The organism is Streptomyces rishiriensis, from assembly GCF_003112535.1.
Taxonomy (GTDB): domain Bacteria; phylum Actinomycetota; class Actinomycetes; order Streptomycetales; family Streptomycetaceae; genus Streptomyces; species Streptomyces rishiriensis.
Genome location: NZ_BEWA01000026.1, coordinates 1 through 57,116, shown reverse-complemented (window position 1 = coordinate 57,116; position 57,116 = coordinate 1). Strand labels below are relative to the sequence as shown.

Here is a 57,116-nt window from a genome sequence, read left to right as displayed (position 1 = left end):
CTTGACCGATCGCAAGTGCACCTTGTCCCTTTATGTCTGTTTGTGTGCGATTGTTCGGGTGTTGAGGTGCGGGTCGAGGGCGTAGTGTTCGAGGGCGTCAGAAAGCAGTTCGCGACCCCAGGAGAAGAGACGGCATGGACCGCGGGACGGTCGGCAGCGCACAGTCGGGCCGGCTTCTGGTCGAGGTGCGGGAAGAGGGCCACAGTGCCGTCGTGACCCCGGCGGGTGAGTTGGATCACCACACCGCCGATTTGTTGCGTGAGCCACTCGAAGCCTGCCTCGCCAGAGGTCGCAGTCGCCTGGTGGTCGACTGCGCGCGCCTGGAGTTCTGTGACTCCACCGGGCTCAACGTGCTGCTCGGAGCCCGCCTGAAGGCGGAGGCGGCCGGCGGCGGAGTCCATCTGGCGGGAATGCTCCCCGTGGTGGCCCGGGTCTTCGAGATCACCGGAGCGGACGCCGTGTTCACCGTGCACGACACGGTCGAGGCGGCGCTGGCCGACGAGCGCGACGGACAGGACGAGGACGGCTGAGTTCGCGCCGTCCGCCCGGCGTCGACACGACACGGGCGAGAACGGGGGTGTCCCGCCCGTCACGCCGGGCAGGAGACATCCTGAACCCGCACATGTCGGCGGCGGCGCCGACGCGAAACGCCGTCCGGCTACGTACGACTCTGCAGAGATCCGACTCTTGAATGGTGAACCGGTCAATCGGGGAATCGGTGAGGTGAAGCGCTGATGAGCACCACCCGGCCTTACTCGCCGGGCGACCGCGGCCCGGAGCCCAGCCCGGAGCCCAGCGGCGCTTCCGGGGCGTCCCAGGGGGACGCGCGGGGGGCTGGGACGTCCGACGGGGGCACGGCTGCCGTGACGCCCGGGTCGCCGGGCAGCCGTCAGGTACGCCGGCTGAGCTTCGACGACGCCAGCGGCGTCGTTCCGCTCGCCCGCGACTTCGCCCGCCAGGCGCTGTACGCGTGGGGCTGGCTGCCGGCCGCCACCGCCGACCGGCGGGCCGCCGCCGAGGACGTGCTGCTCGTCGTCTCGGAGCTGGTCACCAACGCGTGCCTGCACGCCGAGGGGCCGGACGCGATGGTCCTGGGCTGCGACAACAAGGTGATCCGCGTCGAGGTCTCGGACCGCGGCACGGGCCAGCCGGCGCCCCGCACCCCGCACCGCGCGGGCCGCCCCGGCGGACACGGCATGTTCATCGTCCAGCGCCTCTGCCTGGACTGGGGCGTCATGCGGGCCCAGGGCGTCGCCGGCAAGACGGTCTGGGCGGAACTGGGCGCTCCGGCCTGACGGCCCCTGACCACGGCCCGCCCGCGGCGATTCCCGACCACGGCCCGCCCGCGGCGATTCGCCCAGCGGGCGGCGGCCGGAAGCGGGGGGTCCGCGCAGCCGGGCGGCCCGCCCTCGCCGTCCCGTCCCGCCGTCCCGTCCCGCCGCCCTCGCCGCGCCGCCCTCGGCGCACCGCCCTCGGGGGCCTCGCCCCCCGTAGGTCGCCGAGCGCCCGAGCGCCGAGCGTCGAGCGTCCGAGGCGACAGCCGGGCTCTTTACGGGCTTCGCCGGCCGGTTCGGCCCAGGCGCCCCGCGCCCTCGCGCTCTCGGCCGTGATCCCGGCTCCGGCCCGTCGGCTCCGGCCCGTCGCCGCCCGGCTGGCACCCCCGATCCGACGGCTTCGGCCCGCCGCCGCGGTCCCACCGCGCCCCCACCACGCCCCCACCACGGTCCCGCCGCAGTCCTGCCGCAGCCCCGCCGCCGTCTCGCCTCAGCAAGTCCGGTCAGGTTTCCGCGAAGCCTCGCCGTCCCGTCGTGCGCCGTCGGCGGGCAGTCGCGGCGGTCTTCGCGCCGCTCGCGCAGGTGTGTCGGATCGTCACAACTCCGGCCCGTGCCTTCTCTTCCCTCCTCATCGCCCCGGGCGTACCTTGACGGCTCAATCTGATGCCTCGTCAGTAAGGCGGGGCGGTGGGAGTGAGGGGACGGGACCGTGTCGAACCGGAAGCGAACCGCCGTGCTCGCGACTGCCGCGGCCCTGGCCGGCTCGGCGGTGCTGACGGCCGCCCCGGCGGCCATGGCCGAGGTCGTCAACGTCAACTACGGCTGCAAGACGCCCATCGGAGCCAAGAGCGCCGTCTCGCCGATCGACATCAAGGGCGTCAAGAGCGGCGACGGATACCGGATCACGATGTCCTGGCAGAAAGGCGTCTCCTCCAGCCCCGTCGAACTGGGCGCCGGCTCCATGAAGCCGAGCGCCACGATCAAGCTGGGCGGCGCCGACAGCGGCACCCTGAACGTCACGGGCCCGGCCAACCAGGCCGCGATCCCCGAGAACACCCCCATCAAGATCAATGACCTGAGCGGCACGTACACCCCGAAGAGGAGCGGCAAGGTCACCTTCACGGCCGGCGTGCTGACCATCAAGGCGCTCGGCACGACCACCACCTGCACACCGAGCAACACCCCCGGCCCCTCCCTCACCCTCGACGTGACCGTGTCGGGCGGCGGCACGAGCGGGGGCACGACGGGCGGCGGTACGACCGGGGGCTCGACCGGCGGCGCGGCGAGCGACGGCGGCTCCGGCGGGCAGCTCCCGCAGACCGGCCCCGAGGACTCCGCGATCGCCCTCGGCACCCTCGGCGGCACCGTGCTGCTCGCGGGCGCGGCGGGCGCCCTGTGGCTGACCAGGCGCAACCAGCCGGCCCGTGCCCGCCGCTGACCGCACCCGGAGGAGCGCTGGAGCCGCCGATGCCGTACGCCACCGCCCGCGTCCTGCTGCTGTCCCTGCCGCTGGTGTCCCTCGCGTCGCCGGCCGGCGCGCCCGGCGCCGGCCCGGCCGGCTGGTCGGCGTCGCCCTCCGGCGGAGGACGGCCGTCGTTCTACGCCGAGGGCACGCCCGGGACGGCGCTGCGGGACACGGTCGCCGTGACCAACCGGGGGACCCGGCCGCTCTCCGTGCGGCTCGGCGTCACCGGTCCCGGTCTGCGGGTCGCCTTCGCCGAACCCGCCCTCGACGTCCCCGCCCGCACCCGCGCCGAGGTGCCCTTCACGGTGGCGGTCCCGGCGGACGCCCGGCCCGGGGACCGCGCGGGACGGATCGTCGTACGGGACTCCGCCGGCCGGGAGAGCGACGTGCGGCTCCTGATCCGGGTCGGCGGTCCCCGGCTGGCCGCGCTGACCGTCGAGCATGTGGCCGTGCGCGGCGACCGCATCACCTACGAGCTGGTCAACCGCGGCACCACGGCGCTCGTCCCGCGGCTGGCGGTGCACGCGGACGGCGTCCTGGGCGTCGTCCTGGAGCGCGCCCCGCGCGTCCTGCCCGTGCGCCTGCCGCCGGGCCGCCGTCTCGCGCTGTACGAGCCCTGGCCCGACCGTCCGGCCCTGGACGCCGTCACCGTGCGGCTGACGGTCACCGCGCCCGGCGCGACCCGGGTCACCGGACGGGCGTCCGCGCGGTTCGTGTCCCGGGGCGCGGCGGCGGGCGCGGTGGCCGGCGCGCTGTCGGCCGCGGCGGCCGCCGTGTTCCTACGACGACGCCGGCACCGGCCGGCCGCCGCCGAAGCCGAGCCGAGGGGAGCGCTGACGTGAGAGGCGAGGTGCGGATCGCGGCGCCGGCGACAGCGTCGGCGCCGGTCCTGGTTTCCCTGTTGTTGCTGCTGCTGTCCCTGGTCCCGGCGGCCGCCCCGGCCGCGGCCGCCGACCGGCCGGCGGTGACGGTGTCCGCGGCGCAGGCGGGCACGGGCGGCTCGGTCACCGTGAGCGGCAGCGGCTGGCGGCCGCGCACGCTGCTGATGCTGCTGGTCTGCGGGCAGGCGACGCCGGCCCGGGGCGTGATCGGCGGCACCAACTCCTGTGCCAACGCCGACGGGCGCGCCGTCACCACCGACGCCGACGGCCGCTTCAGCCGGGCGCTGCCGGTGGCCGAGCCGCCGGCGCCCTGTCCCTGTGTGGTGCACGTGGCGACCGCCACCGGTGCGAAGGCGCAGGCCGACGCGGCGTTCCAGGTGGCCGGGCACCCGGTCCGACCGCTGCCCGCGCAGACCGGTGGCGGACGTCTGTCCGTGCTCACCGACACCCGGCTCGACGGCTCCTCGGGCCTGCTGACCTGGTTCGGGGCGCCGCCCGCGCGCACGCTGACGTTCACCGTGGGAAACGTCGGCACCGGGGCCGTCAAGGACCCCGTGTTCCAGGTCGGCGCCGCGCACGGGGTGTTCGCCCCGCAGTGGGACGAGCGGCAGTGGCGCGGCACGATCGGGCCCGGCGAGAAGGCCCGCGTCGAACTGCCCGTCGAACTGGCCGCGGGCGCCCATGGCGACTACACCGTCTCCCTGAAGTACGGCGGGAAGGTCCTCGCCGAGCAGCCGTGGGGCGTGGGCCGTCCGTGGGGCGTGACCCTGTTCTGGATCCTGCTCTGCCTGGTCGTCCCGGGGGCGGTGTTCCGCGTCGGGCTGGCGGTGGTGGACCGGGTGCGCCCGCGCCATCCGTCCCGGGGGCGCTCCCGGGCGCCCCGGCACGAGCGGAGCACGGACGTCCGGACCGCGCAGGCCGGGCCCCCCGCCCCGAACACGACTCTGCCGTGGTTCACCCCGGACACCGGCCCGGGCCCCGCGGCACGGCTCCCGGCACCGCGGGAGGACCGGCCGACGAGTCCCACGACCCCGCTCACTCCCCTTGACCCGCTCACTCCGCCTGACCCGTTCACCCCGCCTGAGCCGCTCACTCCGCCTGATCCGGCGACTCCGCCTTATCCGGTCACTCGACCCGATCCGGTCACTCGATCTGATGCGACCGCTCCCACGGGTCCGACGACCGCTCCCACGGGTCCGGCGACTCCCCTCAACCCCACGACGCCCCACGACTCCCCTCAACCCCACGACTCCGGCAGGAAGGGATCCACGTGAGTGAGAGAGCCATGCCACCCGAACGGGCCCCCGCGCGCAGGCGGACGGCGGCCGCGGGCGCCGCCGTCATGCTCACCGGGGCGGCCGTCCTGCTGGGCGTGACCGCCGGCCAGGCGCAGGCCGCGGAGGTGTCCTACGCCACCAAGTGCGTGCCGCCCTCGGGCATCGGCCTGCCCGACGTCAACGGCACGACGAAGGTCGAGATCACCGCGCCGGCCACCGCGAAGGTCGGCGACACCGTCGACGTCGTCTGGAAGTTCACGCAGGCCGCGTCGAAGAACCCCGACATCATCGATCTGCCGGCGAACTCCGTCCAGCCGTCCGGCACCCTCAAGGCGGCCGGCGCGCAGAGCGCCGACATCGCGATGCAGGGGCCGCGCGAGAACCCGGCGATCCCCAAGGGCGGCGCGATGACGCTGTCCGACATGAAGGGCTCGCTGAAGCTGACGGCGGCCGGGCAGGTGACGCTGACGCCGGACGCGTACGTCGTCAACGCGCTGTCGACGGACACCCGGTGCACGCCGACGCAGGCGGTGCAGCCCTCGGCGACCATCACGGTGGCGGCCGGCGGCGGGAGTTCGGGTTCGTCGAGCGGCAGCCCCTCGCAGAGCGCGTCGTCGACGCCCTCGGGTCCGCCGAGCGGGTCGGGGACGCCGTCCTCCTCGTCGTCGCCGACGGGCGGCTCCGGCCGGACGGACTTCACCGGCAAGGTCGTGGACATCCCCTACACCTGCCAGTCGCCCATCGGCGAGAAGAAGGCCACCTCGCCGGTGCAGATCAACGCCAGGAAGAACGGCGGGAGTTACGGCCTGACCGTGCGGTTCAAGAAGTCGGTCATGAACAGCCCGATCGACATCCCGGCGAACTCCGTGAAACCGTCGATGCAGGTCACCCTGGGCGGCTCGGACAAGGGCTCGGTGAAGGTGACGGGCCCGGCCAACCAGGCCCCCGTGAAGCAGGGCGCCCCGATCGAGATTCCCGACCTGACCGGCACGTACAAGCCCGGCGCGACCGGTGAGTCCACGCTCTCGCCGGGCGTCCTCGTCATCGAGGCCCTGGGCACGACCACCACGTGCACCCCGGACAGCACGGCGGTCTCGCTGACGCTGAACACCGAGGAGCAGGCCGGCGGCGCGTCGGGCGGCGGCGGTTCGTCGTCCTCGTCCTCCGGCGGCGCCGCAGCCACGGGAGGCGGCGGGCTCGCGGAGACGGGCTCCGGCGACCACGGCGCGCTGAAGGCCCTGGGCCTGGTGGCGGGCACGGCGGTGCTGCTGGGCGGAGCGGTGTTCACGTTCCTGCCGGGCAGAAGGACCCGCTGAGCCGTCGCACGGCGTCGGCGGGCGAGCCGGGGCCGGAACGGGCGAGGGCCGGCACACCCACCTGGTGTGCCGGCCCTCCCCCGTCGCGGGCGGACGTCAGTTGACGTCGCCCATCAGTTCCTTGACCTTCTTGCGGTACATCCACACCGCGAGGCCGGCGACGACGGCGAGCACGGCCTCCAGGGCCACGATCCCCGTCTTGTTGAGGTCGACGCCGGCGATGGAGAGCAGGCCGGTCGTGGCGTCACCGGCGGTGACGGCCAGGAACCAGACGCCCATCATCTGGGAGGCGTACTTCGCGGGAGCCATCTTCGTGGTGACCGACAGGCCGACCGGGGAGAGGGTCAGCTCGCCGACGGTCTGCACGAAGTAGATCGCCGCCAGCCACAGCGCGGCCGCCTTGTGACCGCCCTCGGCGATCGACAGCGGGGCCAGGAAGAGGAAGAACGACGCGCCGACCAGCACGAGGCCCGTCGCGAACTTCACCGCGGTGCTCGGCTCCTTGCCGCGCCGGGCCAGCGCCACCCAGGCCCAGGCGAAGAGCGGGGCCAGCGCCATGATCAGGACCGGGTTGACCGACTGGTACCAGGAGACCGGGAAGTCCCAGCCGAGGACGCTGTTCTTCGCCGAGGACTCGGCGAACAGGGACAGCGTCGAGCCGCCCTGGTCGTAGATCATCCAGAACACGGCCGCGGCGACGAAGAACCAGATGTACGCCGTCAGCTTGGACTGCTCGGCGCGGTCCAGCTCCCTGTCCCGCTTCATCCGGGCGATCACGAGGACCGGGATGATCAGGCCGGCGACGGTGATCGGGACCAGCAGCCAGTTCAGCGTGTAGACGCCGGAGACGCCCACGACGGCGTAGAACACGATCGCGACGGCCGCCCAGAACGCGGCCTTGCGCAGCGTGGCCGCCTTCTCCTGCGCCGACAGCGGCGTGGGGACCAGGTCCGAGCGCGAGCTCAGGTGACGGCTGCCCAGCAGGAACTGGGCCAGGCCCAGACCCATGCCGAGTGCGGCGAGGGCGAAGCCCAGGTGCCAGTTGACGTTCTCGCCGAGGGTGCCGATGACCAGCGGAGCGGCGAACGCGCCCAGGTTGATGCCGATGTAGAACAGCGTGAAGCCGCCGTCACGGCGCGGGTCGTCGGGACCGTCGTAGAGGTGGCCGACCATCGTGGAGATGTTGGCCTTCAGCAGACCGGAGCCGATGGCGACCAGGCCGAGACCCGCGAAGAAGGTGCCGGCGTTCGGCAGCGCGAGGGTCAGGTGGCCGAGCATGATGATCGCGCCGGCGACGGCGACGGTCTTGCGGGGGCCGAGCACGCGGTCCGCGAACCAGCCGCCGGGGAGGGCGAGCAGGTACACGAGCGACAGGTAGACCGAGTAGATCGCGGTCGCCGTCGCGGCGCTGAGGTGCAGGCCGCCGGGGGCGACCAGGTACAGCGGGAGCAGGGCCCTCATGCCGTAGTAGGAGAATCGCTCCCACATCTCGGTCATGAAGAGAGTGGCCAGTCCGCGGGGGTGGCCGAAGAAGGTCTTCCCGGAGCCGGGGGTGTCCGGGCGGACCGAGTCCTTCGTCAGGCTGGACGCCATGTCGTTCCTTGCTGGTCGGGACGCGCTGCACTTGCGGTGCGCGCCCGGTGGGGGGCGGCCGGCACCGGCGGACCGTCTCGTCCACCCCTACGCCGGGGGGAGTCCGCTCCGGGTCTCGAAGCGGTGGACGGCGGTCACCGGGATCCACGCCCCCTCGCGCGGGGGCCCGGCCACAGGTCATTCCTTTCGGGGCCGGCGGGAACCGGCCCGCACACAAAAGAGACCCTCGGCGTCAAGCGGACCGCCAAAGGTCCCTGTGTACTACAGGCGTTCTTTCACCATACGGCAGCACAACGCCGGATATGGAAGGACTTGAGACGCGGATCACAGGTGATCATGGAACTCTGGCGGCATTCCGAAGGCTCGTATCATCGTGCCATCCCCCGACCGCAGGTCCGTACCAAGATCGACGGCGGGCCGGCCCCCGCCCCGCGTCCCTGCTGTCCGGCATGTCCCTAGGTAAGAAACAGCGTCGTCGATCACACTTCGGCCCCTGCTCGCGCGGACTACCATCAGCTCATGACCCGTGTACTGCTCGCCGAGGACGACGCGTCCATCTCGGAGCCGCTGGCCCGCGCCCTGCGCCGGGAAGGCTACGAGGTCGAGGTGCGCGAGGACGGCCCCACCGCACTCGACGCCGGAATGCAGGGCGGCGTCGACCTGGTCGTCCTGGACCTCGGTCTGCCCGGCATGGACGGCCTGGAGGTGGCCCGTCGGCTGCGCTCCGAGGGCCACGCCATTCCGATCCTCATCCTGACCGCGCGCGCCGACGAGGTGGACACCGTCGTCGGCCTGGACGCGGGCGCCGACGACTACGTCACCAAGCCCTTCCGGCTGGCCGAACTGCTCGCCCGGGTCCGGGCCCTGCTCCGGCGCGGCGCGTCCGAGCCCCAGCAGCCGCCCGCCACGCACGGCGTGCGCATCGACGTCGAGTCGCACCGCGCCTGGATGGGCGACGAGGAACTCCAGCTCACCGCCAAGGAGTTCGACCTGCTGCGGGTCCTGGTGCGCGACGCGGGCCGGGTCGTCACCCGCGACCAGCTCATGCGCGAGGTCTGGGACACCACCTGGTGGTCGTCGACCAAGACCCTCGACATGCACATCTCCTGGCTGCGCAAGAAGCTCGGCGACGACGCGGCCAACCCCCGCTACATCGCCACGGTGCGCGGTGTGGGCTTCCGCTTCGAGAAGAGCTGACCTCTGCCCCTCCCGGGCTTCGGCCGGTCATGCGGGGCGCGTCGCCGGGTGCGGGCCGGCGGGGCTTCTCCCGCAGTTCCCCGCGCCCCGGGGTGGGCCGCCCGCACCCCGTCTCGTGAAGTCACCGTCCGGAGGGGCCCGTGCGTCGCCGTCTGATCCAGTCCACGCTCGCTGTCGTGCTCGTCGTCATCGCCGTGTTCGGGGTGTCCCTCGTCATCGTCGAGACCCGCACGATCAGCAACAGCGCCCAGGAACGCGTGGACTCCGAGGCGCTGCGGCTGGCCAGCATCGTGGACAGCCGGCTGGTCGGCGCGGAGGACGTCACCGCCGAGATACTGCGCGACCAGGTCACCCAGGACCGTTACGCCGAGATCCGCATCCCCGGCCGGCCGGTCATCCAGGTCGGCGTCCGGCCCGAGGGCGACGTCATCCGGTCCACGGCCAAGGGCGAGGAGGGCGAGGCCGTCGTGGTGCAGGAGCCGCGCTCCACGGTGACCCGGGAGGTCGGCCGCACCCTGCTGATCATCGCCCTGGTGGCGCTGCTCGCGGTGGTCGCGGCGGTGCTGCTGGCCATCCGCCAGGCGAACCGCCTCGCCTCGCCCCTCACCGACCTCGCGGAGACCGCCGAACGCCTGGGCTCGGGCGACCCGCGCCCCCGCCACAAGCGGTACGCCGTCCCCGAGCTGGACCGGGTGGCCGACGTCCTCGACTCCTCCGCGGAACGCATCGCGCGCATGCTCACCGCCGAACGCCGCCTGGCGGCGGACGCCTCCCACCAGCTGCGCACGCCCCTGACGGCGCTGTCCATGCGGCTGGAGGAGATCACCCTCACCGACGACCCGGACACCGTGAAGGAAGAGGCGACGATCGCGCTGACGCAGGTGGAGCGGCTGACGGACGTCGTGGAACGCCTGCTGACCAACGCCCGGGATCCGCGCACCGGCTCCGCGGTCACCTTCGACCTCGACGAGGTCATCCAGCAGCAGCTCGCCGAGTGGCGTCCCGCCTACCGGGGCGTGGGCCGGGCCATCGTCAGCTCCGGGAAACGCCATCTGCGCGCGGTGGGCACGCCCGGCGCGGTCGCCCAGGTGCTGGCCGCCCTGATCGAGAACTCGCTGATGCACGGCGGCGGCACCGTCGCGCTGCGCACCCGCGTCACCGGCAACCAGGCAGTGGTCGAGGTGACGGACGAGGGGCCCGGCGTCCCCGCCGACCTGGGGGCGCGCATCTTCGAGCGGACGATCAGCGGCCGCAACTCCACGGGCATCGGCCTGGCGGTGGCCCGCGACCTGGCCGAGGCGGACGGCGGCCGGCTGGAGATGCTCCAGGCCCAGCCCCCGGTCTTCGGCCTGTTCCTGTCCCGCACGGCGCCGCAGAAGCGCACCCCGCAGGACGAGGAGCCCACGGTCCGGTGACGCCGCCCGGAGCTCCGCTCGGCGGGGCTGAGGAAGGCCGGAGACGGCCGTCGGGCCCGGAGGGCCGGGGCCGGAGGGTCAGCTCACGCGCTGCGTGGGCTGGGGGTCCGGCCGCCGGCTCTGCTCCGCCGCCGTCAGAAAGGCCTCCGCGCCGGTCGCAGCCTCCTTCACGGGCAGCGTCCGGAACACCCACGTCCGGTACGACCAGAACCGGAAGAGGGTCGCGATGCCGATGCCGAGGAACTTGAACACGTTGCTCTGCAGGGGGCTGTCCCAGCCGAACCAGTAGGTCGCCGCGTACAGCAGCCCGTTCTCGATCACCAGGCCCACCACGCTGAACAGCAGGAACAGCGTCAGTTCCCTGGTGCGCCCGCTCTTCTCGCGGTCCCGGTAGGTGAAGTAGCGGAAGCCCACGTAGTTGAAGGCGATGGCCACCACCGTCGCGATGACGCTGGCCCGGACCACGGGCAGGTCGGTGAGATGCCGGACGGCGTTGAAGACGCCGAGGTTCACCAGCAGGCCCGCGCCGCCCACGGCTCCGAACCTGGCCAGCTCACGGATGAGCCTCTTCAGCCCCGAGGAACCATGCGCCATGGTCGTACAGGCCCCCGTCCGGGATAGTTGCGTCAACCCAGCCATGCTAACCACCACTCTTCCCGGTTTCCTGTGGTGCGGCTCACGGGTCGGCGGCCGACGGCCGAGATGCGGCGAAACAGCGGGTATGAGGCCGCAAAGCCGGCGGTGGGAGACGCGAGATTCGGCCGGGGTGGCGTGGCCGATACCCTGGGGGCGTGACGTTCCCGGTAGTCGGCATGGTCGGCGGGGGGCAGCTCGCTCGTATGACACACGAGGCGGGCATCCCGCTCGGCATCAGGTTCAAGCTCCTCAGTGACACCCCACAGGATTCCGCGGCGCAGGTCGTGAGCGATGTCGTCATCGGCGACTACCGCGACCTCGACACGCTGCGCGAGTTCGCGCGCGGGTGCGATGTGATCACCTTCGATCACGAACATGTGCCCACCGAGCACCTCCGGGCGCTGGAGGCGGACGGCATCCCCGTGCGCCCCGGCCCGGACGCGCTCGTGCACGCCCAGGACAAGGGCGTGATGCGCGCCCGGCTCGACGCGCTCGGCGTGCCGTGCCCCCGGCACCGGATCGTGAGCGATCCGGCGGACGTCGCCGCGTTCGCGGCCGAGGGGGAGGGCTTCCCGGTCGTCCTCAAGACGGTCCGCGGCGGCTACGACGGCAAGGGCGTCTGGGTCGTCGACTCCGCCGCCGAGGCCGAGGACCCCTTCCGCGCGGGCGTCCCCGTCCTCGCCGAGGAGAAGGTCGACTACGTCCGCGAACTCGCCGCCAACGTGGTGCGCTCCCCGCACGGCCAGGCGGTCGCCTACCCCGTCGTCGAGTCGCGGCAGGTCGGCGGCGTCTGCGACACGGTGATCGCGCCCGCCCCCGGCCTCGACGAGACGCTGGCGCTCAAGGCCGAACAGATGGCCCTGAACATCGCCAAGGAACTCGACGTCGTCGGCCACCTCGCGGTCGAGCTGTTCCAGACCCGCGACGGCCGCGTCCTCGTCAACGAGCTGGCGATGCGCCCGCACAACTCGGGCCACTGGTCGATGGACGGCGCGATCACCTCGCAGTTCGCCAACCACGTCCGCGCGGTCCTGGACCTCCCGCTCGGCGACCCGCGCCCGCGCGCCCCCTGGACGGTCATGGTCAACGTCCTCGGCGGCGACTACCCGGACATGTACGCGGCCTACCTGCACTGCATGGCCCGCGACCCCAAGCTGAAGATCCACATGTACGGCAAGGACGTGAAGCCCGGCCGCAAGGTCGGCCACGTCAACACCTACGGCGACGACCTGGACGACGTCCTCGAACGCGCACGTCACGCAGCCGGATACCTGAGAGGCACGATCACCGAATGAGCCCAGTCGTAGGCATCGTCATGGGGTCGGACTCCGACTGGCCCGTCATGGAAGCCGCCGCCCAGGCCCTCGACGAGTTCGAGATCCCGTACGAGGTCGACGTCGTCTCGGCGCACCGCATGCCGCGCGAGATGATCGCGTACGGCGAGCAGGCGGACGGGCGCGGGCTCAAGGTGATCATCGCCGGTGCGGGCGGCGCGGCCCACCTGCCCGGCATGCTCGCCTCCGTGACCCCGCTGCCGGTGATCGGCGTGCCCGTCCCGCTGAAGTACCTGGACGGCATGGACAGCCTGCTGTCCATCGTGCAGATGCCGGCCGGCGTCCCCGTCGCCACGGTCTCGGTAGGCGGCGCGCGCAACGCCGGCCTGCTGGCCGCCCGCATCCTCGCCGCCCACGACGAGGACCTCCTCGCCCGGATGCGCGATTTCCAGCAGGAGCTGAACGACCAGGCCACCGAGAAGGGCAAGCGCCTGCGCGCCAAGGTCGAGGGCTCGAACGGCTTCGGTTTCGGGAAGTGACGGCGACGTGACAGAGCCGGCCTCGCTGGACGCGGCCCGCGAACTCCTGCGCGAGTTCCCGGTCGTCGACGGCCACAACGACCTCCCCTGGGCGCTGCGCGAACAGGTCCGCTACGACCTCGACGCCCGGGACGTCGCCCAGGACCAGCACGCCCACCTGCACACCGACATCCCCAGGCTGCGCGCGGGCGGCGTCGGCGCCCAGTACTGGTCCGTGTACGTGCGCGCGGACCTGCCCGACGCGGTCCCCGCGACGCTGGAGCAGATCGACTGCGTGACGCGGCTCATCGCCCGCCACCCGCGCGACCTGCACCCGGCGCGGACGGCCGCGGACATGGAGGCGGCGCGTGCGCAGGGCCGTATCGCCTCGCTCATGGGCGCGGAGGGCGGCCACTCCATCGCCAACTCCCTCGGCGTGCTGCGCGGCCTGTACGGGCTCGGCGTGCGCTACATGACGCTCACCCACAACGACAACGTCGACTGGGCGGACTCCGCGACCGACGAGCCCAGGGCGGGCGGGCTCACCGCGTTCGGCCGCGCGGTCGTGCGGGAGATGAACCGCGAGGGCATGCTGGTCGACCTCTCGCACGTGGCGGCGACCACCATGCACGACGCGCTCGACGCCTCCGGCGCGCCGGTGATCTTCTCCCACTCCTCCGCACGCGCGGTGTGCGACCACCCCCGCAACATCCCCGACGACGTCCTGGAGCGCCTGCCCGCCAACGGTGGCATGGCGATGGTGACGTTCGTGCCGAAGTTCGTCCTCCAGGCGGCCGTCGACTGGACGGCCGCGGCCGACGACAACATGCGCGCCCACGGCTTCCACCACCTCGACACCACCCCCGAGGCCATGAAGGTCCACCGGGCCTTCGAGGAGACCCGCCCCCGGCCCCTCGCCACCGTCGCCACGGTCGCCGACCACCTCGACCACATGCGCGAGGTCGCCGGCGTCGACTGCCTCGGCATCGGCGGCGACTACGACGGCACGGCCTTCACCCCCGAAGGCCTCGACGACGTCTCCGGCTACCCCCGGCTGATCGCGGAGCTCCTGGACCGCGGCTGGTCGAAGGCCGACCTCGCCAAGCTGACCTGGCAGAACGCGGTGCGGGTGCTGGGCGCGGCCGAGGACGTGGCGCGCGACCTGCAGGCGACGCGCGCGGCGTCCCACGCCACGATCGAGTCGCTGGACGGCTGAACCGGGCCGTCGGGGCGTGCGGGCGGGCCGGTGCGACCGGCCCGCCCGCACGCGTACCCCCGAACGCCCCGTCCACCAGGAAGCGCGCCGCCCGCCGTGCGACGGTGACCGTACTGCTGACCGACGTACGGAGACCGTCATGGCCGACCTCCAGGACGAACTGCACGCCCTCCCCGAGGCCTGTGAGCTCCCCGACACGGCGCAGACGGCCCCCTTCGCCCCGCGGCCGACTCCCGGCGACCCGCTGGAACGCGCCCGGGCCCTCCTCGCCGCCCACCCGGTGATCGACGGCCACAGCGGCCTGCCCTGGGCGCTGCGCGACCTGCCGTGGTACGACCTGCAGCTCGGCGAGAGCGGCGTCGACACGGACGTGCTCCGGCTGCGCGAGGGGCAGGTGGGCGCCCTGCTGTGGTCGCTGCATCTGCCCGAGCGTCTCGCGGGCGAGCGGGCCGTCGGCGCGACCCTGGAGCAGCTGGACCTCGTCAGGTCGGTGATCGCCGCGCATCCCGAGGGCCTGCGACTGGCCCGCAGCGCCGGGCAGGTCATCGACGCCCGCAACTGCGGCCGGGTCGCCGTCGTCCTGGGCCCGGCCGGAGCCGCCGCGCTCGACGACTCCCTGGGCATCCTGCGCGTGCTGCACTCCCTCGGGCTGCGCGTTCTCACCCTGGCGGGGGCCTCGTGGGCGGGTGAGGCGGGGCTGACCCGGTTCGGCGAGGAGGTCGTGCGGGAGATGAACCGGCTCGGCGTGCTCGCCGACCTGTCCGGCGCCTCCGACGCCACGATCGGCCGTGCCCTCGCACTGTCCAGGACGCCGGTCCTGTGCACCCGCTCCGCCGCCCGCTCCCTGCGCGCCCACCCCGACAACCTGTCCGACGCGCTGCTCGCCGAGCTCGGCGCGGCCAAGGGGCTGTGCCTGGTGCCGTCGTCGCCCGAGCGGACCGGCCCGCGCGTGCAGGACGTCGCCGACCACGTCGACCACGTCCGCGCGATCGCCGGCCCCGAGTGCGTGGGCCTGTCCGGCGCCCACGACCGCGGCGCCGGACCCGACGCCGCCTCGGGTTACCCGCAGCTGATCGCCGAGCTCCTCGCCCGCGGCTGGCCGGAGACCGACGTCGCCTTGCTGACCTGGGGCAACATGCAGCGCGTCCTGCGCTCGGCGGACTTCGCGGCCCGCGCGGCACGAGAACGCCGCAAGCCGTCGACAGTGCGCATCACCGAACTGGACGCGCCGGACGACTGAACCGGCCCACCCCTCTGGGGCAGGCGCCCCGGTCGTGGGCCGGTCCCGCGGTCAGGCCAGGGACTGTTCGACGCGGCACAGGCAGAACGGGTGGCCCGCCGGGTCGGCGTACACCAGGAAGTCCTTCCGCTCGCGGTCCTCCAGGTCCAGCGGACGTGCGCCCAGCTTCAGCACCCGCTCGTGGGCCTCGTCCATCTCCTCCCAGGTGGCGCCGCCGTCCAGGTCGAGGTGGAACTGCTGCGGATTGCGGTCGGCGCGCGGCCACTCCGGCGGGGTGTAGCCCTCCACCTGCTGGAAGGCGATCCGTGGGCCGCCGGGCACATGCAGCACGTACCAGTCGTCCGCGCCGTCCTCGGCCTCGGGCGTGCCGCCCAGGACCGCCGCGTAGAACGCGGCGAGCGCGCGCGGATCGGGACAGTCCAGCACGACGGAGCGGAAGCGGGCGACGGGCGGCATGGAACCCTCCTGAGCAGGACGTGGAGCGGGCCTCGGGCCGCCGCCGTCGGTTCCGGCAGCGGCACAGGCAACGGGTGCCCAGCGGGATCGGCGTACACACGCCGGCCGCGGGAGCGGTCCCGCGCGTCCGGCGGCTTCGCGCCCAGGGCGAGCACGCCCCGCCCGGCGGCGTCCGGACCGGCGACGTTCAGGTCGAGGCGGAACTGCCGCGACCGCTCCGGCGCGGGCCACGCGGGCGGGACGAACCCGGGGGCGGCCTGGTCAGCCCAGGGGCAGGTGACGGCCTCGCCGGCCGGTTTCCACGCCGAGGTGCCGGGCGGCACCGTCGAGGGCGACGGGGACGGCGACGGCGAGGGCGACGGCGACGGGGACGGGGACGACGGGGACCGGGTGGACGTCAGGACTCCGGACGGCCGGTCCCTCGCCCCGACGCGCCGGTACCCGGGCGAAGCAGTCACCGGGCAGTTCACCGGACAGTTCACCGGCCGGGTCACAGCCCGGTGGTGCAGAATGCAGCAAGACGCCGGTTCGGCCGACTGAGCCTCGGCCGAACCGGCGTCGTCCGCGGCCGCTACGCGGTCGGGCGGCCCATGGCCCGGTAGGTCCACCCCGCCTTGCGCCACAGCTGCGGGTCCAGCGCGTTGCGTCCGTCCAGGATCAGCCGCGCCGTCGCGACCTCGCCGAGCGCCGCCGGGTCCAGGTCGCGGAACTCCCGCCACTCGGTGAGATGCAGCACCGCGTCGGCCCCCCGGACGGCGTCGAGCGCCGAACCGGCGTAGCCCAGGGTCGGGAAGAGCCGCCGCGCGTTCTCCATCCCCTTCGGGTCGTACACGGTGACCTGGCCGCCCTGCAGATGGATCTGCCCGGCGACGTTGAGGGCGGGCGAGTCACGGACGTCGTCCGAGTCCGGCTTGAAGGTGGCGCCCAGCACGGCGATCCGCTTGCCCAGGAAGGAACCGCCCCCCAGCTCCTGCCGCGCCAGCTCGACCATCCGCCCGCGCTGGCGCATGTTGATCGAGTCGATCTCGCGCAGGAAGGTCAGCGCCTGGTCGGCCCCCAGCTCGCCGGCCCGAGCCATGAACGCCCGGATGTCCTTGGGCAGACAGCCGCCGCCGAACCCGATCCCGGCCCGCAGGAACTTCTTGCCGATCCGGTCGTCGTAGCCGATGGCCTCGGCCAGCTTGGCGACGTCGCCGTCGGCGGCCTCGCACACCTCCGCCATGGCGTTGATGAAGGAGATCTTGGTGGCGAGGAAGGAGTTGGCGGACGTCTTCACCAGCTCGGCCGTGGGGAAGTCGGTCACGACGAACGGGGCGCCCTCGGCGACGGGCTTCTCGTACACCTGCCGCAGCAGCGCCTCGGCGCGCTCGCTGCGCACCCCGACGACGATCCGGTCCGGGTGCAGCGTGTCCTGCACCGCGAACCCCTCCCGCAGGAACTCCGGGTTCCACGCCAGCTCGGCGTCCTCGCCGGCCGGCGCGAGCGCCGCGATCGTGTGGGCCAGCCGGTCGGCGGAGCCCACCGGCACGGTCGACTTGCCGACGACCAGAGCGGGCCGCGCCAGATGCGGGGCGAGGGAGGCGACGGCGGACTCGACGTACGACATGTCGCAGGCGTACTCGCCGTGCTTCTGCGGCGTGTTGACGCAGACGAAGTGGACGTCGCCGAACGCCCCCACCTCGGCCCAGTCCTGGGTGAACCGCAGCCGCCCGCTCGACCCCTCGAACCCGGCCACGTGCCGGCGCAGCAGCTCCTCGAGACCCGGCTCGTACATGGGGGCCTCACCGCGTTCCAGCATCTCGATCTTCTCGCGCACGACGTCGAGCGCGAGCACCTCGAAGCCCAGCTCGGCCATGGCCGCGGCGTGTGTGGCGCCGAGATAGCCGGTGCCGATCACGGTGATCTTGAGGGCCATGGATGCTCCTGGTGGGGGTTGCCGTCGCTGCGCGCCCGAGCATAGTCGGGGCGTGTCGGCGCCCCTCACCGGGCAGATCACCGGAGAGAAACCGCTGTCGCCAAACTCACGTATCACCGGGATCGGCGGGACCACTAAAATTTGAGTTACTTAACGGTAATTAGCATCGGTAGACGCAGCGTCTTTGGAGTGTGAGGACACCTTGGCCGGATCGGCTGACTTCGACCTGTACCGCCCGTCCGAGGAGCACGACATGCTCCGAGACGCCATCCGCTCACTGTCCGAGGCGAAGATCGCGCCGTTCGCGGCGGTGGTGGACGAGGAGGCCCGCTTCCCCCAGGAGGCGCTGGACGCGCTGGTGGCGAGCGACCTGCACGCCGTGCACGTTCCCGAGGAGTACGGCGGCGCGGGGGCCGACGCCCTCGCGACGGTCATCGTGATCGAGGAGGTGGCCCGCGTCTGCGTGTCCTCCTCCCTGATCCCCGCGGTGAACAAGCTGGGCTCGCTCCCGGTGATCCTCTCCGGCTCCGAGGACCTGAAGAAGAAGTACCTGTCGCCGCTGGCCAAGGGCGACGCGATGTTCTCGTACGCCCTCTCCGAGCCGGACGCGGGCTCGGACGCGGCCGGCATGAAGACGAAGGCGGTCCGCGACGGCGACCACTGGATCCTCAACGGCGTGAAGCGCTGGATCACCAACGCCGGCGTGAGCGAGTACTACACGGTCATGGCCGTGACGGACCCGTCGAAGCGCAGCAAGGGCATCTCCGCGTTCGTCGTCGAGAAGTCCGACCCGGGCGTCTCCTTCGGCGCTCCGGAGAAGAAGCTCGGCATCAAGGGCTCCCCGACCCGCGAGGTCTACTTCGACAACGTCCGCATCCCGGCCGACCGCATGATCGGCGAGGAGGGCACGGGCTTCGCGACCGCCATGAAGACCCTGGACCACACCCGTATCACGATCGCCGCGCAGGCCCTCGGCGTCGCCCAGGGCGCCTTCGACTACGCCAAGGGCTACGTCCAGGAGCGCAAGCAGTTCGGCAAGCCGATCGCCGACTTCCAGGGCATCCAGTTCATGCTCGCCGACATGGCCATGAAGATCGAGGCGGCCCGCCAGCTCACGTACGCGGCGGCGGCCAAGTCCGAGCGCCTGGACTCCGACCTCACCTTCCAGGGCGCGGCCGCCAAGTGCTTCGCCTCGGACGTGGCGATGGAGGTCACCACGGACGCCGTCCAGCTCCTCGGCGGCTACGGCTACACCCGTGACTACCCGGTCGAGCGGATGATGCGCGACGCGAAGATCACCCAGATTTATGAGGGCACGAACCAAGTCCAGCGGATCGTGATGGCGAGGAACCTTCCCTAGCAGGGCCGCGGCCACCGGCCTGTACATGCGACGACAGCCCCCGGCACGACGCCGGGGGCTGTCGTCGTACCCGGTCCGGGCGCGAAGCGGGCGGCCTCTGCGGTCTCCGTGACCGCCTGCTACGGTGCGCCGATGTCAGCGATCAGGAAGTTCCAGGTCACCTTCGACTGCGCGGAACCCGAGCGTCTGGCCCGGTTCTGGTGCCAGGTGCTGGGGTACGTCGTGCCGCCGCCACCGGAGGGGTTCGCCGACTGGGACGACTTCAGGCGTGCGCAGCCGGCCGAGCAACGGGATGCGTGGTTCGCCTGCGTCGATCCCTCGGGCGTCGGCCCCCGTCTGTACTTCCAGCGCGTGCCCGAGGGGAAGGCCGCCAAGAACCGGGTGCACCTCGATGTGCGGGTCGGCACCGGACTCGTGGGCGAGGAGCGCCTCGCCGCGCTCGAGGCCGAGCGCGCGCGGCTGGAGCCTCTCGGCGCGGTGCACGTGCAGACGCTGTACGACGGCAACGACGCGTGCATCCCGATGCTGGACATCGAGGGCAACGAGTTCTGCATCGACTGAGCCGGGTGGCGCCGCCCGACCCCCTCGTCGTCCCCGTACCGCCCGGGCGGCCCCGACCGCCCGGCCTCTCCGGCCGCGGGGTCAGTCGTCGAAGCCCTCGGCCGCCCGGCGCTCGCGCAGTTCCATGATCGCTCGGCGGCGGGCCAGGCGGTGCGTGCGCCGGATCTGGGCCTCCTGGCAGCGGCGCTCGTCGCGTTCGGTCTCCGGGATGACCGGCGGGACCACGCGGGGCTTGCCGTCGGCGTCGACGGCGGCGAAGACCAGGTAGGCCGAGCCGACCTGGGTCGCCGGGGCGGACTCGTTCCACCGCTCGGCCAGCACCCGCACCCCGACCTCCATCGACGTCCGGCCCGTCCAGTTGACCTGCGCCTTGACGTGGACGAGGTCGCCGACGCGGACCGGCTCCAGGAACGCCATCTCGTCCATGGACGCGGTGACGGCGGGCCCGCCGGAGTGCCGGCCGGCCACCGCGCCCGCCGCGTCGTCGACGAGCTTCATGATCACCCCGCCGTGCACCGTCCCCAGCAGGTTGGTGTCGGCGTGGGTCATGATGTGGCTGAGGGTGGTGCGGGACGCGGACGTGGGCTTGCCCGGGATGTCCGGGGTGCTGCCCGAGTCCGCCGTGGTGACCTGGTCTGTCATGTCCTCCACCTTATGCCGAGGGGGACAACCCGGGACTTTGTGTCAGCTTGGCAACAGCGCGGCCCTGATTCTCCGACGACCCTTGTACGGCACACGGCCCTGCCCTGCACACTGGTCCGCATGAACGATTGGCCCGAGGGATGGTCCGACAGGGACCGCGGCAACCGGTACGGCGGCGGCAGCGCCAGCGCGCAGCCCGAGAGCGCCCGCGTCATGCGCCAGGTCCGCCGTGGCCAGACGGCCCCGCCGCAGGGAGCCGGCGTCCCGCAGCAGCCGTCGTACGTCAACGGCCAGGGACACGGCGACTACACCAACGCCCAGCAGAGCGGTTACGACAGCGGTTACAGCTCGGGCCAGGTCTACGGGGGCGGCGGCGACTCCGGCGGCCCCGGCGACTTCGACACGCGCCCCGCGCGCCCCGCGCCGAACTGGCGCCGCCGCATCAAGTGGACGGCGATCAGCCTCGTCACCGTGCTGGTCGTGACGAGCGTCGCCACGTACTTCTGGGCCGACGGCAAGCTCAAGCGCGAGGTCGACCTGTCGAAGGTCATCGACCGGCCCGCGGGCGGCGACGGCACGAACTACCTGATCGTCGGCTCCGACAGCCGTGACGGCATGTCCGCCGAGGAGAAGAAGAAGCTGCACACCGGCTCCGCCGAGGGCAAGCGCACCGACTCGATGATGATCCTGCACGTCGGGTCCAACGGCGACACGCTGGTCTCGCTGCCGCGTGACTCGGACGTCGAGCTCCCGACGTTCGTCGGCTCCGAGTCCGGCAAGACGTACAAGGGCGCCGGCCGGCACATCAAGCTGAACGCCGCGTACGCCACGGACGGCCCCGAGCTGCTGGTGCGCACGATCGAGTTCAACACCGGCCTGCGCATCGACCACTACGTGGAGATCGGCTTCGCCGGCTTCGCGAGCATCGTGGACGCGGTCGGCGGCGTCGAGATCACCATCGACAAGGCCTTCAAGGACAAGTACTCGGGCGCCGACTTCCAGGCGGGCAAGCAGAAGCTGAACGGCGAGGAGGCGCTGGCCTTCGTCCGCACCCGGCACGCGTTCGCCGCGTCCGACCTCCAGCGCACCAAGAACCAGCAGAAGTTCCTCGCGGCCCTCGCCCACGAGGTCGCGACCCCCGGCACGGTCCTGAACCCCTTCAAGCTCTACCCGACGATGAGCGCCGGCCTCGACTCGCTCATCGTCGACAAGGACATGGGGCTGTACGACCTGGGGTCCATGTTCTTCGCGATGAAGGGCGTCAACGGCGGTGACGGCACCTCGCTGAACATGCCGATCTCCGGCTCCACCGGCGGCAACCTCGTCTGGGACAAGGCGAAGGTGAAGCAGCTGGTGAGCGAGCTGAACAACGACGAGAAGGTCACGGTCTCCGGCGGCTGAGGCCGGCGCGGGTCGAGTTCGGGGGCGTCCCTCAGGGGCGCCCCCGAACGCGTCCCGGCGACGCGTCACATGGTGGCGCCCGCCATCGTCCGGCACATCTCGGCGCAGCGGCGACAGGACTCGGCGCAGCGCATCATCTGGGGATCGTCCGGCATGGCCGTACACGCCTCGGCGCACATGTCGCATGCCTTGGCGCACAGGGCGCACATCTCGGCCGACATGGGCGAGCGCCGCATCATCATGTCGGCGCACATGCGGGTCGTCTCGGAGCAGTCCATGAGCGCGCGCATGATCTGCATCTGGGCCTGGCCGCCCATCTGCAGGCAGGAGCTCATGGTCTCCTCGCACATGCTGTGGCAGGACATGCACGCCTCGACGCAGTCCTGCATCTGCCGGCTCATCGGGGTCATCGTTCCGGGCTGGGTCATGGCTCCTCCTGAGGTCACGGGGGGGCGAGGAGGCCGGGTGGCTCCCGGCGCCCGCCCCCTGTCTCCCGTCCTACGCCCCCCGGCCGTCCCGCGCCATCAGAGCGGTCTCCCGCACGCCGCGCCCCTCACGAGCGCCCCTCACGGGGTCTCCTGGGGACACCCCACCTCGTCGCCCCGGACGACCCCGAACTCGCCCTGGTCCGCATCCGCCGCCCGCACCCGGCGCACCTGCCGGAAGTCCGCGCCCGCGATCACCCTCAGGGTCGGCCCGAGCCCCCTGACGGCACGCAGCTCACTGCCCGGCAGGGCGGTCGCGAGGGACTTCGCGGAGCGGTCCCAGCGGGGGTCGTAGGCGACGACCGTGCGCCGCGCGACGGGGCCGCCCGCGGCGACCGGCTGCCGGGTGGTGCGGAAGCCCATCGCCGCCAGCGCCGCGTCCACCCGCCGGCCGAGTCCCGGCGTGCGGGTGCCGTTCTCGACCTGCACCCGGATCTGCTGCGGCGCCACCGGCACCAGCGCACCCCGGCGGCTGATCGCCCGGGCCGTCGCCGAGAGGGGCTCGTCGTCGCGCAGGGACGCGAACAGGCGCGCGGACTTCACCGGATCCCACTTCAGCGTCGAGCCGATCCCCTTCACCAGGTATCCCATCCGGCTGATGGGAACGGTGACGAACTCGGAGGAGGCGGGGGAGAAGGAGCGCATCGCCCGCCCGAGGTCGAGCAGCTCGTCGGCGCCGAAGTCCCGGTCCGCCCGCACCGAGCCGAGCACCGCCCGGGTCACATCCCGGAAGCGCAGCGGGTTCAGCAGGACCCCGGAGGAGGTCGCCCGCTCCACCAGGGCCGCCAGGAAGCGCTGTTGGCGCTTCATCCTGCCCAGGTCGGAGGAGACGTCCGCGTGCCGGGAGCGCACGTACTGCAGCGCCTCGCCGCCCTGGAGCGTGTGCCGGCCCGGTGCCAGGTCCAGGCCCGTGTACGCGTCCTTCAGGGGCACCGCGGTGCAGATCCGGACGCCGCCGAGGACGTCCACCGTCTTCATGAAGCTGGTGAAGTCGACCTCCAGGTAGTGGTCGATCTTCACGTGCGTCATGTTCTCGACCGTGCGGACGGTGAGCTGCGGACCGCCCTCGGCGTACGCCGCGTTGAGCCTGATCGGGTGACCGCGGTGCTCCCTGCCGGTCACCTGGTCGGTGTGCGGGGGCGTCAGCGCGTACGAGTCGCGCGGGAGACTGACCACGCTGGCCCGCTCCCGGTCCTCCGAGATGTGCACGATCATGATCGTGTCGGTGCAGTGGCAGGGAGCCCCGCCCAGACGGTAGCGACGGCGCTCCGCCGGTGTGATCCGGTCGCGGCCGTCGGTGCCGACCAGCAGGACGTTCATGCCGTGACCGGCCCGCGGACGGTTCTTCATGTCCTTGAAGGGGTCCACCCGGGCGATGCCCGCGTCGAGGCTGCTGATCACCGAGTGGCCGATGCCGGCGGCCGCGAGGAGCACCACCGACAGCGTGGTCGCCGCCCGCACGGCCCAGCGCGGGCGCCTGCGTCGGGCGGGGGGACGCGGCACACCGCGCCGCGGGCGGGGGCGGCGCGGGAACCGGGACGGCGTGATGGGCATACGGGGCACCTCCGGGCGGCGGCCGTAGGGCGGTGGTGGCCGTTGGAACATAGGCCCATACGATCTGCCGACCGGTGCAGCGCACCCGGCGGGGCGGGCCGTGTCCCCCGTTCGCGGTAACGTGAGCCCTCTATGAACGCCAAGCCCGACGTGCAGCTCCCCGCAGTGTCCGTCATCATGCCCGTCCTCGACGAGGAGCGGCATCTGCGCGGAGCCGTCCAAGCGATCCTCGCGCAGGAGTACGCCGGCGAGATGGAGGTCGTGATCGCCATCGGTCCGTCCAGGGACCGTACGGACGAGATCGCGGCCCAGCTCGTAGCCGAAGACCCCCGCGTGCACACGGTCCCCAATCCCACCGGGCGTACGCCCGCCGCGCTCAACGCCGCGATCAAGGCCTCGCGCCATCCGATCGTCGTCCGCGTCGACGGGCACGGCATGCTCTCGCCGAACTACATCGCCACCGCCGTGCGGCTCCTGGAGGAGACCGGCGCGCAGAACGTCGGCGGCATCATGCACGCCGAGGGCGAGAACGACTGGGAGCACGCGGTCGCCGCGGCCATGACCTCGAAGATCGGGGTCGGCAACGCCGCCTTCCACACGGGAGGTCAGGCCGGCCCGGCCGAGACCGTGTACCTCGGCGTCTTCCGACGGGCCGCTCTGGAGCAACAGGGCGGCTACAACGAGGAGTTCATCCGCGCCCAGGACTGGGAGCTGAACTTCCGGATCAGGGAGGCCGGCGGGCTGATCTGGTTCTCGCCCGAGCTGAAGGTGTCCTACCGGCCCCGCCCCAGCGTCAGGGCGCTCGCCAAGCAGTACAAGGACTACGGCCGTTGGCGGCACGTCGTCGCCCGCTACCACGAGGGCTCCATCAACCTGCGCTACCTCGCGCCGCCCACCGCGGTGTGCGCGATAGCCGCCGGCATCGTGGTGGGCGCCGTGCTCACCCCGCTGGGTTTCGTGATTCCCGCCGGCTACCTCGCGGCGATCGTCGCCGGCTCGCTGCCGGCCGGCAAGGGGCTGTCGCCGAAGGCACGGCTCCAGATCCCCGTGGCCCTCGCCACCATGCACATGTCGTGGGGGTTCGGCTTCCTGACCAGTCCCAGGGCACTGGCCAGGAAGGTCATCGCGTCACGGCGGCCCGCGGTCCTCAGCGACGCGCGCTGACCACCGCGGGACCCCGCAGGACCCGGACTACCAGACGTAGTTCGGGTCCACGTGCATGCACTGGCTGGTGTCGGAGGCGTTGATGGCGCCGGCCGTGTCGGGCGTCCTGTCGTTCTTCACCGGCGCCGTGTACGTCGTCCCCGACCGCCAGTCCGCTCCCACGACGACCGTGACGCCGGAGACCCCGGTGGACTTCTTCACCTGGCCCGCCGGGACGCCGAGGGCCTTGGCGACCGCCAGGGCGTCGCCCTGCAGGTCGTCGCTCGGGTAGCTGACCACCGTCTTCGCCACGGCCGTGGCGGCCGAGGTGTCCGCGACGGCCTCGGTGAAGCCCTTGGCGGCCAGCGCCTGCGTCACCGCCGTGGCCCGTCCGCGCACCGCGCCCTGCGCGCTCGTGGACGTGCCGTTGTGGACCTGCACCGCGATCCTGTCGCTCGCGGCCGCCGGGTCGGCGACCGCCGTCGGCGAGGGAGCGGCGGCGGCCTTGCGGGCGTCCTTGCCGTCCAGGGCGATGTCCTCGCGCACGAGACGGAACAGCTGCCCGGCGTCGTCCGTGGGCACCACTCGTTCGCCCTGGTACCGGTTGGGCATCGTCGTCATCGTGATGCGGTCGGTGGGCACCTTCTGCAGCTCGCCCGCCAGGTCGTACATCTTGCTGATGGTGTCCAGGCCGTCGTCGACGGTGATCGCCTTCGTGGCCGCCTCGGCGAGCTTGCGCAGCTTGTTGGGGTTGGTCAGCTTGGCGCTGGCGCGCAGCTCACGGACCATCGAGTTCATGTACATGTGCTGCGCCTTGGCGCGGGCGAGGTCGGTGTCGTCCTCGAAGCCGTAACGGGTGCGCAGCCACTGCAGGGCCTGCTCGCCCTTGACGGAGTGCGTGCCCTTCTCCAGTTTCAGGCCGGAGCCCTTGCCGGTGCTGGTGTGCGAGTAGACGTTGGCGTCCACACAGACCGGGACGCCGCCTATCGCGTCCGCCATGGAGACGACACCGGCGAAGTCGATCATCATGAAGTGGTCGATGTGGATGTCGGTGAGCTTCTCCCAGGTGGCCACCGTGCAGCCCGGGCCGCCGCGGCTGAGCGAGGCGTTCGTCATCCCGCCGTGCAGCGCCGGGTAGGTCGTGCCGTCGTCGGGGTCGGTGCACTTGGGAATGTCCAGCAGCGTGTCGCGCGGCATGCTCACCACCGACATGTTGCTGCGGTCCGCCGAGACGTGCAGCAGCATCTGGACGTCCGCGAGCGGAGGACCGCCGAAGTCGTACTTGGCGCCGCCCAGCTTCTGGTTGGCCGCGGTGTCGCGGGCGTCCGAGCCGATCAGCAGGATGTTCAGCGCCGTCTGGCCGTCCGAGTTGGCCTTGGTGCCGGCCGCCCGGTCCTTGGCGTCGCCGATGTTCAGGTCGTCGTGCCTGATGTTCGCGTTGAGGTGCTCGTAGTAGAGGTATCCGGCCCCCGCGCCCCCGAGTATCACCACCGCCAGCACGGTCGCCGACCAGCGCAACGCGCGTCGACCTCGGCGTCGGCGGTCGGTCTCCCGGCCTCCCGGGCCGTTCTTGCCGCCCTGGCCGTTCTGGCGTCCGCCGCCGCGTCTGCCGTCTCCGTCGGACGCGGTCTCGTCGCGCTGTTCCCGCTCGGCCGAAGACGTCGTGTCCCCGGCCGCGGAAACCTCCCCCCGCACCCCGCTGCTCCCCGCCATTCCCCTGCCCCTCCCCGCCGTGCGCCTGACACGGGCCCGCCCCGCGTCCAGTCAGACGCTCGACGGGCCCGAAGGGTTACCTACTTGGCGCACTTGACCTTGTCGGCCGTGGACTTCTGGACCGTGTCGGGCACCTTCGTCGCCGCCGTGAGCGAGACGCCCGCGCCCTTGAAGTCCTTGCCCAGCGTCAGCGTCATGGTCGGCAGACCCTGCGCGTTCTCGACACTCCTGCCCGGCTTCAGCGCGGTGCCGGGCAGTCCCATGACCGCGGCCAGCTTGCGCGCCTGGGCGGCCTGGTCGGGCGCGTACTCGAGGGTCGTCTTCGCCAGCGCCGCGGGCGCGTTGCCGGCGTTCTCGGACTTCGTCACGCCCTCGTCGTTCTGGAGCCAGTTGAGAGTCTCCTGTGCGCTGCCGGGAGCCGCCCCGCCGTTCATGACCTGCACCCGCACCTCGGAGGCGGCGGACTGCGGGCCCTTCAGCCGGGCCGCGGCCGCCTTGGCCGCCGCGTCCTTCGAGGCCGCGGCCTGCTGCTTCACCGCGGTGAAGGAGACGTCGTCCCTGATCATCTGGAAGACGGTGGGGGCCGAGGATTTGTCGAGGACGACTGTGGCCTTGACCTTCTCGGCCGGGTTGTCGACGACCGGCACGGTGGTGAAGGTCAGGTTCTTGATGTCGAGCTTGCCCAGCTCCAGGCCCAGGTCCTTCAGCTTGTTGATGCTGTCGAGCTGGGCGTCGACGGCCAGCGCCTTGGTGCCCGCCTCCGCCAGCTTGATCATCTTGGACGGGCTGGAGAGCGTGTCGTTCGACTTCAGCTTGCGCATCAGGGCGCTGAGGAACTGCTGCTGGATCTGGATCCGGCTCAGGTCGCCACCGAAGCCGACCGAGTGCCGGGTGCGCACGAAGGCGAGCGCCTGCTCGCCCTGGATGAGGTGGGTGCCCTTGGACAGCTTCAGATGGGAGTCGGCGTCGTCGATGTCCTTGGCCAGGCACACCTCCACCCCGCCCACCGCGCTGGTCAGCGTCTTCACCGCGTTGAAGTCGGCGACCATGAAGTTGTCCGCCTTGATCCCGGTCAGCGCGGTGACCGTGCGCACGGTGCAGGACGGCGTACGGCCGTCCTGGCCGAGGCTGGTGTTGAAGCGGACGCCGTCCGAGCCCTTGATGACCTTGGTGGTGCCGTCCTCCTGTTCGGTCTCACAGTTCGGGACGTTGACGATCAGGTCGCGCGGAATGCTGAGCGCGGTCGCGTTCGTGCGGTCCTTGGAGACGTGCAGCAGGATCGTGGTGTCCGCGTGGCCGACGCTGCCGGAGTCGCCGTAGCCCTCGTTGCCGGAGCCGGTGCGCTTGTCGGTGCCGATCACCAGCAGGTTGATGGCCCTGTCCTTGCTGAACCCGCCGGTGCTCGCGCCGTCGTCGGCGACGGACGTGATGTTGCCGTTGAGGTGCTCGATGTACAGGTAGGCGGCGCCGGCCGTGCCCACGATCACGAAGGCCATGATCCCGCCGGTCCACACCAGGATCTTCTTCGCCCGCGACTTCTTCTTCACCGGCCGCCGGCCGCGCCGGTTCGGCGGTTCCTCGGGCGGCGCGCCGCGGCGTCGCCGCGGACCGGGCACGTCGGCGCTCGGCACCGCCTTCCCGGGCGACGACGGCGGCGACTGCCGCTCCGGCTCGGTGGCGCGTGAGCGCGCCGGGCCCCCGCTCCCGCCGCCGGTCCTGCCGGAGGCGGATCCACGAGGTCCGGGCACCGGCGACTGCGGTGCGGAAGTACTCAGTCGCAGTTCGTATTCGCCGGTGTTCGGATTGAGCACCCACTGGTCTGCGGGGTCGATGTTCTCCGCCCGCCCACGGCCTTGCGCGTCCACGGTTGTCCGAATCCTCCGTCGGGGCCACGCGGCGCCTTTCCCCCTCAAAGGCGCTCGGGTCTCGGTCACTCGGTGCGCGACCCCAGGAAGGACCTCGCGGCCGGGTGCACCGGATCGCTCACACTATCCGCCTGATTCGGCGTCGAGCGACGGCCGTGACAAATTCCACGCCCCTACAACCGGGCAATTCGCCCTATTTCTTTGAACTCCTGTTCGGCGCAAGGGCTTGGCTTGGCAAGCGCTTTACCCGCACACGTCCTCGGCGGCCGTGTTTCCGCGGAACGTGGGTGCGGGCGGGCTGGGCGAAACCGCCCCGCGAGCCGCGCCGTTCGCCGTCGCGGGCGGGTACGGTCCGTGGCCGCCCGACTCCGAAGGGGCGGGTGTCGTGGGAAGTTCCCGGGAAACCACCACCGGCGTGTCCGTCCGCAGCCGCTCGAAGAGTTTCTCCGCCTCGGGCTCCACCAGTTGGTCGCGATTGGCGTTGTAGACGTACGACTCCCGCGGAACGGTCAGGAATTGCACATGTTCGGTGGGAATGTTCCGCAGGCCGCGCACGAGTTCATACAGACCGCGCAGGCTCGCGAGGTCGGGATCGGTGGTGAGGGAGGACGTTGCCGCGTCCAGCACCGGATACAGCTTCACCGGGTTCAGCAGGACGTCGTTGCTCTGCACCTTGTTGACGAGCGCCCCCAGGAATCGCTGCTGCCGGTCCATCCGGCCGGTGTCGCTGCCGTTGCCGAGGGACTTGCGGGCGCGTACGTACCCGAGCGCCTGCTCCCCGTCGAGCGTGACCCTCCCGGCCGGCAGCCGCAGCCGGGCGGCCTTGTCGCTGATCGGCTCCGACAGACAGACCTCGACCCCGTCCACCGCGTCGACCATGTCCTTGAACCCGCTGAAGTCGACGACGACGTGGTGGTCGATCCGCACCCCGGTGAGCTTCTCCACCGTGCGGATCGTGCAGGCCGAACCCCCGGCCTGGAAGGCGTAGTTGAACATCGTGAACATCGGCTCGGTGCGCGTCCCGTCCCGCCGGCGGCATCCCGGCACGTCCACCATCAGGTCCCGCGGCAGGGAGACGGCGGTGGCGCTGCGCCGCCCGGCCGCCAGATGCAGCAGGATCGTCGTGTCGGACCGCTCGGTCCCCAGGTCGCGCCCGTACTCCTCGTTGCCGTCCCCCGACCGCGAGTCCGACCCGATCAGCAGGACGTTCTGCGCGTCCTTCACCAAGGACGTCGGCCGGTCCTTCGCGTACCGCGCGAGCTCCGCCGCGGCCGCGTCGTCGGGCGTGATGTTCCCGTCGAGCTTCATGTAGAGGGCCCACCCGGCCACCCCGGCCCCCAGGACGATCACGGCCACGGCCCCCGCCCCGTACCGCGCCCACCGCAGCCGGCGCCGTCGCGCGAGCCCCCGCCCGTCGGCGGACGCCCCCGCCCCCGGCCCGAGAGGTCCGCCGCCGCGCCCCGTGGAGTGCGTCACGTCGATCCCCCTCCCGCTTCCGGTCCCGCCGCGGTCCCGCCTCGGCCGCACGAACGCGTGGAGCCGCTCCTACGACGATGGCGCGAACGGGGGCGAAGGGGTGCCCGGGGGTGGGCCGAACGGATGAGACGGCCTCGGCCTTCGCGGCCGTGTCCCGTCGGCGGGGGCCCTCGCCCGCCGACCCGTGGGGCGGTTGCCGGGCCGCGTCGGCGGGGATCCTCGCCCGCCGACGCATGGGGCCGTCACCGGGCCGTGGGGCGCCTACCGGGCCGTGGCCGTCACCCGCTCGCTCTCCACCCGCCGGGCCACGGTCTCCTCGTCGGCCGCCGCCAGGTTCCGGCACAGCACCACCGAGCCACCGCTCGCCAGCGGCGCGTACAGCCCGGCGCTCAGCCCCTCCCAGGTGTCGTACGGCAGCCCCGACAGCAGCCGCGACCCGGGCCCGGTCAGCCCAAGACCCGAAGCCTCGGCGCGCGCCCGCTCCACGATCTCGGCGCCGGTGTACTCGGCCCCGGCGACGATCAGCGCGGGCTCCTCGGGGTCCACCGGGGCGTACGGCGCGAACCGGTCCCCGAAGCCCGGGACGGCCACGGCGTAGTCGTCGTACCCCTCCGGAGGGCCGGGCACGAACCGCCGCCCGAGCGGGGCCAGCGACAGCGCGTACCGCTCGCCGCGGCACGCCAGCCCCGCCTCGAAGCCTCCGGGCCCGGCCACCACGAAGTCCGCCCGCGACGGATCCCCGGCCACGTCCGCGACGACCCCGGTCGACGCGCACGCCATCAGCCACACCGCCGTCTGCCAGTGCGCGGGCAGCAGCAGCGCGACCCGGTCGCCCGGCTCGGCGGACAGCCCGTCCTGGAGGAGGTTCGCGGTCTTGGCCACCCAGTTGGCGAAGGTGGCCACGGACAATTCGACCCGCTCGCCCGTGGTGTCGTCGTAGAAGGTCACCAGGGGGCGCGCGGGATCCGCGGCGAGTGCGGAACGCAGCAGGTCGGCAGGGGTGCGATCGGTGGCAGTCACCCGCAGAAGCGTACGCGCCGCCCACGGTGGCGCACCGGCCGCCGGGCCTTCGCGGAGCCACCGGTTCGGCGGAACGCACGTCGACGGCCCGTCAATTCCCCGATGGACAGATATGTATGACTATGTCCAGGATCGTTGGCATGCGTGGATTGCTTGCTTCCTCGATCGGCGTCACCTGCGCGGCGGCTCTCGCCCTCCCGCTGACGCCGCCCGCCGACGCGGCGACGGTGCGACCGGCACCGGCCGCGGAGGCGGCGTCCGCCGGGACCGTCAGGGCCACGAGCCCCGACACCCGGACCACTTCAACCCGCCCCGGGGTCGCCGGGGTTCCCGACCGTCCTGATCTTCCCGACCTCCCGGGCAGCACCCAGTCGCTGCCCCTCGCCCCCCTCACCGGCGACCGTGCCCTCGGCGGCGGCCCCGGCCAGGGACTGTCCCGCCGCGAGGTGCGCCACTTCTCCCTCCTCGGCGTGGTCTGGGACGACCCGTCCGCCGAGCTCCACGGCCGCGTCCAGGTCCGCACCCGGCCGGCCGGCGCCGACGCCTGGTCCGGCTGGCAGGACGTCGAGACCCACAACGCCGACCACGGCGCCGACCCCGGCACCCCCGAGAGCGCCTCGGGCCGGGTCCGCGGCGCCACGGCCCCGCTCTGGGTCGGCGACTCCGACGGCGTCGAGGTCCGCGTCCGTCCGCAGACCGAACGCCGCACCGAGGAGACGGGCCGTGGCGCCCGCACCCTCTCGACCGTCGTCCCGCTCCCCGCCGGTCTGCGCGTGGACCTCGTCGACCCGGGCGAGGCCGCCCCCGAACACGCCCCGGCGGGCCCCCCGCACGGCCGGACGCTGCCCCCCGAAGCCGACCCGCCGGGCGAGCCGGGCGCCGCGGACGGATCCGACGCCGAGGCGAGCGGGGGCAACGGCGGGGACGACGACGGGGAGACCAAGACGGCCGACATGCCGACCGACATGGTGGCCGACATGTCGGCCGAGGCCACCGAGGCATCCGCCGCCAACGAAGCCCTCGCCCCGCTCGGCGCCCTGGAGATCCCGGGCCTGGACCGCCCGGCCACCGAACGCGAACTCTTCGCCCTGCGCGGCGCCGAGCTGACGCAGGCCCAGCGGGCCACGCCGTACATCGGCCCGCGCCCGACCATCGTCACGCGCCGCGGCTGGGGCGCCGACGAGAACCTGCGCGAGAGCGGCTTCCGCTACACGACGACGGTCAAGGCCGCGTTCGTGCACCACACGGCGTCGGGCAACAGCTACACCTGCGCCCAGGCCCCGTCCGTCATCCGCGGCATCTACCGCTACCACGTCAAGAGCATGGGCTGGCGGGACATCGGCTACAACTTCCTCGTCGACAGGTGCGGGAAGATCTACGAGGGCCGCGCGGGGGGAGTGGCGAAGCCGGTTCTCGGCGCCCACACCCTCGGGTTCAACACCAACAGCATGGGCATCGCCGTCCTCGGCACCTTCGGCAGCGCCAAGCCCAACGCCGCCACGGTCGACGCCGTCGCCCGTCTGACGGCGTGGAAGCTCGGCCTCTTCGGGGCGAACCCGCAGGGCAAGACATACCTCACGTCCGCGGGTGGCAACCTCTACGCAAAGGGAAAGAGCGTACGACTGAACGTGATCTCGGGCCACCGGGACGGGTTCGCCACGGAGTGCCCCGGCAAACAGCTCTACGGCAAGCTCGGCTCGGCCCGCTCGACCGCGGCGCGCTACCAGGGGCGCTGAACCGGGCGGTCGCGTCCGGGAGCTCCGGGGCCGGGGGAGGCCCCGGGGGTCCCGTGCCCCCGAACGGCCGGAGCGCGCATCCGGATGGGGGCACATTCCGCAGCCGTCGGGGGGACACTCTGCCGGGACCGGGACGGAACGCCCACGGCCTGGAAGTCGCCACACAAGGGTCTGCATACACTGGCCGGCCGAATGACAGTTCGGCCGGTCCCGGCAGGAAGCAGAGACGAAAAGGTGACTGAAGCGATCCTCCTGGTCGGCGGCAAGGGCACCAGGCTGCGCCCCCTCACGGTGCACACGCCCAAACCCATGGTCAGGGCGGCGGGGGTGCCGTTCCTCACGCACCAGCTGGCGCGGGCGCGAGCGGCGGGCGTGGACCACATCGTCCTGGCGACGAGCTATCTGGCCGAGGTCTTCGAACCGTACTTCGGCGACGGCTCGGCCCTCGGCCTGCACATCGAGTACGTGACGGAGGACGAACCCCTCGGCACGGGCGGCGCGATCCGCAACGTGGCGTCCCGTCTCACCTCGGCCCCGGACGACCCGGTCCTGGTCTTCAACGGCGACATCCTCACCGGCCTGGACATCGGACGCCTGGTGGCCACCCACGAGACGACGGGAGCGGACGTCTCCCTGCACCTCACCCAGGTGACGGACCCACGGGCCTACGGCCTGGTCCCCACGGACGGGACGGGCAGGGTCCTGGCCTTCCTGGAGAAGCCCCAGACCCCCGAGGAGATCGTCACCGACCAGATCAACGCCGGCGCGTACGTCTTCCGCCGCTCGGTCATCGACACGATCCCGCAGGGCCGCCCGGTGTCGGTGGAGCGCGAGACGTTCCCCGGCCTGCTCTCGGCCGGAGCGCACCTCCAGGGCATGGTCGACTCGACGTACTGGCTGGACCTGGGCACCCCGGCGGCGTTCGTCCGCGGCTCGGCGGACCTGGTCCTCGGCCGGGCCCCCTCGCCCGCGGTCCCCGGCCGGTGCGGCGACCGGCTCATCCTGCCGACGGCGCGGGTCGCCCCCGACGCGAAGCTGACGGGCGGCACGGTGGTGGGCGAGGGCGCGTTCGTCGCGGAGGGCGCGCGGGTCTTCGGCTCGACGATCCTGCCCGGCGCGGTCATCGAACCCGGCGCCGTCATCACCGACTCGCTCATCGGCGCCCGGGCCCGCGTCGGCGAACGCTCCGTCCTCACCGGGACGGTCATCGGCGACGGCGCGGTCGTCGGCCCGGACAACGAACTCCGCGAGGGCGCGAGGGTGTGGTGCGACGCGAGGATCCCGGCCGGCGCGGTCCGCTTCTCGTCGGACCAGTAGGAGTCGTCAGTCAGGAGTCGTCAGTCAGGAGTCGTCAGCGCGTCCGGGGCCTCCGGGGAGTGCCTCCCCGGGGAGCCCCCCACCGCCTGCCTCACAGCTTCCCGATGTCCCACCGAGGCATCTTCGGAACCCGCCGGGACGGCACGTGTCCACTGAGCAGGATCAGCCGGGCCGCCCGGTGCCGCTGTCCCTCCTGCTCCGGCTCCCGCCCCGCGTAGGGCTCCAGCAGCTCCAGCATCAGGGCGTCGTCGGCGTCCCGGTTCCCGGCCAGCGCCCACCCCACGATCCCCGGCAGATGCAGATCCCCCACGGTCACCGCGTCCGCCGCGCCATGACTGCGCTGCACGGTCTCCGCGGACGTCCAGGGACCGATCCCCGGCAGGACCTCCAACCGCGCCTGCGCCGCGGCCGGAGCCATCCGTGTCGCCTCCTCCAGCCGCCCCGCCACCCGCACGGCCCGCAGGATCGTCGACGCCCGCTTGTCGTCGACCCCGGCCAGATGCCACTCCCACGACGGGATCAGCGCCCAGGTCCGCGGCGCCGGCATCACCCACAGCCGGCCGCCCGCCGCGGGCCCCGGCGCCGGCTCGCCGAACTTGCGCACCAGCAACCGCCAGGCCCGGTAGGCCTCGTCGGTGGTGACCTTCTGCTCCAGCACGGACGGGATCAACGACTCCAGCACCAGTCCGGTCCGCGTCAGTCTGAGCCCCGGCCGCCGGTGCCGGGCCATCGCCACCACCCGATGCCGAGGCTCGAACGCCTCCGGGGTGTCCGCGGCCCCGAGCATCTCGGGCAACTGCTCCAGCAGCCACTCGGCCCCGGGCCCCCACGCCTGGCCGCGCACCGCGCCGTCGCGGGCGGCGACGCGCAGCGTCCCCGGCCCCGCAGGGGTGCGACTGGCCCGCCACACGGACCCGTCCGGCATCGCCCGGAACGTCGGATCACCCGGCCCCCGACGCAGCGGCCCGAGCACCAGCCCGAGATCGAGCGGCCCCTCCGGCGTCCAGTCGCGCACCCGTCCGGGCGCCGACGCCTGCCGCGGCACCCCCGCGGGCACGCCGACATGCCCGCCGCGCACGGTGGTGCGCGTGGGCCGCGGAGAGAAGCGTCCTGCCACGATGGATGTCCCGGGTCATACGAAAACGGCTGCTACGAGAGTAGGCGCACCACCCACCCCTCACCCCACCGGCCACGAACATCCCACTCGGATCACCCGCACCCCCCCCACCTGTCGCACCCCCACACCGGTCGCACCACCCGAGCCGAACGATCCTGGCGCCCGGCTCGCCGCGGCTCAGCCCGGCCCACTACGGCTCAGCGCGTCGCCGCCCCGAACCCGCGTCGCCGCCCCGAACCGCCACGAACTCATCGCACCACGACGAAGTCGCCCACGTTCCGCTCCGGACGGTTCCGTGGCTCCTCCGCCGCGTGTCCGACCGCCACCGCTCCCATCGGGTCCCATCCCTCCGGCAGCGCGAGCACCTCCCGGACCACGTCCCGGCAGAACATCGTCGACGACACCCACGCGGAGCCCAGCCGCTCCCCGGCCAGCGCGACCAGGAAGTTCTGCACGCCGGCCCCGGTCGCGACCACGAACATCTCCCGCTCGGCCGCGTCCCGCCGCGCGTCGCCGTAGGTGTGCGACCCGTCCATCACCAGACACGGCACCACGAGATACGGCGCGTTGCGCAGCACGTCTCCCCGCCGCACCCGCTTGGCGATGGACTCCTCGGACTTCCCGTCCCGCCGCAGATCCGCGATCCACGCGTCCCGCATCGCGTCCAGCAGCCGCGACCGCGCCTCCTGGGACTCCAGCAGGACGAACCGCCACGGCGTCGTGTGATGCGGCGCCGGCGCGGTGACGGCCGCCGCCACCGCCCGCCGCACCGCTCCGGGGTCGACCGGCTCGTCGGTGAAGGACCGCACGGTCCGTCGCTGCGTGACCGCCAGCCGCACCGCCTCCGAGGTCCCGAGCCGGAACATGTCGTCCCGTGCCCCCCGCACGAGCGCCCGGGCGCCCTCCTCGGCGCCCTCGGACCCGACCACATGCCCCAGACCCCGCACCACGGCGACCGGAAGCCCCGCGGCCTTGCCCTTCACGAGGTCGCCGGCGGCGGCCAGCTCGTCCGCCGTGGCGACGACGGTCGCGCTCAGCGCGTTGCCGTGCGCGTCGGTGTCCCCGCGCAGATCGTCCAGCACCCGCACCCCGGCGGCGCCGATCGCCACGTCCGTGAGCCCCGCCCGCCAGGGCCGCCCGAAGGTGTCGGTGACGACGATCCCGACGTCGACGCCGAGCGCGTCCCGCAGCCCCTCGCGGAGCGCCCGCGCCGACGCGTCCGGGTCCTCGGGCAGCAACAGCACCGTGCCCGCCGGGGTGTTGGACGCGTCGACCCCGGCCGCTGCCATGATCAGCCCCTGCCGGTTCTCGACGATCCGCAGCGCCCCGCGCCGGGCCACCACCCGGACCGTCTCGGCGTCGATCGCGGCCTCCCGGTCGTCCGCCCGGACGATCCGCCCCTCCGCCTTGGACACGATCTTCGACGTGACCAGCAGCACGTCCCCGTCGGCGAGCCCCGGCTCGGCGGCGGCGATCAGCTTGGCCAGGTCGTCCCCGTCCCGCACCTCGGGCAGCCCGGTCACGGCCCAGACCCGGTAACCGCTCTCCAAGGACCCGCTCACGCGCCCCGCACCTCCTCCGCCAGCCGCAACGCCTCCCGGGCCATCTGCGTGGTCGCGTCGAGGTCGCTCATCATCAGCGGGACGGCGCGGCAGCGGATCCCGGCCGCCTCCACCCGCTCCACCGCGTCCGCGTCCACGGTGTCGACGAGCCAGCCGTCGAGCAGTCCCGAGCCGTAGTGCTCAGCCACCGCCGCGGCCGTCGACTCCACGCCGACCGCCGCGAGCACCTTGTCGGCCATGCCGCGCACCGGCGCGTCCCCGACGATGGGGGACAGGCCCACCACCGGCACGCCTGCCTCGGCGATCGCCTCGCGGATGCCGGGCACCGCGAGGATCGTGCCGACGGAGACCACCGGATTCGACGGCGGGAAGAGCACGACGTCCGCCTCCGCGATCGCCTCCAGCACCCCCGGCGCCGGCTTCGCCTGCTCCGCGCCGACGGGCACGACCGCCTCCGCCGGCACCGAGGCCCGCAGCCGCACCCAGTACTCCTGGAAGTGCACGGCCTTGCGCTCACCGTCGACCTCGACTGCCACATGGGTCTCGACGCGGTCGTCCGTCATGGGGATCAACCGCACGCCCGGCTTCCACCGGTCGCACAGAGCCTCGGTCACCGCGCTCAGCGAATAGCCGGCGCCGATCATCTGCGTCCGCACGATGTGCGTGGCGAAGTCCCGGTCGCCCAGACCGAACCAGCCGGGCCCCGCGCCGTAGGCGGCGAGCTCCTCCTTCAGGTGGAAGGTCTCGTCGGCCCGCCCCCAGCCCTGTTCCTCGTTGATGCCGCCGCCGAGCGTGTACATCACCGTGTCGAGGTCCGGGCAGACCTTCAGTCCGAAGAGATGGATGTCGTCGCCGGTGTTGCCGATGACCGTGACGTCCGCGTCCGGCACGGCCTGCTTCAGACCGCGCAGGAACCGGGCACCGCCGATGCCGCCTGCCAGAACCACAATGCGCATGAGGGCAAGTCTCGCAGGCGGCGCCGACAGCGCGACGGGCGGTTGTGGACAACCGCCCGCCTGTGGACATCCCGCCCACCCGTACGAGCGGACGACGTCCGGCTGCACGCCGACGACGTCCGGCTGCACGCCGACGGCATCCGGCTGCACGCCGTCGGCATCCGGCTGCACGCCGACGGCGGCCGGCCACGCACCGACGGCGTCCGGCTATACGCCGACGGCGTCCGCGGGGCCGTACTCGACGGGGGCCGCGCACGCCATCGTGGCCGCGCCGGCCGTGCGCACGTGTGACCGCGGGTGCATCGGCATCTCCGTAAGTCCCGGGAAGTAGACGTGCAGGCTGACCGCCGGCTCCAGCGCGTCGTTGACGACCTCGTGCACGTATCCCGGCGCGAACACCCGCTGCGCCCCGGCTCCGAGCACCCGCTCGCCGCGTTCGGTGCGCTCGGTCAGCTCCCCGTCCAGCACGGTGAGCACGCCGGAGGACCGGCCGTGGTCGTGCGGTCCGCTGCCCTGACCGGGCACCCAGGACAGCAGCCACACCTCGTAGCCGGGGCCGGTGCGCAGCAGGTGGTACCAGCGGGACGTCGCGTCGTAGCGGACCAGGTGTTCCCACCGGGCGCGGTCGGCGGCGACGGAGCGGGCCAGCCCGGCGAACTCGGCCACGGTGGCCGGGTGCTCGCGCGGGGCCTGCAGGAGGTGGGGGACTTCGAGGATGTCGCCGGCGATCTGGAGGTCGCTGTCGCTGTTCATGGATGCGGTGGTTCCTCGGCGGAAGAGGCGGCAGGAGTGGGGGGCGTGCTGGGTGTCGCGGACCGTCCGCCCGGATCACGGGGGGAACAGGGGCGCCCTGGTGTGGGCCGGAGGGAGACAGCAGCCGAGTCGCGGTGGACTCAACGGGTGCAGCCGGAGCGCGTTGGGCTCAACAGCTGGAACGACGACAACAGCTACAGCGGACGAGGGCAGCACCGTGGGACCCGGCGGAGCCGGTCGAGGTGAATGCCAAGTTCGCGAGCATGCCCACAAGGACACCGGTTCACACCCGCACTGTCAACTCGACACCCGGTATGTGGGACACGGTTCACCTCATTCGGTTCATCTGTGAGGTGAAAGGTTTGTGCATGGGGTGACCGGGACACATGGCGCTCATGCCGGGCGCGAGCCTCGTGGCGATCCCGTGATCCGACGGTGATCCGGTTCGCTTCCGCGCGCGTGCCGCAACGGGATCGAACCTCCGGGCGTCTTTCCCCGTACAAGCGCTGTGCGGGGCGGTGTCCCTCCGGGGCTCCACCTGCGTGTCAAGGTTTATGGCGATTTGAACACTTACCGCATGGCCTTGGTTCCGCAGAGTGAATAAGGGGCCCAATAGCAGATCTCGGCTTGACTCGCCCGGAGCAGCACACTTGTAATTTCACTCGTGTCGTTCAGCCGGAATCGGTAACGGCCACGTCACGGGGACGCGAAAGACAGAGCGAGGGGCGCACATGACCGAGCTGGTGCAGCAACTGCTGGTCGACGTCGACGACGCGGACGAGGAACTCGGCTGGCAGGAGCGCGCACTGTGCGCCCAGACCGATCCCGAGTCCTTCTTCCCCGAGAAGGGCGGCTCCACCCGCGAGGCCAAGAAGGTCTGCCTCGCCTGCGAGGTCCGCTCCGAATGCCTGGAGTACGCCCTCTCCAACGACGAGAGATTCGGCATCTGGGGCGGCCTCTCCGAGCGGGAACGCCGCAGGCTGAAGAAGGCGGCGGTCTGAGAGCCGGCCATGCCGCACGGACGCCACGGCCGGCGTCGCGGCGGCATGACGTCCCGATACCGAGGCGCATCGAGGCGCCTTCGGGCACGAGGGTCAGAACGGCCCGTCGCATGTGGGTTGTCCACAGGCGGCGGGCCGTCGTCCTGCCCAGCCGATAGTGTGGGCGCTCGTCCGAGACGCTTCTGCGCCCCCAGGCGGCGCAGGCGTCCACCGCAGTCCAGCGAACCGGGGCCCGTACCTCGATGTCCGTGCACAGCCACACGGCAGCCCACCAAGACGGCGCTGCCACACCTGAGTTCCCGCGTCATGTCGTGACCGCGGTGATCGTCTCCCACGACGGTGCCCGCTGGCTGCCTGACGCGCTCGCCGGGCTGCTCGGCCAGGAGCGTCCCGTCCAGTCCGTCATGGCAGCCGACACCGGCAGCTCGGACGACTCCGCGCGGCTGGTCGCCGAGGCCCTCGGCGACGACCGCGTCCTGCACCTCGCCCGCCGCACCGGCTTCGGCCAGGCCGTCGAGGAGGCCAACCGCACGGCCCCCGTCCTCACCCCCGAGGAACTGCCGTACCTCAAGCGCCCCAGCGGCTGGGACCCCGTCACGCGCACCTGGCGCGACGACGCCTACGACCTGCCGGAACTCCCGCACGGAGAGCCCGTCCAGTGGCTGTGGCTGCTGCACGACGACAGCGCCCCCGAACCGGACGCGCTGGCCGAACTGCTGCGCGTGGTGGAGAACGAACTCGAACTGGGCCGTGACGACGTGGCCGTCGTCGGCCCCAAGCTCCGCGGCTGGTACGACCGCCGCCAGCTCCTCGAGGTCGGCGTCACCATCGCCCACTCCGGCCGCCGCTGGACCGGCCTGGACCGCCGCGAACAGGACCAGGGCCAGCACGACCACGTCCGGTCCGTGCTGTCCGTGTCCACCGCCGGCATGCTGATCCGCCGCGACGTCTTCGAGCAGCTCGGCGGGTTCGACCGCCGCCTGCCCCTCATGCGCGACGACGTCGACCTGTGCTGGCGCGCGCAGGCCGCCGGCCACCGCGTCCTCATCGCCCCCGAAGCCGTCGTACGGCACGCGGAAGCCGCCTCCCGCGAGCGCCGCGCCGTCGACTGCGCGGGCCGCACCACCGCCTCCCCGCACAAGGTCGACAAGGCCGGCGCCGTCTACACCCTCCTCGTCAACAGCCGCACGGCGCTGCTGCCCTGGATCCTGGTCCGCCTGGTCCTCGGCACCCTGCTGCGCACCCTCGCCAACCTCGTCGGCAAGGTCCCCGGACAGGCCCTCGACGAGATCCGCGGCCTGCTGAGCACCCTGCTGCGCCCCGAGCGGATCATCGCCGGGCGGCGCAGGCGCGGGAAGCCTACGGTCGACAAGGACGAACTGCGCGCCCTCTTCCCGCCGCCCGGCGCGACCGTGCGGGCCACCTTCGAACAGGCCGTCGGCGACTACTTCGGCTCCTCCGACCCCGAGGCCGTCTCCGGAGCGGGCCGGCACGGCGGGGCCGTCGAGTCCGGCCCCGGCGGCGACGACGCGGACTTCCTGGAGATCGAGCAGTTCGCGCGCCTCAAGCGCATCGCCCGCAAACCCGGCCCGGTGCTCTTCCTGGCCCTGCTGCTCGTCTCCCTCGTCGCCTGCCGCGGCCTGCTCGGCGGCGGCGCCCTCGCGGGCGGCGCCCTGCTGCCCGCCCCGGCCGACGCCTCCGAGCTGTGGTCGCGCTACGCGAACGCCTGGCACCCGGTCGGCGTGGGCGGCACCCCCGCCGCCCCGCCCTACCTCGCCATCATCGCGACCCTGGCCACCCTGCTGCTCGGCTCGACCGGCCTCGCCCTCACCCTGCTGCTCGTCTGCTCGGTGCCGCTGGCCGGCTTCACCGCCTACTTCGCCTCCCGGCCGCTCGTCGAGTCACGCCTCCTGCGCGCGTGGGCGGCCGTCGTCTACGCCTTCCTGCCCGCCGCGACCGGCGCCCTCGCCGGCGGCCGCGTCGGCACCGCCGTCCTGGCCGTGCTGCTGCCGCTCATCGCCCGCGCGGGCGCCGCCGCGAGCGGTCTGACGCAACGCTCCGGAGCCCGCGGCAGCTGGCGCGCCACCTGGGCCTACACCCTGCTGCTGACGATCACCACCGCGTTCACCCCGATCGTCTGGCCCATCGCGCTCGTCCTCGGCCTCGCGGTCCTGGCCGTGCGCCGCCGCGACCTCACCGCGTACGGCCCGCGCTTCCTGGCCCAGCTGGGCACCCCCCTGCTGATCCTCGCGCCCTGGTCGCTGTCCCTGCTGCCCTTCGGGTTCTTCACCCAGGCCGGCCTCGACTACGGCCCCTCGACGGCCACCGCGCTCGACCTGCTCGGCGCCAGCCCCGGCGGCCCCGGCACCGTCGACGGCCTGATGCTCATCGGCGTCGTCCTCGCCGCGCTGGCCGCCCTGCTGCGCTCCGAACGCCACTTCGGCGTCTGGGCGGCCTGGGCCGTCGCCCTGGTGGGCCTGGTCTTCGCGGTGCTGTCCAACAGCTCCACCTGGGCCGGCCCCGCCACCCTCGTCTACGGAATCGCCCTCCTCGCGGCCGCCGTCATCGGCGCCGACGGAGCACGCACGCGTGTCGCCGAGCAGAGCTTCGGCTGGCGCCAGCCGGTCGCCGCGCTCATCGCCTTCGCCTCCGCCGCGGGCCCGCTGCTCCTCGCCGCCGGCTGGATGATGGGCGGCGCCGACGGCCCGCTGGAGCGCCGCGACCCCGTCCAGGTGCCCGCGTTCGTCGCCGAAGAGGCGGGCGACCGCGACCAGGCCCGCACCCTCGTGCTCGACAGCGACGCCGCCCGCGTCGGCTACATGCTGGTCCGCGGCTCCGGCGCCCGGCTCGGCGACGCCGAACTCGCCGCCGCCGACGGCGAGAACAAGCAGCTCGACAAGGTCGTCGCCAATCTCGTCGCCGGCTCCGGCGCCGACCAGGCCGACCAGCTCGGCAAGTTCGCCGTGGGGTACGTCCTCGTCCACAAGGGCGCGCCCCGCGAGGCCACCCGCGTCCTGGACGCCACGCCCGGTCTGAAGCGGCTGAGCCAGCAGGACGGCAGCGCCCTGTGGCGGGTCGACCAGGAGGTCTCCCGCGCGGCCGTCGTCGCCGACTCCGGCAAGGGCGCGGCGACCCCGGTCGCCGCGGGCCCCGTGGACGTCCACACCACCGTCCCCGACGGCTCCGGCAGTCGTGTGCTGCGGCTGGCCGACGCCGCCGCCGAAGGCTGGACGGCCACCCTGGACGGCAAGGCCCTCACCCCGACGACCGTCGACGGGTGGGCCCAGGGCTTCGAACTCCCCGCCTCCGGCGGCAGGCTGGACGTCACCTACGACGACCCGTTCACCCACACCGCGTGGCTGTGGGCGCAGGGCCTGCTCGCCCTCGTCCTCGTCGTCCTGGCCCTCCCCGGCCGCCGCCGTGACGTCGACGACGACCTCCCCGAGGAGGAGCCGATCCCCGCCCAGGCCGTCGACGGCGAGGGCCGCCGCGCCCGCCGCCTGCGCGCCCAGGCCGAGGCGGAGGCGGAAGCCGAGACCGAGACCGAAGCCGATCCCCAGGAACCCGGCCGGCACGACGAGTTCGCCGTCCCCGCGCAGGGACAGCCTCCCGCCGCGGTCCCGCAGCAGCAGCCCTACGGCGACTGGGACCAGCCGACCTACGCCGGCGCCGAATACGGCGGCTACCCGGGCGGGCAGTACCAGGGCGAGCAGTACCAGGGCGGCCAGCAGTACCAGCAGGGCGGCTACGACCAGCAGGCCTACGATCCCTACCAGGCCGGCCAGTACGACCCGTACGCCTACGACGGCCAGGCGCAGCAGGCGTCGTACGACCAGAACTACCAGCAGCAGGGCTACGACCCGTCGGGCTACGGCCAAGGCGGGTACGACCCCGCCTACGACCCGGAGCGGCGCCCGCGCGGCGCCGACGACGAGCGTCCCGACGGGAGCCAGCAGTGAACCGCACCACCCTGTCCCTGATCGCCGGCACGGCCGCGCTGGCCGCCGTCACCGGGTTCGCCACGCTCAACCAGCCGGACGCCTCCGGAGCGGACTCCGGCCAGGCGGCCGCCGAACTGCCCGTGGAGCGCACGAGCCTGCTCTGCCCCTCGCCCAGCACCTCCGACCTCGCCGAGACGTCGTACACGTCCTTCACTCCCGTCACCAAGGGCACAGGCGCCGACGGAAAGGCCGAACTCACCCCCGCCGTCGAGGAGTCGGCGGACCCGGCGAGCGGCGCCGCGAGCGGGAAGACGAACGGCAAGGCGGACGGCAAGACGACAGGCAAGGCGACAGGCAAGACGGACGGCAAGGCGGACGGCAAGACGAGCGGGAAGACGGACGGCAAGAAGAAGGCGGCCGCGAAGCCCGCCCTCACCCCCAAGGCGCCCGGCGCACCGGCCGTCGGCGCCACCACGGGCGGTGCCGCGCCCGCGCTCCTGGGCACCGCCGAGGGCAGGTTCGCGCCCGGCTGGACCGTCCAGGAGACCACCGAGGTCCCCGCGGGCAGCGGCCGCGGCCTCCAGGGCCTCGCCTGCTCCGCGCCCGACACGGAGTTCTGGTTCCCGGGCGTCAGCACGGCCGCCGACCGCACCGACTACGTCCACCTCACCAACCCGGACGACTCGGCCGCCGTCGTCGACATCGCGCTCTACGGCAAGGACGGCGCCCTCGCGACCACGGTGGGGGAGGGCCTCACCGTTCCCGCGCACTCCAGCGAGCCGATCCTGCTGTCCACGCTCACCGGTGAGAAGCAGGAAGACCTCACCGTCCACGTCAACGTGCGCAGCGGCCGCCTCGGGGCCGCCGTACAGGCCCTGGACGAAAAGCTCGGCGGCGACTGGCTGGCCCCCGCCACCGACCCGGCCCCCATCCAGGTCGTCCCGGGCATCCCCAAGGACGCCACGGCCGTCCGCCTCGTCGCCTACGCCCCGGGTGACGCGGACGCGGACCTCAAAGTCCAACTCGCGTCCCCCTCAGGTCTGATCACCCCCGCCGGGCACGAGACGCTGCACGTCAAGGCGGGCAGGACGATCTCGGTCGACCTGGGCGACGTCACGCGCGGGGAGGCCGGATCCCTGATCCTGACCCCCACGGACCAGTCGGTCCCGGTCGTCGCCGCCGTACGGGTCCTGCGCGGCAAGGGCGCCGACCAGGAGTCCGCGTTCATCCCCGCCACCGCGCCGGTCGGCACGCGCGCGTCCGCCGCCGGCAACAGCGCCAAGGGCGCCACCCTCTCCCTGACCGCCCCCAAGGGCACCGCCCAGGTCAAGGTCACCGCTTCCGCGGGCAGCGGCGGCGGCACGGCCGTCTCCAAGACGTACACGGTCCGGGCCGGCACCACCCAGGACGTCGAACTCCCCGTCCCCACCGGCCTGAAGGGCAGCTACGCCCTGACCGTGGAAACCCTCACGGCCACCCCCGTCTACGCCTCCCGCACCCTGACGTCCACCCAGGAGGGCGTCCCGGGCTTCACCGTCCAGACCCTGCCGGACGACCGCGGGACCGTGTCCGTGCCGCAGGCCGACGAAGACGTCGCGGTGCTCCAGAAGTAACCCGGAAGAGTCGTCGAGGTCACCCGGACGGGGGGCGTGCGGGGGCTGTGATCAGTCCTCGCCGTAGCGCGGATCCACCGTCTCCGGAGTCAGCCCCAGCAACTCCGCGACCTGCTCCACGACCACCTCGTGCACCAGCGCGGCGCGCTCGTCGCGCCCCTTGGTGCGGATCTCCACCGGCCGCCGGTAGACGACGACCCGGGCCCGCCGGCCCTCGCGCGCGGCGATCGTCCCGCCCAGCGGGACCGCCTCGTCGTTCCAGGGCTCCGGGGCCGCGTCCAGCCGCGGCACCTCCAGCACCATGAAGTCGATGTCGGCGAGCTGCGGCCACCGCCGCTCCAGGCGCTCGACGGAGTCCTGCACGAGGTCCGCGAACACGTCGGCGCGGCTGGCCGCCAACGGCACCTGCGGCGGCGCGATCGGCCCCCGCATGCCCCGGCCGTGGCGATCACGACGACGGGGGCCTGGGCCTGCGGCGGGGGGCGGTACGGGGCTGTCCATCACTACTGAAGCGTAATCCCCGCCGCTCCCCGCCGCCGGGCCTCACACACCTTCCCGGCCTGCCCGGGCCGCTGATCATCCATGTCGCAGGACGACCGTTCCAGCCAAGGTTGGGCTCGATTCCGTATCTCTCCGAGACCGGCGAACTCATGGCAATTGATGTCGTTTGTGCCGAGTGATGACCGTGCTCCTAGGGCCACTTCCTCCCAAGGGCTGGTGTTCGCGCAGGTCAGCGGGGTATGACTGGTGTGGCCCGTGGGGCGTTTCACAACACGACACGGTGGAGTGACCTGGTGGAGAGTCGTCGCGGCCCGCTCAAGAGTGCGGTACCGTCCAACGTCGTGAGCCCTGTACGTCGCTGTTCGCGCACCGCCTGCGGCCGACCCGCCGTCGCGACGCTGACGTACGTCTACGCCGACTCGACCGCGGTCCTCGGCCCGCTCGCCACCTACGCCGAACCCCACTGCTACGACCTGTGCGCCGAGCACTCCGAACGCCTCACCGCCCCGCGCGGCTGGGAAGTCGTCCGGCTCCTCGACGGGTCGGCGCCCGCCCGCCCCAGCGGTGACGATCTGGAAGCGCTTGCCAACGCCGTCCGTGAGGCGGCCCGTCCGCAGGAACGCGCGGCCGGAGCCGGCGGCGCCGGACGCAGGGCGGACCCGATGGAGGTCGCCCGGCGCGGCCACCTGCGGGTACTGCGCTCACCGGACAACTGAGCCGGTTCCCGCCTCCCCGCCTCCACGGCTGACGCGCGCTCGTCGGCGCACCGCTCGTCGGGCCCCGACGCTGCGGCCTCGCCTCGGACCCGCCGCCCGCCCCGCGAACGGGAAATCGCTTTCTGCTCAATTCCTGGCGCAGACCGGCGAGTTCCGTTCCCGCCTCGCGAACCGGCCGCCGCCCACGCCCGGTTCGCCGCCCTCCCCGCCCGCCTCCCCGCCCTCACGGGCGCAACGCGACGCCCTCGGTGTCGCCTTGACGGGAGCTCGCGGCCCGGCTGCCCGCCCGCACGCGCGCGGGCACAACGGGCCCGTTCTGCGCCCCCGTGGTCGCCCGGCCCGCCCACGGGATCGCGTCCGCCCGGCTCCCCGGCGGCCCGACAGCGGACGGCGAACCGGTCCGGGTAGTTTGTGGTGACCTACAGGACTTCAGGAAGGTTGGCCGTGGCTGCTGATCTGTCACAGATCGTGAAGGCGTACGACGTGCGCGGAGTGGTCCCGGACCAGTGGGACGAGTCGCTCGCCGAACTCTTCGGCGCGGCCTTCGCCCAGGTGACCGGCGCCGAGGCGATCGTCGTGGGTCACGACATGCGCCCCTCCTCACCGGGCCTCAGCGGCGCCTTCGCACGCGGCGCGGCGGCACTCGGCGTGCACGTCACCCGGATCGGCCTGTGCTCCACGGACCAGCTGTACTACGCGTCGGGCGCGCTGAACCTGCCCGGAGCGATGTTCACCGCCTCGCACAACCCCGCCCGCTACAACGGCATCAAGCTGTGCCGGGCGGGCGCGGCCCCGGTCGGCCAGGACACCGGCCTGACCCAGATCCGTGAACTGGTCGAGAAGTGGACGCGGACGGGCGCACCCGAAGCCGCATCCGAGCCGGGAACGGTCTCCGACGCCGACACGTTGAAGGACTACGCGGCACACCTGCGCGCACTCGTCGACCTGACCTCCATCCGCCCCCTGAAGGTCGTCGTCGACGCGGGCAACGGCATGGGCGGCCACACCGTCCCCACGGTCCTCGAAGGCCTCCCCCTGTCCGTCGTCCCCCTGTACTTCGAACTGGACGGCACCTTCCCCAACCACGAGGCCAACCCGCTGGACCCGGCGAACCTCGTCGACCTCCAGAAGCGGGTCCGCGAAGAGGGCGCCGACCTGGGTCTCGCCTTCGACGGCGACGCCGACCGCTGCTTCGTCGTCGACGAGCGGGGCGAGCCGGTCTCCCCGTCCGCGATCACGGCCCTGGTGGCCGTCCGGGAACTCGCGCGCAACGGCGGCCGAGGCACGGTCATCCACAACCTGATCACCTCCCGGACCGTCCCCGAGGTCGTCGGCGAGCACGGCGGGACACCCGTCCGCACGCGCGTGGGCCACTCCTTCATCAAGGCCGAGATGGCCCGCTCCGGCGCGATCTTCGGCGGCGAGCACTCCGCGCACTACTACTTCAAGGACTTCTGGAACGCCGACACCGGCATGCTCGCCGCCCTCCACGTCCTGGCGGCCCTCGGCGGGCAGGACGGCCCCCTGTCCCGCCTCGTCGCCGAGTACGACCGCTACAGCGGCTCCGGCGAGATCAACTCCACCGTCGCCGACCAGGCCGACCGCATCGCCGCGATCAAGGCGGCGTACGGCGACCGCGACGACGTCACCCTGGACGAACTCGACGGCCTGACCGTCTCGTCCGCCGACTGGTGGTTCAACGTCCGCCCCTCCAACACCGAACCCCTCCTGCGCCTCAACGCGGAAGCCCGGGACGAACCGACGATGACCAGGATCCGGGACGAGGCCCTGGCGATCATCAGAGCCTGAGCGCCCCGAGCGGCCGCCTCCGAGCGCCCCGAGGCCTCAGCCCGACGGCCCCGTCCGTGCACCCCGCGAGCCACGCGAGCAGCACGGGAGACCGGCGCCGAGCCCGGACGAGCGGCGGGGACGACCCCCACGACGGTCACCCGGGCGCGGCGCCCGCCGACCGCCTTCCCGCCCGCTCTCACCGCATCCCGCCCAACCCCCACGCCCCACCCTCACCGGCGGTACCCTGACCAGGCACTACCGCACACCTCATCGCACCACCCCGCACCACACCCCGGACGCACACCGGCCCACTCCGAAGGGACACCCCATGCCGCTCGAAGCCGGCCTCCTGGAGATCCTCGCCTGCCCCGCCTGCCACGCCCCCCTCAAGGAGCAGGACTCGGAGCTGATCTGCACGGGCCAGGACTGCGGCCTGGCGTACCCCGTGCGCGACGGCATCCCCGTCCTCCTCGTCGACGAGGCCCGCCGCCCCGCGTAACTCCGCGCCGCGAGCTCCACCCGCGGCCGCCCGCCCACCCCCGGCACCGGGCCTGGCGCCCCGCCCCACCGGCGGGCCCCCGCCCGACGCCCAGCCCCACCCCACGCACCGACCCCACCCCGGGCGATCACGCACCGCGGGGAGCAGCGGGAACGGCCCCCACAGGCCACGCCGGACCCGCCTCCTCCCCGCGCGCACCCCACCCCCCCGGCCCCGCACACCGACGACGCCTCCGGGCGATCGGAGACTGCCGCCATGCTCGACGACTCGCTGCTCGACACGCCGGAGGCCCTCGCCGAGGCCGACCACCGAGCACTCCTGCGCGGCGCGGCCGAGGCCGGCGCCCGCGTCCGCACCGCCGCCCGGCACGCGACCGAGGCCGGCGTCCGCGACCTCGAACCGGACGGCCGCCCCCGCGCCATCCTCATCGCAGGCCCCGGCGCCGCCGCCGTCTGCGTCGCCGACCTCCTCGGCACCCTCGCCGGCGCCGCCTGCCCCGTCGTCCACCTGTCACCCACCGGCGTCGCCCCCGCCGCGGGCGCCCTGCGCTGGGAACTCCCGGGCTGGGCCGGGTCGGTCGACCTCCTCCTGATCGCCACCCCCGACGGCGGCGAACCCGGCCTCGCCCTCCTCACCGAGCAGGCCTACCGCCGCGGCTGCACCGTCGTCGCCGTCGCCCCCGCGAGCACCCCCGTCGCCGAAGCGGCCACCACGGGCCACAGCCTGTTCGTCCCCCTGGCGACCGCACCGTACGAGCGGGACGAACAGCCCCCCGTCGCCGCCTCCGCCCCCGGCGTCCTGTGGGCCCTCCTGACCCCCCTGCTCGCCCTCCTGGACCGCATCGCCCTGCTCTCCGCCCCGCCCGAGGCGCTCGAGGCGGTCGCCGACCGGCTCGACCAGGTCGCCGAACGCTGCGGCCCCGCCGTCGCGACCTACAGCAACCCGGCGAAGACCCTGGCCGGCGAACTCGCCGACGCCCTCCCCGTGATCTGGACCGAAGGCGTCTCCGCCGGGCCCGCCGGCCGCCGCTTCGCCGCCGCCCTCGCCGAACTCGCCGGCCGCCCCGCCCTCGTCGCCGAGCTCCCCGAGGCCCTCGCCGAACACAGCGCCCTCCTCGCCGGCCCCCTCGCCGCCAGCGCCGACCCGGACGACTTCTTCCGCGACCGCGTCGAGGAAGCCCCCGCCCTGCACGCGCGCGTGGTGCTGCTGCGCGACCGCCCCATCGGAGGCCTCACCGCCGCCCCCGCCGCCCGCGACCTGGCCCTCGGCCACGACACTCCGATCAGCGAACTCGAACCCGAGGAGGGCGACGCACTCGTCACCCTCGCCGAGCTGATCGCCACCACCGACTTCGCCGCCGTCTACCTGGCGCTCGCCTCAGGATCCTGATCCCCCTCGACCGTCCGCCGACCCCGGCCGGACGCCCGACGACCGACCCCCGGGACAGGCAGCGACACCCAGGGCAGGCAGAGAGAACCGCATGGACCGCCTCGACAACACCGTCCGCCCCTACGCCTGGGGATCCCCCACCGCGATCCCGCACCTGCTCGGCACCCGGCCGACCGGCGAACCGCAGGCAGAGATGTGGATGGGCGCCCACCCGGGCGCACCCTCACGCACCGGCCGGGGCACCCTCGCCGAGGTGATCGCCGCCGACCCGGCACGCGAACTCGGCGAACGCACCGTCGCCGCGTTCGGCCCCCGCCTGCCCTTCCTCCTCAAACTCCTCGCCGCCGGCGCCCCCCTCTCCCTCCAGGTCCACCCCGACCTCACACAGGCCGAGCAGGGCTTCGCGGACGAAGAGCGCCGCGGCATCCCCATCGACGCCCCGCACCGCAACTACAAGGACGCCAACCACAAGCCCGAACTCATCTGCGCCCTCACCGAGTTCGACGGCCTCTGCGGCTTCCGTCCCCCCGCACAGGCCGCGGACCTCCTCGACGCCCTCGGCGTCGACTCCCTCAAGCCCTACGTCGACCTCCTGCACGCCCACCCCGAGGACGCCGCCCTGCGCGAGGTCCTCACGGCGATCCTCACCGCCGACCCCGAGGAGACGGCCCGCACCGTCGCCGAAGCGGCCGCCGCCTGCGACCGCCTCGGCGGCGACCACGCCCCCTACGCCGGCATCGCCCACCACTACCCCGGCGACCCCGGCGTCATCGCCGCCATGCTGCTCAACCACGTCCGGCTCCAGCCCGGCGAAGCCCTGTTCCTCGGCGCCGGCATCCCGCACGCCTACCTCAGCGGCCTCGGCGTCGAGATCATGGCCAACTCCGACAACGTGCTGCGCTGCGGCCTCACCCCCAAACACGTCGACGTCCCCGAACTGCTGCGCATCGTCCGCTTCGAACCCGGCGACCCCGGCGTCCTGCGCCCCGAGGCCACCCCCGACGGCGAGGAGGTCTACGAGACCCCCATCGACGAGTTCCGCCTCTCGCGCCACGTCCTGGCGGAGGGCGGCGCCGCCCACGACCTCACCCGCGACACCCCGCAGATCCTGCTCTGCACAGCGGGCCTCGTGCGGGCGGGCGAACACGAACTCACCCCCGGTCAGTCCGTGTTCGTGCCCGCCGCGGACAAGGCCTCGGCGTCCGGCGCCGGCACCCTCTTCCGCGCCACGGTGATTGTCTGACCGGGCTTGTGGATACCTGAACAGCCGACGCCGGAACGGGCTGCAAGAATGACCCACCGGCAAAGGACGGGCAAAGGCCTGAACGGCTAACCGCATGGACGAAGGCGAAGGGACAACGCGAAAACATGAGCGCGTCAGGCGGCAGTAGGGCGATCGTGGCGGCACTCGGCGCCAACCTCGCGATCGCGGCATCGAAGTTCGTGGCGTTCGCCTTCAGCGGCTCGTCGTCCATGCTCGCCGAAGGCGTGCACTCCCTCGCCGACTCCGGAAACCAGGCCCTGCTCCTCATCGGCGGCAAGAAGGCCCAGCGCGAGGCGACCCCCCAACACCCCTTCGGCTACGGCCGCGAGCGCTACATCTACGCCTTCCTCGTCTCCATCGTCCTCTTCTCGGTCGGCGGCATGTTCGCCATCTACGAGGGCTACGAGAAGATCAAGCACCCGCACCAGATCGAGCACTGGTACTGGCCGGTCGGCGTGCTCGTCTTCGCGATCCTCGCCGAGGGCTTCTCCTTCCGCACGGCCATCAGGGAATCCAACGAACTGCGCGGCACGCTCTCCTGGTCGCAGTTCATCCGCCGCGCCAAGGCCCCCGAACTGCCCGTCGTCCTCCTGGAGGACTTCGGCGCGCTGATCGGCCTCGTCCTCGCCCTCGGCGGCGTCGGCCTGGCCCTCCTGACCGGCGACGGCGTCTGGGACGGCGTCGGCACCGTCTGCATCGGCGTCCTCCTCGTCCTGATCGCCCTCGTCCTCGCCGGCGAGACCAAGTCCCTCCTCCTCGGCGAGTCCGCCGGCCTGGAAGACGTCCAGAAGATCGAGGCCGCCGTGGTCGACGGACACACCGTCACCGGCATCATCCACATGCGCACCCTTCACCTCGGCCCCGAGGAACTCCTGGTCGCCGCCAAGATCGCCGTCCAGCACGACGACACCGCCGCCCAGGTCGCCACCGCCATCAACGCCGCCGAGGCCCGCATCCGCGCCGCCGTCCCCATCGCCCGCGTGATCTACCTGGAACCGGACATCTACAGCGAGGCCGAGGCCGCCAAGGGCCCCGACCGCGAGGCCACCCCGGGCGGCCCCGCCCAGCACCCCACCGAGCACTGAGCCCGGCCTTCGCACCATCCGTCAGGGCCCGCCGAACACCACCGGCGGGCCCTGACGCCGTTCCCCGCCGCCCGCGAACGGCTCGATCCGACCGGAAGCGGACTGGGGCGGCACGCCCCGGCGGTGTAGCTTGGAACGGAGCCAGACGTCGCTGCTGATGGCGGTCGGGCGGTCCGAGCGGACCGTCCGAGGGAGAGAGGGCCTCCGACGGACTGCGCTGCGCGTACGCGGGCATGCCTGTGTCCTCCTTGGGGCACCCCTGTGTCCGCCGACGCGCAGACCAGCCGAATTCCATCCTCTCGACCACCCGAGGAGCAGCACTCCATGACGACTGTCGACAGCCGACAGGACTTCAAGGTCGCCGATCTCTCCCTGGCCGCTTTCGGCCGCAAGGAGATCACTCTCGCCGAGCACGAGATGCCGGGCCTGATGGCGATCCGCAGGGAGTACGCCGAGGCGCAGCCCCTGGCCGGCGCCCGCGTCACCGGTTCCCTCCACATGACCGTGCAGACCGCTGTCCTCATCGAGACGCTGGTCGCGCTGGGCGCCCGCGTCCGCTGGGCGTCCTGCAACATCTTCTCCACCCAGGACCACGCGGCGGCCGCGATCGCCGTGGGCCCCGAGGGGACCGTGGACGACCCGCAGGGCGTGCCCGTGTTCGCCTGGAAGGGCGAGACGCTGGAGGAGTACTGGTGGTGCACGGAGCAGGCGCTGTCCTGGCCCGACAGCCCCACCGGCGGCCCGAACATGATCCTCGACGACGGCGGTGACGCCACCCTCCTCGTCCACAAGGGCGTCGAGTACGAGAAGGACGGCAAGGTCCCCTCGGTCGACACCGCGGAGAACGACGAGCACCGGGTCGTCCTCGAACTCCTGAACCGCACCATCTCCGAGGGTTCCCAGAAGTGGACCCAGCTCGCCTCGGAGATCCGTGGCGTGACGGAGGAGACCACGACGGGCGTGCACCGCCTGTACGAGATGCAGCGCGACGGCGTCCTCCTGTTCCCGGCGATCAACGTGAACGACGCGGTGACGAAGTCGAAGTTCGACAACAAGTACGGCTGCCGCCACTCGCTGATCGACGGCATCAACCGGGCCACGGACGTCCTCATCGGCGGCAAGACGGCCGTGGTCTGCGGTTACGGCGACGTCGGCAAGGGCTGTGCGGAGTCGCTGCGCGGCCAGGGCGCCCGGGTGATCGTCACGGAGATCGACCCGATCTGCGCGTTGCAGGCCGCGATGGACGGTTACCAGGTGACGACCCTGGACGAGGTCGTCGACAAGGGTGACATCTTCATCACCACGACCGGCAACAAGGACATCATCATGGCCTCGGACATGGCCAAGATGAAGCACCAGGCCATCGTCGGGAACATCGGCCACTTCGACAACGAGATCGACATGGCGGGTCTCGCGAACATCGCCGGCATCGTCAAGGACGAGGTCAAGCCGCAGGTCCACACGTGGACCTTCCCCGACGGCAAGGTGATCATCGTGCTGTCCGAGGGCCGTCTGCTGAACCTCGGCAACGCCACCGGTCACCCGTCGTTCGTGATGTCGAACTCCTTCGCGGACCAGACCCTGGCCCAGATCGAGCTCTTCACCAAGCCCGACGAGTACCCCACGGGCGTCTACACGCTGCCCAAGCACCTGGACGAGAAGGTCGCCCGCCTCCACCTCGACGCCCTCGGCGTCAAGCTGACCACCCTGCGCCCGGAGCAGGCGGCGTACATCGGAGTCGAGGTCGACGGCCCCTACAAGTCGGACCACTACCGCTACTGAGTCCGCAGCCCACCCGCTGAAGAACGCGTCCGTGCACTGACGCGTTCTTCAGCACCGGGCAGACCCTCACAGGTCCTCCGAGGCAGGCCCCCGCACCCCCGTGACGGGGGCCTGCCCCTTCGGCCCACGGCCAGAACCGGCCATCAGCCCGCCCGAGGCCGCCCGCCGAGACGACGGGACGAACCCGACCAGCCGGCCCGTCACACCCCAGGACCCCGATGCCCCGCGGCCGCTATGCGCTCCACGACCCGCACGATCACACCCCCCTCGCACACGAGCACTTCCACTGCGCCCCCGGCCCCTCCGGCTGGCGCTACGTCTCCCAGCTGACCACCCCCGCCGGCGATCACACCGGTTCCGTCGACCTGACCCTCGACGACCTCGGCCGCCCCCTGCGCCTCGAACTCCACGCGAGCAGCTGGCAGGTACGCGGCGCAGCCCTGGACGGCGTCACCTGGGTCCGCACCGACCCCACCGGCGTCGATGCCACGGAAGGCAACGTCCCCGCCCACGCCTTCACCGGCACATCCCCCGCATTCCTCGTCGCGACCACCCGGCTCCTGCGCCTCACCCCCTCCTCCTCGGCGACGCGCGTACGCCTCGTCGCCTTCACCGATCCGGTCCTCGCCCCGCGCACCGTGGACCAGTCCTGGGCCTTGCTGAGAAGCGAAGCACACGCCACTGACAACGGCCCCCTGACCGTGGACGAATACCAGGTCACAGCCCTGGACACCGGTGAACAGCACACCGTGCACATCGCCGGGGACGTCGTCCTCGCGGCCCCCGGCGTCGAGCTGGAAGACCTGGAGACACCCCCCTCCACGTTCGCCTGACACCGCCTCCGGACAGACAGGCCTCCGGACAGACGGGCCTACTGCAGGCAGGCCTACGCGGGCGGCACGAACCCGGTGCCGGCCCCCTCAGGCCGATCGCCGGCCTCCCGCACCGGCGCAGCCTCGTACGGCGCGGGCGACGCGGAGACCCCCGACGGTCCGTACGACGACATCGGGGAGCCAGTCGGGGAGGGCGCCGGTGACCCGTACGGCCTCGGCGGTTCATGGGCCGCCGACAGCCGGTACGGGTCCGGCGCACTGTAGGAGCCGCCCGCGAAAGCCCGCCTCGCCTCCCGGACCTGCCGCTCCTGCATTACCGCCGCCAGGAAAGCGGCCGGCGGCACCCCCTGCGGGACCGGAACCCCCGTACGCGCCGCGAGATCACCCGCCAACCGCTCCGCCATCGCCCCGCCGACCTGCGGATCCAGCTGATGCATCCGCCCCAGGTACTGGCGCACCGCCAGCCACAGCCCGTCCGGCACCGCGGACAGATCGAGCCCCTGGAAACGCCCCGCCAGCCAAGGCGGAGGCGGTGGCACGAAACCGGACCGCGCCGCCGGAATCCGCTCGCGCACCACCAACGTCCCGGCGAAGACATCGCCGAGCCGTCGCCCCCGCGCCGACACGAGCGAGGCGATACAGGCCACCACTCCGAACGTCAGCAGAATCTCCACCACACCGATCGCACCCCGCACCAGCGCGTGCCGGAACCGGATCGGCCCGCCGTCGTCCCGCACGACCCGCAGCCCGCACGCCATCTTCCCGAGCGAGCGACCGTGGCTGAGCGTCTCCACCGCGATCGGTCCACCCACCGGCACCAGGAGGAACGTGGCGATCGAGAGCGCGATCTGCGCCGCGTCGTCCAAGGAAGCCGTCGCAGCCAACAGCGCGACACTCACGACGAGGTAGGCCACGAAAGCCACGCCCAGGTCCAGCAAGATGGCCAACGCCCGGCTGGGCAGCCTGGCAGGCCGCAGCTCCAGCGCCACCGCCTCACCCGTCACCAGCTCACTCACACCCGTCGCCCCTTCCCTGGCCTGCCCCGTGAACGGCCAGTCTGCCAAGCTGAAGGCACATCGCGCCGCAGTAGGACAAGCTGACATCACCACCGGCCGCTGAAGAACAGCCGAGGAGCAGGCACACCGATGGACCTCGACGTCTTCGTCTCCGCCCACCGAGCGGAATGGGAACGCCTCGACGCTCTCCTGCGCCGCCAGCGCCGTCTCACCGGCGCAGAGACCGACGAACTCGTCACCCTCTATCAGCGCACCGCCACCCACCTCTCCCTCATCCAGTCCAGCGCCCCCGACCCCCAGCTCACCGGCCGGCTCACCCAGCTCGTGGCCCGCGCGCGCAGCGCGGTGACAGGCACCCGCCGCGCCTCCTGGCGTGACGTGACGCGCTTCCTGACGCAGAGCTTCCCGGCCGCCGTCTATCGCTCACGCCACTGGTGGGTACCGACCGCGCTGCTCTCCACCGCTGTCGCCGTCCTCCTCGGGTGGTGGATCGGAACGCACCCGGAGGTCCAGTCCTCCATAGCGGCCCCCGACGAGCTCCGTGGGCTCACCCGGCCCGGCGGTCTCTACGAGACGTACTACTCGAGCCACCAGGCAGCGGCCTTCGCCGCCCAGGTCTGGACGAACAACGCCCAAGCCGCCGCGATGTGTCTCGTCCTGGGCGTCTTCCTGGGCCTGCCGGTCCTCTGGATCCTCTTCCAGAACATGCTCAACCTCGGAGTCGGCGCCGGCCTCATGTCCTCCGCGGGACGACTCGACACCTTCCTCGGACTCGTCCTGCCGCACGGCCTGCTCGAGCTGACCGCGGTCTTCGTCGCGGCCGGCACCGGACTGCGCCTGGGCTGGACCGTGATCGACCCCGGCCCGCGTACCCGCCGCACCGCGCTGGCCGAAGAGGGCCGGGCCGCCGTCGGCATGGCGATCGGACTCGCCCTGGTCCTCTTCGTGTCCGGAGCCATCGAAGGTTTCGTCACCCCGTCCGGCCTGCCCACCTGGGCCCGGGTCACCATCGGCATCACCGCCGAACTGACCTTCCTGGCCTACGTCTACGTCCTCGGCGGCAGGGCCGCCCGCGCGGGCGACACAGGCGACGTCGACGAGGCGGAACGCAGCGCCACGGTGCCGACCGCCGCCTGATGTGCGACCGGCCCCGGTGAACTGCTAGTCTCCTCTTCGCCCCACAAAAGCCGTTGACACGGAGCGCGTGGGGAGGTAGATTCGAACAGTTGCCTGGAACTGGACAGTGTCCGGTCGGCAGCGGTTAGTATCTAGTCGGCCTCTCGAATCGCAGATTCCATCGAGGCCCTCCCGATAAGTCGGAAAACAACGGCCGGTCAAAACGGCCTGAGAC

General features: G+C 72.7%; 48 protein-coding genes and 1 pseudogene. 31 read left to right on the top strand and 18 right to left on the bottom strand.

Annotated features, from left to right (window positions below; translation table 11 throughout):
• Positions 1–134 precede the first annotated feature (134 nt).
• The 6 genes from Sri02f_RS35595 (at position 135) to Sri02f_RS35570 (ending at position 6,213) form a co-directional block, all read left to right on the top strand.
• Positions 135–530 (top strand): STAS domain-containing protein, encoded by a 396-nt coding sequence (locus Sri02f_RS35595; RefSeq protein ID WP_109005453.1) that lies wholly within the window; start codon positions 135–137, stop codon positions 528–530.
• Positions 531–734: 204 nt separating this feature from the next.
• Positions 735–1,295 (top strand): ATP-binding protein, encoded by a 561-nt coding sequence (locus tag Sri02f_RS35590; protein ID WP_109005452.1) that lies wholly within the window; start codon positions 735–737, stop codon positions 1,293–1,295.
• Positions 1,296–1,983: 688 nt separating this feature from the next.
• Positions 1,984–2,712 carry an LPXTG cell wall anchor domain-containing protein gene (locus tag Sri02f_RS35585; protein ID WP_109005451.1) on the top strand — a complete coding sequence of 243 codons (729 nt, stop codon included), beginning with the start codon at positions 1,984–1,986 and terminating at the stop codon, positions 2,710–2,712.
• Positions 2,713–2,741: 29 nt separating this feature from the next.
• Complete coding sequence (locus Sri02f_RS35580; protein WP_109005450.1) at positions 2,742–3,581, top strand: COG1470 family protein; 840 nt, start codon at positions 2,742–2,744, stop codon at positions 3,579–3,581.
• Positions 3,578–4,894 (top strand): hypothetical protein, encoded by a 1,317-nt coding sequence (locus tag Sri02f_RS35575; RefSeq protein WP_373865159.1) that lies wholly within the window; start codon positions 3,578–3,580, stop codon positions 4,892–4,894. Before Sri02f_RS35580 ends, Sri02f_RS35575 begins: the two co-directional genes overlap by 4 nt.
• A 68-nt stretch (positions 4,895–4,962) precedes the next feature.
• Positions 4,963–6,213, top strand: a complete 1,251-nt coding sequence (locus tag Sri02f_RS35570; protein ID WP_109005495.1) for a hypothetical protein — start codon at positions 4,963–4,965, stop codon at positions 6,211–6,213.
• Positions 6,214–6,309: 96 nt separating this feature from the next.
• Here Sri02f_RS35570 and Sri02f_RS35565 read toward each other — a convergent pair whose 3' ends face one another.
• Positions 6,310–7,806 (bottom strand): oligopeptide:H+ symporter, encoded by a 1,497-nt coding sequence (locus Sri02f_RS35565; RefSeq protein WP_109005449.1) that lies wholly within the window; start codon positions 7,804–7,806, stop codon positions 6,310–6,312.
• 519 nt (positions 7,807–8,325) lie between these two features.
• On the opposite strand from Sri02f_RS35565, the gene Sri02f_RS35560 reads away from it, so the two are divergent.
• Both Sri02f_RS35560 and Sri02f_RS35555 read left to right on the top strand, forming a co-directional pair.
• Positions 8,326–9,003 (top strand): response regulator transcription factor, encoded by a 678-nt coding sequence (locus tag Sri02f_RS35560; protein ID WP_069768534.1) that lies wholly within the window; start codon positions 8,326–8,328, stop codon positions 9,001–9,003.
• Between the two features lie 140 nt (positions 9,004–9,143).
• On the top strand, positions 9,144–10,418 hold the full coding sequence (locus tag Sri02f_RS35555; protein ID WP_109005448.1) for a sensor histidine kinase: 1,275 nt from the start codon (positions 9,144–9,146) through the stop codon (positions 10,416–10,418).
• A gap of 78 nt (positions 10,419–10,496) precedes the next feature.
• On the opposite strand, the gene Sri02f_RS35550 is transcribed toward Sri02f_RS35555, so the two are convergent.
• The gene (locus tag Sri02f_RS35550) at positions 10,497–11,012 is read right to left on the bottom strand and encodes a GtrA family protein (protein WP_109005447.1); all 516 of its coding nucleotides are present in this window, start codon (positions 11,010–11,012) and stop codon (positions 10,497–10,499) included.
• Positions 11,013–11,209: 197 nt separating this feature from the next.
• Between Sri02f_RS35550 and Sri02f_RS35545 the strand changes: the two genes are divergently transcribed.
• The 4 genes from Sri02f_RS35545 to Sri02f_RS35530 all read left to right on the top strand — a co-directional run bounded on the left by Sri02f_RS35545 (position 11,210) and on the right by Sri02f_RS35530 (position 15,302).
• Complete coding sequence (locus tag Sri02f_RS35545) at positions 11,210–12,349, top strand: 5-(carboxyamino)imidazole ribonucleotide synthase (RefSeq protein WP_109005446.1); 1,140 nt, start codon at positions 11,210–11,212, stop codon at positions 12,347–12,349.
• Positions 12,346–12,867: a 5-(carboxyamino)imidazole ribonucleotide mutase gene (purE, locus tag Sri02f_RS35540; RefSeq protein ID WP_109005445.1), complete on the top strand. Its 522-nt coding sequence runs from the start codon at positions 12,346–12,348 to the stop codon at positions 12,865–12,867. Before Sri02f_RS35545 ends, purE begins: the two co-directional genes overlap by 4 nt.
• Before the next feature lie 7 nt (positions 12,868–12,874).
• Positions 12,875–14,062, top strand: a complete 1,188-nt coding sequence (locus Sri02f_RS35535; protein ID WP_109005444.1) for a dipeptidase — start codon at positions 12,875–12,877, stop codon at positions 14,060–14,062.
• A gap of 139 nt (positions 14,063–14,201) precedes the next feature.
• The gene (locus Sri02f_RS35530; protein WP_109005443.1) at positions 14,202–15,302 is read left to right on the top strand and encodes a dipeptidase; all 1,101 of its coding nucleotides are present in this window, start codon (positions 14,202–14,204) and stop codon (positions 15,300–15,302) included.
• A gap of 51 nt (positions 15,303–15,353) precedes the next feature.
• On the opposite strand, the gene Sri02f_RS42320 is transcribed toward Sri02f_RS35530, so the two are convergent.
• Both Sri02f_RS42320 and Sri02f_RS43285 read right to left on the bottom strand, forming a co-directional pair.
• A complete protein-coding gene (locus Sri02f_RS42320; RefSeq protein ID WP_109005442.1) occupies positions 15,354–15,758 on the bottom strand; it encodes a VOC family protein in 405 nt (134 codons plus the stop codon).
• Positions 15,759–15,813: 55 nt separating this feature from the next.
• A pseudogene (locus Sri02f_RS43285) lies at positions 15,814–16,024 on the bottom strand (VOC family protein); the annotation flags it as partial.
• A gap of 10 nt (positions 16,025–16,034) precedes the next feature.
• Between Sri02f_RS43285 and Sri02f_RS43280 the strand changes: the two are divergent.
• On the top strand, positions 16,035–16,298 hold the full coding sequence (locus Sri02f_RS43280; RefSeq protein ID WP_109005441.1) for a hypothetical protein: 264 nt from the start codon (positions 16,035–16,037) through the stop codon (positions 16,296–16,298).
• Between the two features lie 31 nt (positions 16,299–16,329).
• Here the strand turns inward: Sri02f_RS43280 and Sri02f_RS35510 are convergent, their stop codons facing one another.
• Positions 16,330–17,673, bottom strand: a complete 1,344-nt coding sequence (locus Sri02f_RS35510; RefSeq protein WP_109005440.1) for a UDP-glucose dehydrogenase family protein — start codon at positions 17,671–17,673, stop codon at positions 16,330–16,332.
• 202 nt (positions 17,674–17,875) lie between these two features.
• Between Sri02f_RS35510 and Sri02f_RS35505 the strand changes: the two genes are divergently transcribed.
• A complete protein-coding gene (locus Sri02f_RS35505) occupies positions 17,876–19,033 on the top strand; it encodes an acyl-CoA dehydrogenase (protein WP_109005439.1) in 1,158 nt (385 codons plus the stop codon).
• Between the two features lie 132 nt (positions 19,034–19,165).
• Entirely contained in the window at positions 19,166–19,594 is a 429-nt protein-coding gene (locus tag Sri02f_RS35500; RefSeq protein ID WP_109005438.1) for a VOC family protein, read from the top strand.
• 81 nt (positions 19,595–19,675) lie between these two features.
• On the opposite strand, the gene Sri02f_RS35495 is transcribed toward Sri02f_RS35500, so the two are convergent.
• Positions 19,676–20,236, bottom strand: coding sequence for an acyl-CoA thioesterase (locus tag Sri02f_RS35495; protein WP_109005437.1), 561 nt, complete (start codon positions 20,234–20,236; stop codon positions 19,676–19,678).
• A gap of 120 nt (positions 20,237–20,356) precedes the next feature.
• On the opposite strand from Sri02f_RS35495, the gene Sri02f_RS35490 reads away from it, so the two are divergent.
• Entirely contained in the window at positions 20,357–21,637 is a 1,281-nt protein-coding gene (locus Sri02f_RS35490; RefSeq protein ID WP_109005436.1) for an LCP family protein, read from the top strand.
• Between the two features lie 65 nt (positions 21,638–21,702).
• Here the strand turns inward: Sri02f_RS35490 and Sri02f_RS35485 are convergent, their stop codons facing one another.
• Positions 21,703–22,065, bottom strand: a complete 363-nt coding sequence (locus Sri02f_RS35485) for a four-helix bundle copper-binding protein (RefSeq protein ID WP_109005435.1) — start codon at positions 22,063–22,065, stop codon at positions 21,703–21,705.
• A gap of 138 nt (positions 22,066–22,203) precedes the next feature.
• Entirely contained in the window at positions 22,204–23,676 is a 1,473-nt protein-coding gene (locus Sri02f_RS35480) for an LCP family protein (RefSeq protein ID WP_174855777.1), read from the bottom strand.
• Positions 23,677–23,808: 132 nt separating this feature from the next.
• On the opposite strand from Sri02f_RS35480, the gene Sri02f_RS35475 reads away from it, so the two are divergent.
• The gene (locus tag Sri02f_RS35475) at positions 23,809–24,840 is read left to right on the top strand and encodes a glycosyltransferase family 2 protein (RefSeq protein WP_109005433.1); all 1,032 of its coding nucleotides are present in this window, start codon (positions 23,809–23,811) and stop codon (positions 24,838–24,840) included.
• A gap of 27 nt (positions 24,841–24,867) precedes the next feature.
• On the opposite strand, the gene Sri02f_RS35470 is transcribed toward Sri02f_RS35475, so the two are convergent.
• The 4 genes from Sri02f_RS35470 to Sri02f_RS35455 form a co-directional block, all read right to left on the bottom strand.
• Positions 24,868–26,532, bottom strand: coding sequence for an LCP family protein (locus tag Sri02f_RS35470; RefSeq protein ID WP_109005432.1), 1,665 nt, complete (start codon positions 26,530–26,532; stop codon positions 24,868–24,870).
• An 80-nt stretch (positions 26,533–26,612) separates the two neighbouring features.
• Positions 26,613–28,397 (bottom strand): LCP family protein, encoded by a 1,785-nt coding sequence (locus Sri02f_RS35465; RefSeq protein ID WP_109005431.1) that lies wholly within the window; start codon positions 28,395–28,397, stop codon positions 26,613–26,615.
• 243 nt (positions 28,398–28,640) lie between these two features.
• Entirely contained in the window at positions 28,641–29,873 is a 1,233-nt protein-coding gene (locus Sri02f_RS35460) for an LCP family protein (RefSeq protein ID WP_109005430.1), read from the bottom strand.
• Between the two features lie 261 nt (positions 29,874–30,134).
• Positions 30,135–30,893, bottom strand: a complete 759-nt coding sequence (locus Sri02f_RS35455; protein WP_109005429.1) for a TIGR03089 family protein — start codon at positions 30,891–30,893, stop codon at positions 30,135–30,137.
• A 140-nt stretch (positions 30,894–31,033) separates the two neighbouring features.
• On the opposite strand from Sri02f_RS35455, the gene Sri02f_RS35450 reads away from it, so the two are divergent.
• Positions 31,034–32,629, top strand: coding sequence for a peptidoglycan recognition protein family protein (locus Sri02f_RS35450; RefSeq protein ID WP_109005428.1), 1,596 nt, complete (start codon positions 31,034–31,036; stop codon positions 32,627–32,629).
• Between the two features lie 234 nt (positions 32,630–32,863).
• Complete coding sequence (gene manB, locus Sri02f_RS35445; protein ID WP_109005427.1) at positions 32,864–33,946, top strand: mannose-1-phosphate guanylyltransferase; 1,083 nt, start codon at positions 32,864–32,866, stop codon at positions 33,944–33,946.
• A gap of 91 nt (positions 33,947–34,037) precedes the next feature.
• On the opposite strand, the gene Sri02f_RS35440 is transcribed toward manB, so the two are convergent.
• From Sri02f_RS35440 to Sri02f_RS35425, 4 genes are all read right to left on the bottom strand, one after another.
• A complete protein-coding gene (locus Sri02f_RS35440) occupies positions 34,038–35,063 on the bottom strand; it encodes a DNA-3-methyladenine glycosylase family protein (protein ID WP_109005426.1) in 1,026 nt (341 codons plus the stop codon).
• A 248-nt stretch (positions 35,064–35,311) separates the two neighbouring features.
• A complete protein-coding gene (locus tag Sri02f_RS35435) occupies positions 35,312–36,625 on the bottom strand; it encodes a coenzyme F420-0:L-glutamate ligase (protein ID WP_109005425.1) in 1,314 nt (437 codons plus the stop codon).
• Entirely contained in the window at positions 36,622–37,581 is a 960-nt protein-coding gene (gene cofD, locus Sri02f_RS35430) for a 2-phospho-L-lactate transferase (RefSeq protein ID WP_109005424.1), read from the bottom strand. Before cofD ends, Sri02f_RS35435 begins: the two co-directional genes overlap by 4 nt.
• A gap of 207 nt (positions 37,582–37,788) precedes the next feature.
• Positions 37,789–38,334, bottom strand: a complete 546-nt coding sequence (locus Sri02f_RS35425) for a cysteine dioxygenase (protein ID WP_109005423.1) — start codon at positions 38,332–38,334, stop codon at positions 37,789–37,791.
• A 731-nt stretch (positions 38,335–39,065) separates the two neighbouring features.
• On the opposite strand from Sri02f_RS35425, the gene Sri02f_RS35420 reads away from it, so the two are divergent.
• From Sri02f_RS35420 to Sri02f_RS35410, 3 genes are all read left to right on the top strand, one after another.
• The gene (locus Sri02f_RS35420) at positions 39,066–39,335 is read left to right on the top strand and encodes a WhiB family transcriptional regulator (RefSeq protein WP_069768511.1); all 270 of its coding nucleotides are present in this window, start codon (positions 39,066–39,068) and stop codon (positions 39,333–39,335) included.
• A 242-nt stretch (positions 39,336–39,577) separates the two neighbouring features.
• On the top strand, positions 39,578–43,294 hold the full coding sequence (locus Sri02f_RS35415) for a glycosyltransferase (protein ID WP_109005422.1): 3,717 nt from the start codon (positions 39,578–39,580) through the stop codon (positions 43,292–43,294).
• Positions 43,291–44,889, top strand: a complete 1,599-nt coding sequence (locus Sri02f_RS35410; RefSeq protein ID WP_109005421.1) for a DUF5719 family protein — start codon at positions 43,291–43,293, stop codon at positions 44,887–44,889. Before Sri02f_RS35415 ends, Sri02f_RS35410 begins: the two co-directional genes overlap by 4 nt.
• A 51-nt stretch (positions 44,890–44,940) precedes the next feature.
• Here Sri02f_RS35410 and Sri02f_RS35405 read toward each other — a convergent pair whose 3' ends face one another.
• Positions 44,941–45,321 carry a metallopeptidase family protein gene (locus tag Sri02f_RS35405; RefSeq protein ID WP_069768508.1) on the bottom strand — a complete coding sequence of 127 codons (381 nt, stop codon included), beginning with the start codon at positions 45,319–45,321 and terminating at the stop codon, positions 44,941–44,943.
• Between the two features lie 362 nt (positions 45,322–45,683).
• Here Sri02f_RS35405 and Sri02f_RS35400 point away from each other — a divergent pair, with 362 nt between their 5' ends.
• From Sri02f_RS35400 to Sri02f_RS35360, 8 genes are all read left to right on the top strand, one after another.
• On the top strand, positions 45,684–46,106 hold the full coding sequence (locus Sri02f_RS35400; protein WP_109005420.1) for a DUF3499 domain-containing protein: 423 nt from the start codon (positions 45,684–45,686) through the stop codon (positions 46,104–46,106).
• 444 nt (positions 46,107–46,550) lie between these two features.
• Positions 46,551–47,915 carry a phosphomannomutase/phosphoglucomutase gene (locus tag Sri02f_RS35395; RefSeq protein ID WP_109005419.1) on the top strand — a complete coding sequence of 455 codons (1,365 nt, stop codon included), beginning with the start codon at positions 46,551–46,553 and terminating at the stop codon, positions 47,913–47,915.
• 310 nt (positions 47,916–48,225) lie between these two features.
• On the top strand, positions 48,226–48,396 hold the full coding sequence (locus Sri02f_RS35390; RefSeq protein ID WP_109005418.1) for a Trm112 family protein: 171 nt from the start codon (positions 48,226–48,228) through the stop codon (positions 48,394–48,396).
• A 255-nt stretch (positions 48,397–48,651) separates the two neighbouring features.
• Entirely contained in the window at positions 48,652–49,785 is a 1,134-nt protein-coding gene (locus tag Sri02f_RS35385) for an SIS domain-containing protein (protein WP_109005417.1), read from the top strand.
• Between the two features lie 91 nt (positions 49,786–49,876).
• A complete protein-coding gene (manA, locus tag Sri02f_RS35380) occupies positions 49,877–51,028 on the top strand; it encodes a mannose-6-phosphate isomerase, class I (protein ID WP_109005416.1) in 1,152 nt (383 codons plus the stop codon).
• A 125-nt stretch (positions 51,029–51,153) separates the two neighbouring features.
• The gene (locus tag Sri02f_RS35375; RefSeq protein ID WP_109005415.1) at positions 51,154–52,134 is read left to right on the top strand and encodes a cation diffusion facilitator family transporter; all 981 of its coding nucleotides are present in this window, start codon (positions 51,154–51,156) and stop codon (positions 52,132–52,134) included.
• A 324-nt stretch (positions 52,135–52,458) separates the two neighbouring features.
• Entirely contained in the window at positions 52,459–53,916 is a 1,458-nt protein-coding gene (gene ahcY, locus Sri02f_RS35365; protein ID WP_109005414.1) for an adenosylhomocysteinase, read from the top strand.
• Between the two features lie 218 nt (positions 53,917–54,134).
• Complete coding sequence (locus Sri02f_RS35360) at positions 54,135–54,749, top strand: hypothetical protein (RefSeq protein ID WP_109005413.1); 615 nt, start codon at positions 54,135–54,137, stop codon at positions 54,747–54,749.
• Positions 54,750–54,802: 53 nt separating this feature from the next.
• On the opposite strand, the gene Sri02f_RS35355 is transcribed toward Sri02f_RS35360, so the two are convergent.
• A complete protein-coding gene (locus tag Sri02f_RS35355) occupies positions 54,803–55,765 on the bottom strand; it encodes an RDD family protein (RefSeq protein WP_109005412.1) in 963 nt (320 codons plus the stop codon).
• Positions 55,766–55,894: 129 nt separating this feature from the next.
• Here Sri02f_RS35355 and Sri02f_RS35350 point away from each other — a divergent pair, with 129 nt between their 5' ends.
• Positions 55,895–56,902: a stage II sporulation protein M gene (locus Sri02f_RS35350; protein ID WP_109005411.1), complete on the top strand. Its 1,008-nt coding sequence runs from the start codon at positions 55,895–55,897 to the stop codon at positions 56,900–56,902.
• Positions 56,903–57,116 lie beyond the last annotated feature (214 nt).

What these genes read in the sequence shown, in the direction of transcription:
- Sri02f_RS35570 (WP_109005495.1), top strand. Translation starts at nt 4,963, where the DNA reads ATGCTCACCGGGGCGGCCGTCCTGCTGGGCGTGACCGCCGGCCAGGCG.
- Sri02f_RS35350 (WP_109005411.1), top strand. Translation starts at nt 55,895, where the DNA reads ATGGACCTCGACGTCTTCGTCTCCGCCCACCGAGCGGAATGGGAACGC.
- Sri02f_RS35590 (WP_109005452.1), top strand. Translation starts at nt 735, where the DNA reads ATGAGCACCACCCGGCCTTACTCGCCGGGCGACCGCGGCCCGGAGCCC.
- Sri02f_RS35510 (WP_109005440.1), bottom strand. Translation starts at nt 17,673, where the DNA reads ATGGCCCTCAAGATCACCGTGATCGGCACCGGCTATCTCGGCGCCACA.
- Sri02f_RS35425 (WP_109005423.1), bottom strand. Translation starts at nt 38,334, where the DNA reads ATGAACAGCGACAGCGACCTCCAGATCGCCGGCGACATCCTCGAAGTC.
- ahcY (WP_109005414.1), top strand. Translation starts at nt 52,459, where the DNA reads ATGACGACTGTCGACAGCCGACAGGACTTCAAGGTCGCCGATCTCTCC.
- Sri02f_RS35420 (WP_069768511.1), top strand. Translation starts at nt 39,066, where the DNA reads ATGACCGAGCTGGTGCAGCAACTGCTGGTCGACGTCGACGACGCGGAC.
- Sri02f_RS35595 (WP_109005453.1), top strand. Translation starts at nt 135, where the DNA reads ATGGACCGCGGGACGGTCGGCAGCGCACAGTCGGGCCGGCTTCTGGTC.
- manA (WP_109005416.1), top strand. Translation starts at nt 49,877, where the DNA reads ATGGACCGCCTCGACAACACCGTCCGCCCCTACGCCTGGGGATCCCCC.
- Sri02f_RS35530 (WP_109005443.1), top strand. Translation starts at nt 14,202, where the DNA reads ATGGCCGACCTCCAGGACGAACTGCACGCCCTCCCCGAGGCCTGTGAG.
- Sri02f_RS35475 (WP_109005433.1), top strand. Translation starts at nt 23,809, where the DNA reads ATGAACGCCAAGCCCGACGTGCAGCTCCCCGCAGTGTCCGTCATCATG.
- Sri02f_RS35580 (WP_109005450.1), top strand. Translation starts at nt 2,742, where the DNA reads ATGCCGTACGCCACCGCCCGCGTCCTGCTGCTGTCCCTGCCGCTGGTG.
- Sri02f_RS35500 (WP_109005438.1), top strand. Translation starts at nt 19,166, where the DNA reads ATGTCAGCGATCAGGAAGTTCCAGGTCACCTTCGACTGCGCGGAACCC.
- Sri02f_RS35560 (WP_069768534.1), top strand. Translation starts at nt 8,326, where the DNA reads ATGACCCGTGTACTGCTCGCCGAGGACGACGCGTCCATCTCGGAGCCG.
- cofD (WP_109005424.1), bottom strand. Translation starts at nt 37,581, where the DNA reads ATGCGCATTGTGGTTCTGGCAGGCGGCATCGGCGGTGCCCGGTTCCTG.
- Sri02f_RS35495 (WP_109005437.1), bottom strand. Translation starts at nt 20,236, where the DNA reads ATGACAGACCAGGTCACCACGGCGGACTCGGGCAGCACCCCGGACATC.
- purE (WP_109005445.1), top strand. Translation starts at nt 12,346, where the DNA reads ATGAGCCCAGTCGTAGGCATCGTCATGGGGTCGGACTCCGACTGGCCC.
- Sri02f_RS35485 (WP_109005435.1), bottom strand. Translation starts at nt 22,065, where the DNA reads ATGACCCAGCCCGGAACGATGACCCCGATGAGCCGGCAGATGCAGGAC.
- Sri02f_RS35490 (WP_109005436.1), top strand. Translation starts at nt 20,357, where the DNA reads ATGAACGATTGGCCCGAGGGATGGTCCGACAGGGACCGCGGCAACCGG.
- Sri02f_RS35360 (WP_109005413.1), top strand. Translation starts at nt 54,135, where the DNA reads ATGCCCCGCGGCCGCTATGCGCTCCACGACCCGCACGATCACACCCCC.
- Sri02f_RS35390 (WP_109005418.1), top strand. Translation starts at nt 48,226, where the DNA reads ATGCCGCTCGAAGCCGGCCTCCTGGAGATCCTCGCCTGCCCCGCCTGC.
- Sri02f_RS35405 (WP_069768508.1), bottom strand. Translation starts at nt 45,321, where the DNA reads ATGCGGGGGCCGATCGCGCCGCCGCAGGTGCCGTTGGCGGCCAGCCGC.
- Sri02f_RS35550 (WP_109005447.1), bottom strand. Translation starts at nt 11,012, where the DNA reads ATGGCGCATGGTTCCTCGGGGCTGAAGAGGCTCATCCGTGAGCTGGCC.
- Sri02f_RS35480 (WP_174855777.1), bottom strand. Translation starts at nt 23,676, where the DNA reads ATGCCCATCACGCCGTCCCGGTTCCCGCGCCGCCCCCGCCCGCGGCGC.
- Sri02f_RS35415 (WP_109005422.1), top strand. Translation starts at nt 39,578, where the DNA reads ATGTCCGTGCACAGCCACACGGCAGCCCACCAAGACGGCGCTGCCACA.
- Sri02f_RS42320 (WP_109005442.1), bottom strand. Translation starts at nt 15,758, where the DNA reads ATGCCGCCCGTCGCCCGCTTCCGCTCCGTCGTGCTGGACTGTCCCGAT.
- Sri02f_RS35385 (WP_109005417.1), top strand. Translation starts at nt 48,652, where the DNA reads ATGCTCGACGACTCGCTGCTCGACACGCCGGAGGCCCTCGCCGAGGCC.
- Sri02f_RS35450 (WP_109005428.1), top strand. Translation starts at nt 31,034, where the DNA reads ATGCGTGGATTGCTTGCTTCCTCGATCGGCGTCACCTGCGCGGCGGCT.
- Sri02f_RS35565 (WP_109005449.1), bottom strand. Translation starts at nt 7,806, where the DNA reads ATGGCGTCCAGCCTGACGAAGGACTCGGTCCGCCCGGACACCCCCGGC.
- Sri02f_RS35375 (WP_109005415.1), top strand. Translation starts at nt 51,154, where the DNA reads ATGAGCGCGTCAGGCGGCAGTAGGGCGATCGTGGCGGCACTCGGCGCC.
- Sri02f_RS35470 (WP_109005432.1), bottom strand. Translation starts at nt 26,532, where the DNA reads ATGGCGGGGAGCAGCGGGGTGCGGGGGGAGGTTTCCGCGGCCGGGGAC.